This window comes from Methylobacterium sp. E-025 (assembly GCF_022829705.1).
Classification (GTDB): domain Bacteria; phylum Pseudomonadota; class Alphaproteobacteria; order Rhizobiales; family Beijerinckiaceae; genus Methylobacterium.
In genome coordinates, this window is sequence record NZ_JAKSYR010000161.1 from 53,727 (window position 1) to 108,007 (window position 54,281).

At 66.3% G+C, this 54,281-nt stretch carries 59 protein-coding genes, 2 pseudogenes and 1 other annotated feature (1 of these 62 only partly in view); of the genes and pseudogenes, 36 read left to right on the forward strand and 25 right to left on the reverse strand.

Going from position 1 to position 54,281, the window contains the following annotated elements; all coding sequences use genetic code 11:
• Positions 1-86 precede the first annotated feature (86 nt).
• Together MKK64_RS23685 and MKK64_RS23690 are read left to right on the forward strand one after the other, a co-directional pair.
• Entirely contained in the window at positions 87-308 is a 222-nt protein-coding gene (locus MKK64_RS23685) for a hypothetical protein (protein ID WP_243937997.1), read from the forward strand.
• 73 nt (positions 309-381) lie between these two features.
• Positions 382-702: a hypothetical protein gene (locus tag MKK64_RS23690; protein ID WP_243937999.1), complete on the forward strand. Its 321-nt coding sequence runs from the start codon at positions 382-384 to the stop codon at positions 700-702.
• A gap of 25 nt (positions 703-727) precedes the next feature.
• Here MKK64_RS23690 and MKK64_RS23695 read toward each other — a convergent pair whose 3' ends face one another.
• The 3 genes from MKK64_RS23695 to MKK64_RS23705 form a co-directional block, all read right to left on the reverse strand.
• Positions 728-1,759 (reverse strand): hypothetical protein, encoded by a 1,032-nt coding sequence (locus MKK64_RS23695; protein ID WP_243938001.1) that lies wholly within the window; start codon positions 1,757-1,759, stop codon positions 728-730.
• Between the two features lie 174 nt (positions 1,760-1,933).
• The gene (locus MKK64_RS23700; RefSeq protein WP_243938003.1) at positions 1,934-2,302 is read right to left on the reverse strand and encodes a hypothetical protein; all 369 of its coding nucleotides are present in this window, start codon (positions 2,300-2,302) and stop codon (positions 1,934-1,936) included.
• Between the two features lie 80 nt (positions 2,303-2,382).
• Positions 2,383-2,952 carry a hypothetical protein gene (locus MKK64_RS23705; RefSeq protein WP_243938005.1) on the reverse strand — a complete coding sequence of 190 codons (570 nt, stop codon included), beginning with the start codon at positions 2,950-2,952 and terminating at the stop codon, positions 2,383-2,385.
• Between the two features lie 570 nt (positions 2,953-3,522).
• Here MKK64_RS23705 and MKK64_RS23710 point away from each other — a divergent pair.
• From MKK64_RS23710 to MKK64_RS23745, 8 genes are all read left to right on the forward strand, one after another.
• Positions 3,523-3,963 (forward strand): hypothetical protein, encoded by a 441-nt coding sequence (locus MKK64_RS23710; RefSeq protein WP_243938007.1) that lies wholly within the window; start codon positions 3,523-3,525, stop codon positions 3,961-3,963.
• A gap of 118 nt (positions 3,964-4,081) precedes the next feature.
• Complete coding sequence (locus tag MKK64_RS23715) at positions 4,082-4,558, forward strand: hypothetical protein (RefSeq protein ID WP_243938010.1); 477 nt, start codon at positions 4,082-4,084, stop codon at positions 4,556-4,558.
• Positions 4,559-4,630: 72 nt separating this feature from the next.
• Complete coding sequence (locus MKK64_RS23720; RefSeq protein WP_243938012.1) at positions 4,631-5,179, forward strand: hypothetical protein; 549 nt, start codon at positions 4,631-4,633, stop codon at positions 5,177-5,179.
• 58 nt (positions 5,180-5,237) lie between these two features.
• The gene (locus MKK64_RS23725) at positions 5,238-6,902 is read left to right on the forward strand and encodes an AAA family ATPase (RefSeq protein WP_243938014.1); all 1,665 of its coding nucleotides are present in this window, start codon (positions 5,238-5,240) and stop codon (positions 6,900-6,902) included.
• 14 nt (positions 6,903-6,916) lie between these two features.
• The gene (locus MKK64_RS23730; protein WP_243938016.1) at positions 6,917-7,165 is read left to right on the forward strand and encodes a hypothetical protein; all 249 of its coding nucleotides are present in this window, start codon (positions 6,917-6,919) and stop codon (positions 7,163-7,165) included.
• On the forward strand, positions 7,152-7,382 hold the full coding sequence (locus tag MKK64_RS23735) for a hypothetical protein (protein ID WP_243938018.1): 231 nt from the start codon (positions 7,152-7,154) through the stop codon (positions 7,380-7,382). Before MKK64_RS23730 ends, MKK64_RS23735 begins: the two co-directional genes overlap by 14 nt.
• Positions 7,358-7,711, forward strand: a complete 354-nt coding sequence (locus MKK64_RS23740; RefSeq protein ID WP_243938020.1) for a hypothetical protein — start codon at positions 7,358-7,360, stop codon at positions 7,709-7,711. Before MKK64_RS23735 ends, MKK64_RS23740 begins: the two co-directional genes overlap by 25 nt.
• Complete coding sequence (locus tag MKK64_RS23745; RefSeq protein WP_243938022.1) at positions 7,704-8,090, forward strand: hypothetical protein; 387 nt, start codon at positions 7,704-7,706, stop codon at positions 8,088-8,090. The genes MKK64_RS23740 and MKK64_RS23745 overlap by 8 nt, the downstream gene beginning before the upstream one ends.
• A 91-nt stretch (positions 8,091-8,181) precedes the next feature.
• On the opposite strand, the gene MKK64_RS23750 is transcribed toward MKK64_RS23745, so the two are convergent.
• The 3 genes from MKK64_RS23750 to MKK64_RS23760 all read right to left on the reverse strand — a co-directional run bounded on the left by MKK64_RS23750 (position 8,182) and on the right by MKK64_RS23760 (position 10,142).
• Positions 8,182-8,715, reverse strand: a complete 534-nt coding sequence (locus MKK64_RS23750) for a hypothetical protein (RefSeq protein ID WP_243938024.1) — start codon at positions 8,713-8,715, stop codon at positions 8,182-8,184.
• A 225-nt stretch (positions 8,716-8,940) separates the two neighbouring features.
• A complete protein-coding gene (locus MKK64_RS23755) occupies positions 8,941-9,609 on the reverse strand; it encodes a hypothetical protein (protein WP_243938025.1) in 669 nt (222 codons plus the stop codon).
• Between the two features lie 374 nt (positions 9,610-9,983).
• Positions 9,984-10,142, reverse strand: a complete 159-nt coding sequence (locus MKK64_RS23760; protein WP_243936959.1) for a winged helix-turn-helix transcriptional regulator — start codon at positions 10,140-10,142, stop codon at positions 9,984-9,986.
• Positions 10,143-10,526: 384 nt separating this feature from the next.
• On the opposite strand from MKK64_RS23760, the gene MKK64_RS23765 reads away from it, so the two are divergent.
• Positions 10,527-14,645: a hypothetical protein gene (locus MKK64_RS23765; RefSeq protein ID WP_243936960.1), complete on the forward strand. Its 4,119-nt coding sequence runs from the start codon at positions 10,527-10,529 to the stop codon at positions 14,643-14,645.
• Here MKK64_RS23765 and MKK64_RS23770 read toward each other — a convergent pair.
• Positions 14,569-15,534, reverse strand: coding sequence for a hypothetical protein (locus MKK64_RS23770; RefSeq protein WP_243936961.1), 966 nt, complete (start codon positions 15,532-15,534; stop codon positions 14,569-14,571). The genes MKK64_RS23765 and MKK64_RS23770 overlap by 77 nt on opposite strands.
• 673 nt (positions 15,535-16,207) lie before the next feature.
• Here MKK64_RS23770 and MKK64_RS23775 point away from each other — a divergent pair.
• The 5 genes and pseudogenes from MKK64_RS23775 to MKK64_RS23795 all read left to right on the forward strand — a co-directional run bounded on the left by MKK64_RS23775 (position 16,208) and on the right by MKK64_RS23795 (position 20,160).
• Positions 16,208-16,714, forward strand: coding sequence for a hypothetical protein (locus MKK64_RS23775; protein WP_243938028.1), 507 nt, complete (start codon positions 16,208-16,210; stop codon positions 16,712-16,714).
• Positions 16,715-16,870: 156 nt separating this feature from the next.
• Positions 16,871-17,938: pseudogene (locus tag MKK64_RS23780) on the forward strand (efflux RND transporter permease subunit); the annotation flags it as partial.
• 130 nt (positions 17,939-18,068) lie between these two features.
• Positions 18,069-18,509 (forward strand): threonyl-trna synthetase, encoded by a 441-nt coding sequence (locus MKK64_RS23785; protein ID WP_243938030.1) that lies wholly within the window; start codon positions 18,069-18,071, stop codon positions 18,507-18,509.
• A gap of 48 nt (positions 18,510-18,557) precedes the next feature.
• Positions 18,558-18,824: a metal-sensing transcriptional repressor gene (locus MKK64_RS23790; RefSeq protein ID WP_243936964.1), complete on the forward strand. Its 267-nt coding sequence runs from the start codon at positions 18,558-18,560 to the stop codon at positions 18,822-18,824.
• 10 nt (positions 18,825-18,834) lie between these two features.
• Positions 18,835-20,160 carry an MFS transporter gene (locus tag MKK64_RS23795; RefSeq protein ID WP_243938032.1) on the forward strand — a complete coding sequence of 442 codons (1,326 nt, stop codon included), beginning with the start codon at positions 18,835-18,837 and terminating at the stop codon, positions 20,158-20,160.
• Here MKK64_RS23795 and MKK64_RS23800 read toward each other — a convergent pair.
• The gene (locus MKK64_RS23800) at positions 20,136-20,597 is read right to left on the reverse strand and encodes a hypothetical protein (RefSeq protein ID WP_243938034.1); all 462 of its coding nucleotides are present in this window, start codon (positions 20,595-20,597) and stop codon (positions 20,136-20,138) included. The genes MKK64_RS23795 and MKK64_RS23800 overlap by 25 nt on opposite strands.
• Before the next feature lie 140 nt (positions 20,598-20,737).
• Between MKK64_RS23800 and MKK64_RS23805 the strand changes: the two genes are divergently transcribed.
• Together MKK64_RS23805 and MKK64_RS23810 are read left to right on the forward strand one after the other, a co-directional pair.
• Positions 20,738-21,361, forward strand: a complete 624-nt coding sequence (locus MKK64_RS23805) for a 2,3-bisphosphoglycerate-dependent phosphoglycerate mutase (protein WP_243936970.1) — start codon at positions 20,738-20,740, stop codon at positions 21,359-21,361.
• Positions 21,362-21,524: 163 nt separating this feature from the next.
• Entirely contained in the window at positions 21,525-21,722 is a 198-nt protein-coding gene (locus tag MKK64_RS23810) for a polyhydroxyalkanoate synthesis regulator DNA-binding domain-containing protein (RefSeq protein ID WP_243936972.1), read from the forward strand.
• Between the two features lie 551 nt (positions 21,723-22,273).
• On the opposite strand, the gene MKK64_RS23815 is transcribed toward MKK64_RS23810, so the two are convergent.
• The 6 genes from MKK64_RS23815 to MKK64_RS23840 all read right to left on the reverse strand — a co-directional run bounded on the left by MKK64_RS23815 (position 22,274) and on the right by MKK64_RS23840 (position 29,521).
• Positions 22,274-22,969: a VIT family protein gene (locus MKK64_RS23815; RefSeq protein ID WP_243937010.1), complete on the reverse strand. Its 696-nt coding sequence runs from the start codon at positions 22,967-22,969 to the stop codon at positions 22,274-22,276.
• Between the two features lie 5 nt (positions 22,970-22,974).
• Entirely contained in the window at positions 22,975-23,529 is a 555-nt protein-coding gene (locus MKK64_RS23820; RefSeq protein WP_243938036.1) for a cytochrome b, read from the reverse strand.
• Between the two features lie 61 nt (positions 23,530-23,590).
• Complete coding sequence (locus MKK64_RS23825) at positions 23,591-24,394, reverse strand: Dps family protein (RefSeq protein WP_243936976.1); 804 nt, start codon at positions 24,392-24,394, stop codon at positions 23,591-23,593.
• A gap of 200 nt (positions 24,395-24,594) precedes the next feature.
• Entirely contained in the window at positions 24,595-26,907 is a 2,313-nt protein-coding gene (katG, locus tag MKK64_RS23830; RefSeq protein WP_279593342.1) for a catalase/peroxidase HPI, read from the reverse strand.
• Positions 26,908-27,462: 555 nt separating this feature from the next.
• Entirely contained in the window at positions 27,463-28,851 is a 1,389-nt protein-coding gene (locus tag MKK64_RS23835) for an ATP-binding protein (protein ID WP_243936978.1), read from the reverse strand.
• A complete protein-coding gene (locus MKK64_RS23840; protein WP_243936980.1) occupies positions 28,844-29,521 on the reverse strand; it encodes a response regulator transcription factor in 678 nt (225 codons plus the stop codon). Before MKK64_RS23840 ends, MKK64_RS23835 begins: the two co-directional genes overlap by 8 nt.
• Positions 29,522-29,674: 153 nt before the next feature.
• On the opposite strand from MKK64_RS23840, the gene MKK64_RS23845 reads away from it, so the two are divergent.
• The 7 genes from MKK64_RS23845 (at position 29,675) to MKK64_RS23875 (ending at position 37,373) form a co-directional block, all read left to right on the forward strand.
• Complete coding sequence (locus MKK64_RS23845; protein WP_409568002.1) at positions 29,675-31,075, forward strand: efflux RND transporter periplasmic adaptor subunit; 1,401 nt, start codon at positions 29,675-29,677, stop codon at positions 31,073-31,075.
• A 7-nt stretch (positions 31,076-31,082) separates the two neighbouring features.
• Positions 31,083-34,220 (forward strand): efflux RND transporter permease subunit, encoded by a 3,138-nt coding sequence (locus MKK64_RS23850; protein ID WP_243936982.1) that lies wholly within the window; start codon positions 31,083-31,085, stop codon positions 34,218-34,220.
• A 118-nt stretch (positions 34,221-34,338) separates the two neighbouring features.
• Positions 34,339-34,554 carry a hypothetical protein gene (locus MKK64_RS23855; RefSeq protein ID WP_243936984.1) on the forward strand — a complete coding sequence of 72 codons (216 nt, stop codon included), beginning with the start codon at positions 34,339-34,341 and terminating at the stop codon, positions 34,552-34,554.
• 454 nt (positions 34,555-35,008) lie between these two features.
• The gene (locus MKK64_RS23860; RefSeq protein WP_243936985.1) at positions 35,009-35,185 is read left to right on the forward strand and encodes a hypothetical protein; all 177 of its coding nucleotides are present in this window, start codon (positions 35,009-35,011) and stop codon (positions 35,183-35,185) included.
• 70 nt (positions 35,186-35,255) lie between these two features.
• Positions 35,256-35,537, forward strand: a complete 282-nt coding sequence (locus tag MKK64_RS23865) for a hypothetical protein (protein ID WP_243938040.1) — start codon at positions 35,256-35,258, stop codon at positions 35,535-35,537.
• A gap of 184 nt (positions 35,538-35,721) precedes the next feature.
• Positions 35,722-36,627, forward strand: a complete 906-nt coding sequence (locus MKK64_RS23870; RefSeq protein ID WP_243937014.1) for an SDR family oxidoreductase — start codon at positions 35,722-35,724, stop codon at positions 36,625-36,627.
• A 134-nt stretch (positions 36,628-36,761) separates the two neighbouring features.
• The gene (locus MKK64_RS23875; RefSeq protein ID WP_313898937.1) at positions 36,762-37,373 is read left to right on the forward strand and encodes a regulator; all 612 of its coding nucleotides are present in this window, start codon (positions 36,762-36,764) and stop codon (positions 37,371-37,373) included.
• A gap of 60 nt (positions 37,374-37,433) precedes the next feature.
• Here the strand turns inward: MKK64_RS23875 and MKK64_RS23880 are convergent, their stop codons facing one another.
• Together MKK64_RS23880 and MKK64_RS23885 are read right to left on the reverse strand one after the other, a co-directional pair.
• On the reverse strand, positions 37,434-38,765 hold the full coding sequence (locus MKK64_RS23880) for an ATP-binding protein (protein ID WP_243937018.1): 1,332 nt from the start codon (positions 38,763-38,765) through the stop codon (positions 37,434-37,436).
• Between the two features lie 5 nt (positions 38,766-38,770).
• The gene (locus MKK64_RS23885; protein WP_238270122.1) at positions 38,771-39,490 is read right to left on the reverse strand and encodes a response regulator; all 720 of its coding nucleotides are present in this window, start codon (positions 39,488-39,490) and stop codon (positions 38,771-38,773) included.
• A 252-nt stretch (positions 39,491-39,742) separates the two neighbouring features.
• Between MKK64_RS23885 and MKK64_RS23890 the strand changes: the two genes are divergently transcribed.
• The 3 genes from MKK64_RS23890 to MKK64_RS28485 all read left to right on the forward strand — a co-directional run bounded on the left by MKK64_RS23890 (position 39,743) and on the right by MKK64_RS28485 (position 40,798).
• On the forward strand, positions 39,743-39,961 hold the full coding sequence (locus MKK64_RS23890; protein WP_409566086.1) for a GCG_CRPN prefix-to-repeats domain-containing protein: 219 nt from the start codon (positions 39,743-39,745) through the stop codon (positions 39,959-39,961).
• 80 nt (positions 39,962-40,041) lie between these two features.
• Positions 40,042-40,440, forward strand: coding sequence for an acid-shock protein (locus MKK64_RS23895; RefSeq protein WP_243938041.1), 399 nt, complete (start codon positions 40,042-40,044; stop codon positions 40,438-40,440).
• A gap of 85 nt (positions 40,441-40,525) precedes the next feature.
• Entirely contained in the window at positions 40,526-40,798 is a 273-nt protein-coding gene (locus tag MKK64_RS28485) for a GCG_CRPN prefix-to-repeats domain-containing protein (protein WP_373322459.1), read from the forward strand.
• Positions 40,799-40,978: 180 nt separating this feature from the next.
• Here the strand turns inward: MKK64_RS28485 and MKK64_RS23900 are convergent, their stop codons facing one another.
• The 3 genes from MKK64_RS23900 to MKK64_RS23910 are packed head-to-tail and all read right to left on the reverse strand — an operon-like array spanning position 40,979 to position 42,939.
• Positions 40,979-41,698, reverse strand: a complete 720-nt coding sequence (locus tag MKK64_RS23900) for a cytochrome c biogenesis CcdA family protein (protein WP_243938042.1) — start codon at positions 41,696-41,698, stop codon at positions 40,979-40,981.
• 9 nt (positions 41,699-41,707) lie between these two features.
• Positions 41,708-42,097 carry a thioredoxin family protein gene (locus MKK64_RS23905; RefSeq protein WP_238270128.1) on the reverse strand — a complete coding sequence of 130 codons (390 nt, stop codon included), beginning with the start codon at positions 42,095-42,097 and terminating at the stop codon, positions 41,708-41,710.
• A 41-nt stretch (positions 42,098-42,138) separates the two neighbouring features.
• Positions 42,139-42,939 (reverse strand): pentapeptide repeat-containing protein, encoded by an 801-nt coding sequence (locus tag MKK64_RS23910; protein ID WP_243938044.1) that lies wholly within the window; start codon positions 42,937-42,939, stop codon positions 42,139-42,141.
• Between the two features lie 211 nt (positions 42,940-43,150).
• Here MKK64_RS23910 and MKK64_RS23915 point away from each other — a divergent pair, with 211 nt between their 5' ends.
• The gene (locus tag MKK64_RS23915; protein WP_243936992.1) at positions 43,151-43,825 is read left to right on the forward strand and encodes a Crp/Fnr family transcriptional regulator; all 675 of its coding nucleotides are present in this window, start codon (positions 43,151-43,153) and stop codon (positions 43,823-43,825) included.
• Between the two features lie 34 nt (positions 43,826-43,859).
• Here the strand turns inward: MKK64_RS23915 and MKK64_RS23920 are convergent, their stop codons facing one another.
• From MKK64_RS23920 to MKK64_RS23945, 6 genes are all read right to left on the reverse strand, one after another.
• On the reverse strand, positions 43,860-44,432 hold the full coding sequence (locus tag MKK64_RS23920) for a GbsR/MarR family transcriptional regulator (protein WP_243936993.1): 573 nt from the start codon (positions 44,430-44,432) through the stop codon (positions 43,860-43,862).
• Positions 44,433-44,466: 34 nt separating this feature from the next.
• The gene (locus MKK64_RS23925) at positions 44,467-44,598 is read right to left on the reverse strand and encodes a DUF2474 domain-containing protein (RefSeq protein ID WP_238270136.1); all 132 of its coding nucleotides are present in this window, start codon (positions 44,596-44,598) and stop codon (positions 44,467-44,469) included.
• Entirely contained in the window at positions 44,598-45,605 is a 1,008-nt protein-coding gene (cydB, locus tag MKK64_RS23930) for a cytochrome d ubiquinol oxidase subunit II (RefSeq protein WP_243936994.1), read from the reverse strand. The genes MKK64_RS23925 and cydB overlap by 1 nt, the downstream gene beginning before the upstream one ends.
• Positions 45,606-45,615: 10 nt before the next feature.
• Positions 45,616-47,034, reverse strand: coding sequence for a cytochrome ubiquinol oxidase subunit I (locus tag MKK64_RS23935; protein ID WP_243936995.1), 1,419 nt, complete (start codon positions 47,032-47,034; stop codon positions 45,616-45,618).
• Positions 47,035-47,225: 191 nt separating this feature from the next.
• Positions 47,226-47,687 (reverse strand): DsrE family protein, encoded by a 462-nt coding sequence (locus MKK64_RS23940; protein ID WP_409568003.1) that lies wholly within the window; start codon positions 47,685-47,687, stop codon positions 47,226-47,228.
• A 36-nt stretch (positions 47,688-47,723) separates the two neighbouring features.
• On the reverse strand, positions 47,724-49,397 hold the full coding sequence (locus MKK64_RS23945; RefSeq protein ID WP_243938047.1) for a bifunctional protein tyrosine phosphatase family protein/NAD(P)/FAD-dependent oxidoreductase: 1,674 nt from the start codon (positions 49,395-49,397) through the stop codon (positions 47,724-47,726).
• A gap of 144 nt (positions 49,398-49,541) precedes the next feature.
• Here MKK64_RS23945 and MKK64_RS23950 point away from each other — a divergent pair, with 144 nt between their 5' ends.
• The 7 genes and pseudogenes from MKK64_RS23950 to MKK64_RS23980 form a co-directional block, all read left to right on the forward strand.
• Positions 49,542-50,210 (forward strand): peroxiredoxin, encoded by a 669-nt coding sequence (locus MKK64_RS23950; protein ID WP_409568004.1) that lies wholly within the window; start codon positions 49,542-49,544, stop codon positions 50,208-50,210.
• A gap of 2 nt (positions 50,211-50,212) precedes the next feature.
• Positions 50,213-51,103 carry an MBL fold metallo-hydrolase gene (locus MKK64_RS23955; RefSeq protein ID WP_243936998.1) on the forward strand — a complete coding sequence of 297 codons (891 nt, stop codon included), beginning with the start codon at positions 50,213-50,215 and terminating at the stop codon, positions 51,101-51,103.
• Between the two features lie 47 nt (positions 51,104-51,150).
• Positions 51,151-51,390, forward strand: a pseudogene (locus MKK64_RS28490) (ArsR/SmtB family transcription factor); the annotation flags it as partial.
• Between the two features lie 113 nt (positions 51,391-51,503).
• Positions 51,504-51,926, forward strand: coding sequence for a YeeE/YedE family protein (locus tag MKK64_RS23965; RefSeq protein WP_243937002.1), 423 nt, complete (start codon positions 51,504-51,506; stop codon positions 51,924-51,926).
• Positions 51,923-52,375, forward strand: a complete 453-nt coding sequence (locus MKK64_RS23970; protein ID WP_243937005.1) for a DUF6691 family protein — start codon at positions 51,923-51,925, stop codon at positions 52,373-52,375. The genes MKK64_RS23965 and MKK64_RS23970 overlap by 4 nt, the downstream gene beginning before the upstream one ends.
• The gene (locus tag MKK64_RS23975) at positions 52,372-53,265 is read left to right on the forward strand and encodes a sulfite exporter TauE/SafE family protein (RefSeq protein ID WP_243937006.1); all 894 of its coding nucleotides are present in this window, start codon (positions 52,372-52,374) and stop codon (positions 53,263-53,265) included. The genes MKK64_RS23970 and MKK64_RS23975 overlap by 4 nt, the downstream gene beginning before the upstream one ends.
• Positions 53,266-53,420: 155 nt before the next feature.
• Positions 53,421-53,476, forward strand: a sequence feature (sul1 is cis-regulatory element that is thought to sense ions involved in sulfur or methionine metabolism; They are found in Alphaproteobacteria).
• Positions 53,477-53,590: 114 nt separating this feature from the next.
• Positions 53,591-54,281: the 5' end (the start) of a SulP family inorganic anion transporter gene (locus tag MKK64_RS23980; protein WP_243938052.1), read on the forward strand. It continues 791 nt past the right edge of the window; only the first 691 of its 1,482 coding nucleotides appear in the window; the start codon lies at positions 53,591-53,593; its stop codon lies beyond the right edge, outside the window.

The window sequence follows — 54,281 nt, forward strand, 5'->3', positions numbered from 1 at the left end:
GAAGTTGAGGACGTTTCCGGCATGGTCGGACCATCACGGAGGATGTCATGAATTGCACCGACCTAAGGGGGATCACCCCGGATAAGATGGAGAAGCACATCCGAGACGCGACGGCTAACCGGATGCTCATCGACGCGAGCCCCGACCGGATGGCGGCGCTCGAAGCGATCATGGCGCGGGCGAACCTGGTCTGGGCGGTGTGGTCCGAGAACGACCGGCGCAAGCCAAAACTGCTTGGTCATGCCCTCGCCATCGCGAAGGGGATTCCCCTCATGCAGCGGATCCCCGTCACGGCGCTATCCGGGTGACGTCTGTGTTCTTGCCGACGCGGGCAGCGATGAGATCGAGCGCGCCTTCGAGGTCAAAGACAAGCCTGTCACGGTGACCGACATCCAGATCTTCGGCCGGAAGTGCCTCGACTTCGCCGTCCGCGAGGCCGCCTACGTCATGGTCGCCGAGGCGCAACAACCAATAGACGCTAAGGCGCTTCTGGCGTGGGCGCACGGATTGGGGTTGGGATTGACGCTCTACCCGCATTGGCCGACGCTGGTGAGCCAATGTCTTTTCTGGGGTCTGATACCGTCTCCGGATGGCGCAATCGAAGCCGTATCCCGTGTCCGTGAGCGCATTATAGCGATCGAGGTCTCCCCCGCATCCGTCGAGCGGTGGGAGCGTCTCGTTGCGGCATCTGCCGACGCATGATGTGGATCGGCCAAATACTAGGTAGCTACGAGGCCTTTCGCCTCTTTTTGGGCGAAATCACAATCGCGTCCCGCATAGCGGCCACCACCGCCATACCCGGGATCGTATAATCCTTCGGTGGCCCGCATTCGGCCTGACTGTAATCATCGACCAGTCTGTACGGGAGCACCTCAACTGCGATCCCATGTCGCCCGTGCTCACGCATCCAGTGCGCGATCCGACCAAGGTTTTCATCATCGAAGAACCTGGTCACTGATCGCATCCGGACACGCTCGGCCTCGACCTGTTTCAAGATGTCGACCATGCGGACCAGCGCAGCCCGAATGTCTCGGGTCCCGACTTCAGTGGCGCGCAAGACCCTTATGACGCCGGCGAGATCGAGTTCGATTTGATCGAGCCGCTCCGCAACCGTGGGTCCCGTGCGGACCATCTCGGCGCCCTGCAAGTATCCCTCGCTTCGGGACCCGACATACAGAGTCATTTCACCGTGGCGAACGGCGGTACCGTGACCGCCACTCAGGGGCTCGTCCCTGTCGGCGATCTTCACAAAGCGGTCCCACAGGGTGTTGCCCATGAAGTCGCGCAAGCGGCGACGGGTCTCTGCGAACTCTCGAATGGCGGGCGCGGCGCGCATTGCACGAAGCAACCCTAAAAGATCGATGCGCTCGGATACCGCGAGACGCTGCCTTTCGACGTAGTTGACGCGGTCGTGCGCCGCGTCGAAGTCTTGCACCAGGGCGTCAAAGGTCACGCCGTAGTGTTTATGGGCACAGTCACGACCAACGAGACGACGTTGGCCGGTCCGGTAGAGCATCACCACGCCGCGCTCGTGGTTCGGGTATTTGCAGAAGACGCACCTGACTCGTCCAGCATCTCGTCCGGCGACATTGTAGGCCAATTCAACCATCGCCTCCTCGTCGGGTGGCGGATCGTTCGATATGTTATCCAGGCTTTCGGGGTCGTCGGTAGTGAACTCCATTTCGAGGAGTTCGTCATCGGAGCGTGATTTCCAGAAACCGGCACCGGTTTTGTCGAAAAGCGCGTCAAGGTCCGCCAATGGCATTCTCCTGATCTCTGTTCATCAAGATGGGGCCATAGTAAGCAGGTCGCATCAGCGACCCACGTGTATTGGTCTAAATACCTGTGGATAGCGGACTTCGGATGCTGGATGCCCCCTTGGACGGCTTCCACTCGTACCCAGGACAGTTTTGTCGTGGGCCGACCATATAAGTCATGCCCGCCCCCTCGATGCCGCGGCGCGCTTGGCCGCCCGACTGATCCCCGGCGGAATCCGCATCGCGTTCGGGGTGACCTTCCCGTTACGGATGCGGTTAGCGGTCTTGCCCCACGACTTGATATCGTCAAGCGTCAGGCCCTCGGCCAGCGGCGGGGGCGTCTTTGTCGTGACGCCGCGCAGGACGGCGAGTTCGGCCTCGGTGGCGATCCGGAGCCGGATGCCCGCGACCTTTACGAGCGGCCATGCCCGGGGACGCCCATTGTCGGCCGGGGCGTTGATGGCGCGCTCGATCTTCCCGACGCGGGGATCAACGAGGATCGAGATGAAGGTCTGCTCGTCCTCGCAGTACATGCCGGGCGTCATGACCCCGGGCAGCAGGGCCTTGGTGACCGGGTCGTAGTCGACCTAGACGTAGTGGGGTTTGAGCCAAATCCGACCCATGATCAGGCGTCCTCTTCGATCGGGCGGGGGGTGTAGGGGCCGTACTTGCCGACAATCTCGGCATGCAGGTAGACCGCGTCCTCGTTCGCGAATTCGTCGAGGTGCAGCCGCATATCCAGGGTCGTCTCAAACAGAGCGGTGCCGAGATCCGGACGGAACAGAAGGCGATCCCCAACGGCATGGAGCCAAGCCGACTGAATGGTGTCAGCCTCGCGCTTGGCGGATTCTTTTTTGCGCTGGAAAGCGTTGGCCTCGTCCTGGAGGGTTCGGAAGCGGGCGTCGGCGGACGACAGGAATGCCTGAGAGATGGCAAGCTGCTCGATCAGGCTCGGGCCGGCGTTTCGCTCCGCATCCTGCGAGAACCGGTCGGGGTCCTCGAAGTCGTTGAAGACAGTGTCGACGTCTTCCTCGCAGAGAGGGCAGCGGATCGCGCCGTGGGTACCGCACTCGTCGCAGAGGACCTCGGTGTCCTTCCAGAGGGTAACCGACGACCACGCCTTGCACTCGGGGCAGACGTAGCCGAGTTCGGCATTCGGATCGCGCCGCCGTTCGATGGTAACCGTCGCGCCCATGCGTCATCCCCGCGTCGTTCAGCGAGGGGTGACGGAAACATCTTCGGCCCCGTAATCCGGCATGACCCTCTCGGGCCACCGGCAGCGGCGCCCTCTCAATGGGCACACACAATAAATACAATGGACACGTCGATCCAGGGAGACGACCCCGTTGACATCGAACAAAACAATCTCTTCGGTTATGGGCATTCCCGGAAACTGGGGCTGACTAGGCACTGCCAGGTCGAGCCGATAACTACTTTGCTTCCCCCGGTAACGGGGGCAACTCGTGATGTGCGTGTTCACCAGTTAGGTGGCCCGAGTTCCCCCGCTGAAGGGGGCAAACCAGGTAGTCCCTTACGTGTTCGGGGCGACCCTTCCCCCTGCTCTTGGGGGCAAATCCTCCTACCCGCGGGTGGGTACCGACCACCGCATTTCCCCTCCATGAGGGGGCACACCCACGACAAGCCCTGGCATGGCCGGGGACTACGTTGTCGTGAGGCTTGCAATAGGCAAACTTTGTCCTATTATATCGGACATGGACGGCGCGGATGACCCGGCCTCCATGACCAGGACGCAGGAAACCGCATCATGTCCATGCCCGCTATTAACTTCGTCAGCACCCACGCCGACGACGGCACCATTGAGCCGCATGCCCGCGCGATCTTCGCCCGCAGGCACGAGGACGGCACGTTCCATCTGGTCACCACCGACAAGGGGATGCCGGTGACGATCCTCTCCAACGAGTTCCCGACCGTCTACCCCGTCGGCTCCGAGTACAGCGCCCACCATGAGCATGCCGAGGGGATCCGTCTCGACAGCGCGTCTGTGCTGCAGCTCGGCATCGAGGTCGAGGGCGGCTATCAGATCTGCACGCCGGCCTACTCGTTCCTCTTCGCCGTGCACACCGAGGAGGAGGCGCTTGACGCCTTCGCGCGCAACGCCGGTCACCGCGACTACGCCGAGGTCGCTGCCACGCTTGGCAAGACCGTTGACGAGGCCAAGGCCGATCTCGTCATCACCCGCATCTGATCCCACGACGCTGCCTAGCTCCCCCGGGGTGCGATACCGGGGGAGCTAGGAGCGCCGATCTCCCGAGCGGCACGGCAGCAGCCGGCACTCGCCAACAGGACGCAGGAAACCGCACATCATGGCCACACCCAAGAACGACAACTACCCCATCCACAGGTTCCGCCTGACAGTCCTCTCCTGCGACAGCAGATATGAGACCGGCAGAACTCCCGTCGCCATTCAGATCTCCGCGCTCCATCACGGCACGACGTCCCCGACGGTCCTGACGCGAGTGGGGTCGGTCGAATACCGCGTTGCCATCGGCGTCGTCGTCTCTTTCGCTCGGGCATTCATCGACAGCTTGTACGAGGTCGAAGTCATCGCGGGTTGCAATACTTACGAGCCCCTGCGGGACAGCCTCCGCTTCGCGGGTCTCACCGACCGCGTCTCGCTATTTCCCCGCAGCGCACTCTCGTGCTTCTCCGACAAGGAGCTCCGGCACGAGATGCAGATCCGCGCGGACATGGCGGCGCGCGACTGGAACGAAGGTGCTGGCGACGGCCTTGCTGTCCGCTACGACGAGACCCCGCGCGACTGGAGCACGCTCCCAGGCTGAACCCTGGCCGCGGTGCTACCATTCCAGGGCGGTCCCGCGGGGCCGCCCTTCCTCATGCAGGAGCCTACGTCTATGCATCTCGTCCTCCGCCCCATGACCCAGCCCGAAGACGGAGGCGTATGCGTCGGTGTCCTCGACGGAGTGCCCCTGACGTTCCACGGACGCATCGCGACCGCCGGCGACCGCGAGTACGAGGCCAAGGCCATCGCAAGCGAGATCCTCGAAGCGGTCGACGCCGCGGCTCGCGAGGTGTTCGGTCCCGAGTGGGTCCAAGCGCTGGCTCTGGTCACCGGCCTGAATCCCCGCACCTGCCAGCGCGACCGCGTCGGGCGTTACGGATTGCCAGCGCCGGTCCTGCGCGCGCTCGGCGAGGCGGCGTTCGAGCCCTGGCCCAGGGTGACCGGCGACCTGATGCTGGCCTGCGCACGCCTGATCAAGACCAACGCCATCGAGAACGTGAGCACGCTCCGGGGCGAGCGTCACCCGCGCTTCGCAGGCCCCCCGGCCGGCAATCCCGTCGATGTCGCGATGGACACCATCGCCCAGCATGCACGGGCGCTCGTCCGACGCCTCGTCTCCGAGCGCGCCGAGCACCGCGCCCCGACGCTCGATGACGACTGACGAAACGATTTCTTAAGGGGCGATGCTGTAGCGTCGCCCCTACGGGACAGGCTCGGCCATGTCGGGCGCCCGCAATGCACGGAAGCAGGAAACCGACATGCGAAAGAATCCCCTCCGTAATGGGGCGGGCGCGCCGTCTCCGCGCGCGCTGCTCCTCGGCACCCCCATGCACCGCGACAGCCATGCCCGGCAGTTGCAGTCCGAGATCCTCTCGACTGTCCCGGGCATCTATTCCGCTGGCCGAGCCGAGATGATCCGCCAATGCGCGGACTCGGAACTCTTTTACGAGATCGTCAAGTCGCTCTGGTCGGCGTCTATCTCCTGTGTCTCGATCAAGCGCAATCAGGCCGCCGCCGAGGCGCGCTTCGTCACAGCGATCCGTGAGGCACGAGTGGTCCTGAAGAGGACCGTCGGCGTCCAGTCGGCATCTACCGCCGACTTGGATCTCGGGTTCGCCGACAGGCAGGAGCAGGGGATGCTCGACCTGCTGACGGTCCTCCTCGCCGATCTTGGCGAGGCCGAAGCCCGCGTGGCGCACGTCGACGTCGCATGGCGGTACGCCCGCGAACGCGAGGATGGCGAGGAGGACCTGCTGTACGGCGCCGTCGGCGCGAGCCTGCACGCCCACGAGCCTTGGCGCTATCGGGGCAACGAGCTCACCGGCGGTTCGACCAACTTCATCACCGAATGCATCGAGCTCGGCCGGCAGGCCCTAGTCGGTGCGCTGCCGCAGCCCGAGCCGGCGTGGGCGACCGAGGCGAAGGCTAAGGCCGCGACCGCGTCCGGGCTGAGGGCCATCGAGGAGGCCCGCCTCAATGACGGTCCGTCGATGTTGGTCTTGGCGACGGTCGATCATCTGCCTGGTTCGGCCAAGTCGGGCGAGGGAACGCTTAGCGGGAGCCGGGGTACGACTGCCCGGTCCGATTGGGGGCCGTTCGCCGGGCGTCGCATCCGGCTCGTCGCCGTCCCGGATATGGGTCGCGTGCGGCGCCGCCTGGTGGCGGAATTCCCGGATGCCGAGGACCTCCTCGACGGGGTGTTGGCCCCTCTGGCCGGGCGGCCGTTCGTGCAAATCTCGCCCATCCTGATCATTGGCGCCCCCGGTTCGGGCAAGACCAGGCTGGCCCGGAGGATCGGCGAGGAGCTCGGGCTGTCGGTGACTGTCTATGGGTGCTCGTCGGTCGCAGACGGCACGCTGCTGTCCACGAGCCGCCAGTGGTCTACGGGGCGGGCTTCGACGCCGCTCCAAACGATCAGGCGGTTCGACATGGCGAACCCCATGATCGTCCTCGACGAGATCGAGAAAGCGGGCACGAGAAAGGACAATGGCTCCGTCCACGATGCGGTTTTGGGGCTGACCGAGCAGGAATCGGCTCGGCGGCATTTCGACAGCTATTTGGAGATCGAAACGGATCTGAGCGCCGTCAACTACGTCGCGACCGCCAATAGCTTGGACGGCCTCTCCGCAGCCCTTCTGTCCCGCTTCAAGGTGGTGACCATGCCCGTGCCGACGCTGGCCTCGCTGCCGGTGCTGGCCAGATCCCTCGCCGCCGAGATCCGCCAGGAGCGCGGGCAGTCCGCCGACTGGATGCCCGATCTCGACGGCGAGGAGCTCGCCCTCGTCGCCGCCGAATGGGGGCAGCGAGAGCCGTCCGTCCGCCTCCTGCGCCGCCTAGTCGAAACCGTTCTCGCCGGCCGCGACGGCCTGGCTCCCCGCCACTGATCGGAGATCACATCATGCGTTCCACCACGATCCCCGGCGATCACGGCGCCGCCCTCGTTGAGCTCTGCCAGCGTCACCTCGGCGCCGAGGCGCTCGCCGGGCGCATCACCATCCAGGCGACCCGCGTCTGCGGCGGCCACCTGGATGCGCTCCAGCTTGCTGTCCGTCACAAGGCGATGTCCCTGGTCGAGGCGGCCCACCATGCAGCCGAGGCGCTGGATCTCGCCCTGACGACGGGGGCTCGGTCCCATGTGCCGGGCTGACCTCGACGCGGCTGCGGCCCGGATTCGGGCGGCCTGGGTGCCCGGCCGGGAATGCCGGCTCCGTCCCCGCCGGGCCCGGCTCTACGTCCTGCAGGTCGCCAAGCTCGATGCCGCCGGCCTGATCCGCCCGGAGCGAGCCTCTGCCGTCGCGGCCCGGGCGGAGGTCCTGGCCGAGGAGATGGAGGGCGCCCGGTGCCCGACGTCTACCGAAATTTGACCCGGGCCTGCTGGTCCATCCGCGTCAAAAATCGGGTCGTCGGCCACTTCCCAGCGCTGGTTCTCCGGGACGTCTCTTTCATCGTCTCCCTCCCGGGCGTGCACCGGATTCGGCTGCGGCAGGCCCGCGAGGTGGTCGCCATCGCCCGGGGCGTCCCCGCCGAATCCGGCCTCCCCGACGGCACGCTCAGGGTGCGCTTCGACCCCTACCGGTCGACCGATTTCACCCTCGACGACGGCAGCCCGATCCGCGCGGCCGCCGTCGTCGCCTTCCTGCCCGACGGCTCGTGCTGGGCCGTCCCCCATCCCCTGGAGATCCGTCATGCGTAGCGCCTTCGCCATCCTCCTCGTCCTGATCACGACCGCCGCGGCCGCGGGCGACGGCCCATGGAGCGCGCCGCAATGGCACCTCGGCGCCAGTGAGACGAAGGGGCAGTTTGCGATCACGACAAGCATGTTCGTGAGGCACCGTCCCGGGACATCCTATGATGACGTGGAGGTCAGCTGCAGCGTCCAAAACCTCACCAATCCTTCGGATCACTCGATGGTCCGGAGGATGGCGCTGGCGTCGCCGGCGCAGGATCTGTGGTGCGGCGACGCCGGGCCTCTCGGCGAGTGGTGTGTCCGGCAAGAGGAAGGTGCCACGCTGACGTGGTACGGTCGTACGCCGTGTGCCGGGGGCGCGGCCGAGTTCTCGACGGGCGACTAAAAACGCTAAGGGCCTATCTTCGTTGCGGAAACAGACCCCATGCGTAGTGAAGGTGGATCGACTACGTTTTAACTGCAGAGGGTTTTAGCCCTCAGGAACCGGGCAGCAGGGCCTGCTTCGACGGGACCGGTAGGCGTAGTACACGATCCCCTTGCCGATGAGCTTCGTCGTCGGCCTCGGCTTGCCCCCGAACATCTCCCAGGCGACATGGAAGATCCCGCGCTTGACCAGGATCTCCTTGGCCACGGGACCGCCTTGAGGTCGAAGAGATCCCCCGGTCGCGGAGCCGGGTGATGAACAAGTTCGGCTCATGAAAGAGGGCCCTGCTGGCGGCGCGGAGACCCTGGAGCCCGTCCGAATCTGCGAGGGCATCGAAGAAGGCGACCACCGGCCGGGAAGCCTCGACCCTGGGCCTCTGCCACCAGACGTCCCTTGCGCTCCTGCTCGATGAGACGGTGTGCCGCCCGAGCAGGCCCCGGAGGATCGCCGGGTCCTCCAGGAAGGCGAGCGGGTCGACCGGCTGCGGCGCCACCGCGTTCGGCGCGACGTAGGAGCCGGTCTCGCGGATGGAGGGAAGAACCTCCTCTACGATCCAGTCCTTGAAGGGCTCGATCCGCTCCGCCATGCCAGGCATCGCTTTGGCGCTGGCGTTGCGGTTGAGGATGGCCCGGTAGAGGCCGGATTATTAAACGATGGCGGCGACGTGTTCACCACCACCTAACGCCGCTCCAAGCAATCGACGCGGACGTACATGCTTGGCCAGAATTTTTGCCAAGTCGGCAAAGCTTATATTTTTCCTTTCTTGGGTAGGCGCTTGGTTCGCCCAAAGCAGCGGCTCCAGAAACCACCCTTAAGGGACGAAGCCATCTTGGATCTGGATAAGCGTTGGAGGCCAGTGAGCGTCCCAGGCTCCATACGCGCATTGCCGGCCGCCATAAGCTTGCCGAAACACCGCCGCGATCTTTTCGCCGTCGACTTCGCCATGCTCCATGAGAAGGTCGGCTAAGTTCCGAATACCTGCCGATCCCATCGGGGAGCGCACGAGAGCAGCGGCCCGGGCCTCAGCTAGGCCGGAAATGGCTCGCTGTTCCTTTTCAGGCAGCTTCCAAGCGTTCACCAATATCTTAAAGTGCTTCATGTCCTCCAGTCCACCTGAGAACATGCACCCCCCAGCGGACATTTTTCGATAGCGGGCCTCGGCATAAATGCCCGCTAAGCAGTTGATAAATTCAATGTCGCGGGCGATAGCGCGGCACCGATTAAATTCATCCTGCTCGCCGGGCGGAAGGTTGTGGATGGTCCTCGGGCCGAACGGGTACCCGATGATGTCGTAGCCATCGACTAGTCCTTCGCATGTCACGAGATTGCCCTGACGGTCTTCTATCATCCGGCCGGCAATCAGCTCCTCGACGGTCAGAACAACTGCCTTGTCAGTGTCGTAGCCAAAATACCATCGTACGAGGGCGTGCCCTGCCTCATGGTGGCAGGTCAAGCGACGCCTACCCTTGAGCTTAACCATTCGATGCTTTTATCCTTCCGCTCCAGGCCGGCGCAATCGCGCCCCTCACTCCTTGAAAACTCACATCTGCTGAGCTGATGGGTAACATCCCCGCCTTTACGCCTCGCCAGTCGGCGGCCGCACTCGTGCATCCGCCTCACCCTTGCCAGCCGAGGTTCGACGACTGATTGAAAAGCCAGCACAAGCTCTTTCGACACCGCTGACCGGCTACCTGCCCTCCTCGAACACATTTTGAGGAAATCCGATGCCGAGGAAGGCGGCGATGATCCTCCCCCAATTTCACGGACACCTCAGATACGCTTGTTGTGGGCGGGGAAGGTGTTTGATGGCCAAGTCTGACTGGTCGCGAACACCTGAAGCGTGATGAATCCGCTTCACTCCAGCTTGCGGAGGCACTGCGTCAGCATCCGCTTCGAGATGCCCGGAATGGTCCGATTGATCTCGCCGAAACGCTGGGCGCCGCCGGCAAGCGCGATGACGATGAGGGTAGTCCACTGTTGCCAACGTAGTCGAGGATGTTCCGGACGGAGCAACCGGCCCTCATCCTGAAGACGAAGTTGAGATCGACGGATCGTATTCCAGCGGTGCCGTGCGCTCCGACAATCGTAGCGAGTATCGCCGGCAGAGTCACCAGATGCGCGCCTGCAGTCCGTAAGATGCTAATATGTACGGTTTACAAAACCTCATGCTTGCTGGAAACTCAGCAAGCATGCTTGCATCCGTATGGGTTTATGCCTGCATATCTCCTTACAATTTGATCTAAAGCCAGCGCAATGTTCCATATTATTTTTTCGTTATCTCCATTATCCTGATGACACGGCTGGGCGAATATGCGTGATTGGCAAACAGTCACGGGGACCCGAAATTGGCGTTCCACCGTTTCAGCCAGTGATCCGTCGCCTCCGCAGCCGAGGCACATGTCCAAATCTCAATCCCTGGTGAAAGTTATCGCTGCCCCCTCGGATAAGCTCAGCCCTCAGATCATCGCTGTTCTAAACCAGCACGACGCCACAGTCGTGAGCGTGAGGGCGTGGGTGGGTGATGTCGAAAGTCTAGCGGCGAGAGCCGCCGAGGACGCCGCTCGCCGTACCAAAGAACTCGCCGACGCCGAAGTGCGCGCACGCGAGGATGCTCGGCAGCGGGAGGAAGCTGCACAGCGGTTTGGCATTATCGCCCCGGCCTGCGTCGACCACGGATGGTCACTTTTCCCGCAAGCCCGCTCCGAGCGTCGCGGCCCCATCCTCGTCCTGCAGCCAGGACGTTCCAGAAAGGCGCTGGAATGGAAGCCTCTACAACAGCGGCTGCCTACACCGGACGAGCTTTCCTGGTGGGATCAGAGCGACACTCGGGGGAACCGGGCTAACACCGCTTTGATCATGGGAGAGGTTTCGGGCGGGGCATTGGCCGTCGATATCGATATTTCCGATCCAGCGATGTCGGAGACCGTCCTCCGCCTCGCCGACGAGCACTTTGACAAAACCCCATTCCGCCGCGTCGGCCGCGCGCCACGCATCGTCCTGATCTACCGCTCGAACCCCGCTGATCCGGTCCGCAACGGTTCGCACCATCTCGATGCTGCCGGCCCTGGTGGGAGCTCCGATACCCAGGCCATTGAGATCCTCGCGGACCGTAAGCCGATCACCGCTTTTGGTGCCCACTATAGGACTGGCTCGCACTTTCAATGGGTTGGCCTCTGTCGACCCGACACGCATGGACCCAATCACGCGCCTCAGATCACCCAGGCACAAGTCGAAGCCTTCCTGTCTGCAGTCGACAGCAGCGGGATCATCATTCCAAATCTGCGCAATTCGGTTGCTTGGGCGACTGCGTCTACCCTCGATCCGTCTCTCGTGACAATCAGTGACTTCATCCGTCCCGGCCTCAGCCAAAGCATGGCCGGAGTGACCTGGAATGCTAAAGGCTTAGTCACCGCCGGGAGGGAGCGCTTTGTACAGGGACGAGCGTATACGTATGTCCTCAAGAATCCGGGCATGGCTCTATCGCAAGAGGGCCGCTACGCCCTGACCGGTTTTCTGATCGAGGAGTGTGAAAAGACCTTCGCGACAGGAGGCAACAGATTCAGGACCTCTCAGGAACTCGCCCGCGGATGCCGGGAGCGCATCGACAGCGCCGCAGCCAAGTTGTCTCGCGGCGAGATGAAGGCAATTGGGATCTTGCGCCACGAGGCTACCGGCCAAGTGCGTGCGGTACCCCGCGTCTCTCACTCCGTCGAGCGGGAAGAGACGGACGACCTCTCTTGGCTGCCCCGGAAGCGGATTAAGCTGCCCGACGACGTGGTCTTCGAGCCGGCCAACCCGACACTGGCTCGTCAACGCGCCCTGATCTCCGACGTAGAGCGCGACGAGCAGGCGATTGCGGTTGGAGCCGCCGTCGTGGACGCGTTCAAAGGATTCTATCGCATGGTCCGCGAGGACCGGAAACTTGGAAAGGAAGCCCCGGTGCGACCGGTCTGGCTGATGCGTAGCCCGACCGGATCAGGCAAGTCCTCGACGGGCGTCAAGGTCACAACCGACGACTTAATTGAGAACGGTCCCATTGGCGGCGCGATGCTCTTCCTGCAACCGTCGTACGAAAACATTCATGAGAACGTCACGCGCTTCCAGGGGTCTCGGCGCGGCGCCAAGGCGGTCTTCCGGAAAAATGCTGAGGCGGCAGCCCGCGACCTGCCAGAGGGGACGCGGTACCTGATCCTGGAGGGGAAGGAGCGTGGCGGTTGCCTACGCGCGGAGGAGCAACGCATTCTGGTCAAGGCGGGGATAAGCAGCGCCGGGCTATGCAAGGCCACTGTGCAGGACGCGGTCGGGGAGAGCGAGGAAAAGCTCTGCAAGCACTACAACGTTTGCCCGGTCATTGCGGCCAGGGCGAAAATCGGGGAGGCGGAGGTCATCTTTGCGCCAACGGCCTTCCTGACGTCGGCAAACCTGCCGGCCGGGCTGAGCGAGGCCGTCGCCGGAGTTATTGTAGACGAACGCTATTGGACCGAGATCCTGCAGTGGAAAAGCTTTCCGACCGCGACCCTTGACACACTACGCGCGCCGCCACGGTCGTACAAACGCGACAAGGGTGAAACCGGCGACGACCTGCTGGCAGCCCGCGAGCGCGTCGCATCCCTTGCCGCAGCCGCCATCCGCAAGGGCAAGGACCCGGCCCTCGGCATCGTCGAAGACATGCAAAACCGCGTCAACGGCGACCGGATTGAGGCGATCAAGGCGGCCGAGGCCCTTGTCGAAGGCGCGGTAAGAGTCACCGGTCGCGCACAGGACGCCGGTCGCAAGCTGCATCCCGGCATGAGCATCGAGGGGATCAGGGCATTGGTGGAGCGCCCGACCGGAGCGCACCTGCGCGAGGAGTGGCGGTTCTGGTCGCTGATCGCCGAGCGCCTGCTTGCCCTTAAGATGGACGCCATCGAACATGATCTACGCGGCGGCAGGGACCGGATCGGCCCCGATGGTCAGGTGAAGCCCGGCCAGGCGCGGGGCGAGCGCGACATGCGCATCCAGAGCCTGGACGGAGGGGCGACTATCCGAATTTCCTGGCGCGCGGAACCCAACTTCTGCGAGCACCCGGTTCTTTTGCTGGACGCCTCGGCCAATGAGGCCCTCACGGAGAAGGTGTGGGTCGGGCGTAAGGTTCAGCTTACGCATATAGACGCTAGACTTAACCTCCGGACGATCCTCGTCGCCGACCGCACTTGGCATACGTCCGGCTTCCTCCTGGCAAGTGCCGGCGAGGACAAGAACGCCCGCCGACGGGTTGCCGGCGTCATTGCCCAGGCCCACCATGCCATCTCAACGGCCTCGCTGCTCTACGGTCACGGACGAATCGTCGTCGGGGCGCCTAAGCCCGTCCGGGCCGCTTTGATGGATAGCTGGAGCGAGCCGCCGAATTGCGACTGGATGCATTATGGCGCGGTGCGCGGGCTCGACTTCGCCCGAGAGCACCTCGTTGCGCTTTCCGTCGGTCGACACGAATTCCCCATCCGGGTCATTGACGGACTCGTGGCCGCGGCGACTTACGACGATGCCGAGCCGGAGTGGCCTATCGACCGTTGGGGCGATGGCCATTTGCACCACGAGGACGGAAGCCTCGCCACTGACGACCGCGGCGACGCCATCTCGATCAGCGCGCCACAAATCCGGCGTACTCATCCGCTGCGGAACGGCGGCTCCGTCACCGTTAGTATCAGTGAGTATGAGGGAACTTGGGCCAAGACCATCCAGCATCAGTTCCGGGAGGAGGAGCTAACACAGTTTGCCGGCCGCCTTCGCCCGGTCTACCGGATAGGCGAGGCTCCCCTCTGGATCGCGGGAAGCCGCGTCCTGCCTGAAGGCTTCGTTGTCGATGACGTCGTAAGCATGGGCGATCTCGCGGACCCGGCACGTCTCGGTCAGGTGGCCGACGCCATTCGCCGCACGAGTATCGCCGACGCCGGCGTCATCGCGGCCATAGCGTCCGATTCCCGTTTGAAGAAGAACGCCGCCGCCGTGCTGCATGAGCTCGGCCTCGACGGGTCCGACATGCGGGGCCGGTGGTCAAAGGGCATGAAAGCCGTGCGGGCCGAGGTCGACGGCGAGATGGTCGAGCGCCAAATTCCCGCCTACGTGACCGATGATGCTATCGTGGATCATACCATCTCGGTCTACCGGGCCGCGAACCATGAGGCCGATACCGTTGAGTACCTTGGGCGGGGTGCCCAGCCCGTCGGAGGACATGCCCGATCTGAAAACGGCGATAAAGTCGTCGCTGTGGTCGGAACGCGAGCCGAGCGCGCAGATCGAGAACTCGTCATGCGTGACGTGGTCTGGGACACGTTGATCCGCATCGCCCAGGATCCTGCCGCAGTCGATGGCCTTGCGAAGCTGGCTGCAAAAACTGACTTCGACGTTCAGATCACTCTTCAGGCCAACCCAATAGCCGCCTCGGCAGAGGCGGCCGAGGTCATCGCGACGGAAGGGATGGACGCAGTGTCCGCAGGCCCGTCGAAGCCGGACGAGGAACAGGGGAAAGACGCATAGCCGTCGGAGTCCGCACTCTTTTCGGCGCACGCGCGGCCCTGGGGTCGCTGAACCTAAGCCGGAGGGCCTTCACCGACTTCATCCGCGGTGACCTCTCCCATTCCCAAGAGAAGTCGATGCCTGCCCGGCGGAGATCCTCTGTGACCGGGAGAATGAGCTGCTGCGCCGTAGCAGACGGGCTGACGATGCCTGACGCCCCGAGTGCGGCCTGCACTTCTAGCACCGGGATTTCAAGCGTTACGTCGCCGCCCATGCGCCGAGTGGACCGCCAGCGGGCCGGCGCGGCTGTGAGGTCGTCATTCCAAGCCAGCAGTCGCAGGTAGACAAGAGGGCTGTAGCGGCAGGTGAAACTCGCCATTACGCGAGGGTCGTAGACGAAGGACGGCGGATCGAGAACGTCGTCCGTGGCATCCGCGTGAGGATGGGCAATGGCGGCGAAGGTGCGATCGACCTTAACCTCAACCTGTGTCGCCTTCTCCGAAATACGCCGCCGGGCTACAACGCCCTTCTCACGTATGCCAAGCGCCAAGACACCAACCTCGCCGAGCGACGGTTCACCAATAATGGTAGCGCGGATGTTTGCCGCCCGGGTATGCGCTTCTACCAATCCCCCGATGCCTCCCCGGCCGACCTCTGCCAGAAGCCGCCGGAGTGGAACTGTAACCGTCTCATGGGGGCGGTCCGACAGGTGCTCGTGATCCCAACGCGCATCTTGCCAATCACCCCGATCAATCTCTCGGGACGCCGCCCGGGACAGCATGGAGAGCATGAGCCGCACGCCTTTAACGTCGACGCGCTCACCCCTCGCCACGGGCTTGCCGTCCATATGGAGGGGCATGCGCGAGGACAGGACAAGTTGAGTGGCGAGGCACCGGGAAAGGGGCAGCATGGTCATGTCCGAAGGCAATAACACCAGACTACTGCTTCACACGTTTGAAATCAACAGAAATCGAGCAAATGCAATGGCTTATCTTCTCCGTAAAATGTCTTGTAGGGGGTAGGGGGTTCCCACCACCGGAGGCCGATTACCGCAGGTAATCAGGGGTTACCTTCTAGGGTGGGGGTTCCTCAAGCGCGCCCTGGCGCGAGGGCAAGCCCTCGCTGGGACGCGTGAGGAATGGGGTTTTCCGTGTGATCGAGCTAACCCTAAGGGGTGGCTTCGCCATTTTTTGGAGGTCGAGAGAACCGCCGCACCTCCACCACCGCGCCTTGGTCTCGCCGCAGCGCCTCTCGCGCCTGCCAGATGCCCACCCGCCGCTGCCGCGGTCTTGCCAGCATCTCTAATCAGGAAGGTGCCCAGCGGGCTTCCCTCAGTCGAGCGCAAATCCTTGATCCGCGCGGGCCTTTCCGGCGATGCCCACTTGGCGCAGCTCGAAGCCTACTTATGTCAACGAGCGATGAACTACCTCTCGGATTGTCGCTTGTCTTCTTTCTGGCTGCGTGAAATTTACTACAGCAAGCACATATTAATCTCAGTGGACCAAATGACTCGCGCAGTCATGTGGAAACATGGTGTTTTCCTGGCGACCTGAGGGGATGACCCTTTCTGCAGGAGCCATGACATGAACACACGCTTCAATTTCGATCGGACCCCGAGTCCCATGGAAAAGCTCACGAGTTCTTTGCTTGAGAAGGCAAGGAAGAATGCGGGGCCCATGACTGGCATGGACGCTGACCAGCAGGCTGACTACCTGCTCGGGCGCATCAATCGTTCGGACATCTTTTTCGTGGTCTATCCTCGCGCGGACGCTTGTCTCGATTTCGAGATCACGATCATCAAGGGAGAAGCTGACGCAGCGGCCATCGGCTTCGTCCTAGGGGCATCGGACGGCACGAGCCCTGTAAGCATCCCACGCGTAAAGCCTCGCCGTGGCCTCTCGACCGACGCGCTCCTCGTTCCAGGGAAGAGGGAAGCCGAGGTGGTCGTGATGGCTTACAGCGCACTCCCCCAGGCCGTGGCCTGGCGCCAGGCGCAGATCGACGATGGCGGACCGCAGACCCTCCGGAACGTCAGGCTCTACGCCACGCCATACGGCTTTACCAACCACCCGATGGATGGTGAGGCCTAGACCCTACTCCTAGCTCTGCCGAAAGATCGGGTTGACCGTGATCCCGTCTGGTCAGTCCTCCTCAGGGCTGGCCGTACTTCGGAATGCCTTCCCTCGACCTTGGCATAGATTCCCGTCGAGACCAGCTAGACGTGGTCTTAAAGTCCACAATGGCGGGCATCTGTACTGCGCGGGACCGAAGGCGCCGACGACGTCAAGGTCGAGCAGACGGCCGGCCTGCCGTTCCTGGAGATCAAGATCAACAAGACGGAGGCCGCGCGCCTCGGCTTGAGCACGTCCTCGATCCAGGACGTCATCGGCGCGGCCATCGGCGGGCGCGAGGCCGGCATGGTGTTCGAGGGCGACCGGCGCTTCCCCATCGTCGTGCGCCTGAACGACAAGGTGCGCGAGGACCGCGAGGCCCTGGAGAACATCCCCGTGCCGCTGCCCCCGGGCGTCAACGGGCGGGCGTCCTCGGTGCTCCTGAAGCAGGTCGCGAGCTTCTCCATCACCGAGGGGCCGAACCAGATCTCGCGCGAGAACGGGCGCCGTCGGGTCGTGGTCACCGCCAACGTGCGCGGCCGCGACATCGGCTCGCTCGTGGCGGAGGCCCAGGCCAAGGTCGCGTCGGGCGTCCAGCTTCCTGCCGGATACTACGTGACCTGGGGCGGGCAGTTCGAGAACCTGGCCTTGGCCCGGCAGCGCCTGATGGTCGTGGTGCCGGTGTGCTTCTTCCTGATCTTCCTGCTGCTGTTCTCGGCCCTGAACTCGGCGCGCGACGCGCTGCTGGTGTTCAGCGCCGTTCCCCTGGCGCTCACTGGCGGCATCGCCGCCCTATGGCTGCGGGGCATGCCGTTCTCGGTGCCGGCGGCGGTCGGGTTCATCGCCCTGTAGGGGGTAGCGGTCCTAAACGGACTCGTGATGCTAACCTACATTAAGCAGCTGATCGCGGAGGGGAAACCGCGCAGCGAGGCGATCCTCGAAGGCGCGATGACCCGGCTCCGGCCGGTGGCGATGACCGCCCTGGTGGCGTCGCTGGGCTTCGTGCCGATGGCGCTGGCGACCGAGACGGGGGCCGAGATCCAGAGGCCGCTCGCGACCGTCGTAATCGGCGGCCTCATCAGCGCGACCCTCCTGACGCTCGTGATCCTCCCCGCCCTCTATGCCCGGTTCGCCCGGAAGACGACGGTCGGTTCGCCGGTCCGGGTGGCGGAGGCCCCGGCGCACCTCAAGGCGGCGGAGTAGCCCGATGCCGTGCCGTCCAGCGCTCGCCCTCGCGACATGGGCTGCCATTTCGATGCCGGCGGCCGCTTCGGGCGACGAGGCACCGTTCGGTCTCTCGTGAGGACCGGTAGACCGGATCGCGCCGCCGTCCATGGTCGACCGCGAGGCGAACCTGACCGCACTGTTCTACTTCCACGACCGGCCGCTCGCCTCGGGCACCGAAACCGACCAGGTCATCCTGGTCGTCTGCCGGGACCAGGGCCTGCAGCAAGTGGTCTGGGTCGGGCGCCCGCTCGGCGACGTCGCCGCCGCGTCGGCGCGGGAGGCGATGCGGCGGAAAGGCGTGCGGCGCCACGGCGAGCCCCGGATCGGACCTGCCGCGAACGCCCTGGAATGGCCGGAGGCGCGCACCACCCTGGCGATGCGCATGGGGGACGACAGCACCCGCATGTTGGTCATGACGGTTTCGGGTCCGGGGTTTGCGGCATGCTCCGCGGTGCATCGTGCCGCCACCGGCCATCCGGCCGAGTCCCACGTCACGGACCTGCTCGGCGAAAACGGGCCGCAGGCCGGCCACGACACGCAGCCGTAGCAAGCGACGCCGATTGATGCATCCCCTCCGGGGGGATAGGATCTCGGGATGGAACACGTCTCGCATCCGGACATCGTCAAGCGCCTGAAGCGCGCGCACGGCCACCTCGCCGGGGTCATCGCGATGATCGAGGAGGGCCGCCCCTGCGTGGACCTCGCCCAGCAACTGCACGCGGTCGAGAGTGCCATCACGAACGCCAAGCGCGTCCTCATCGAGGACCACATGGAGCACTGCCTCGCGGACGGCGTCGGGCACGGAGGCAAATCCACCAAGGACGCACTCGCCGAGTTCAAACTGCTCGCGAAGTACCTGTGAGGCGCTCCCGATGCTGAGCGTCCTCGCCCATCGCACCTACCGTCACCTGTTCGCGGCCCAGGTCATCGCCCTGATCGGCACGGGCCTGCTCACGGTCGCCCTCGGGCTTCTGGCATTCCGCATCGCGGGTGACCGCGCCGGCACCGTCCTCGGGACGGCGCTGGCCATCAAGATGGTGGCCTACGTCCTCGTCGCCCCGGTGGCCCAGGCCTTCACGAGCCGGTTGCCACGACGCGCATTCCTGGTGGGCACGGACCTCGTCCGCGCCGCCATCGCCCTGACGCTGCCCTTCGTCGACCAGGTCTGGCAGGTCTACGCCCTGATCTTCGTCCTGCAATCGGCCTCGGCGGCGTTCACCCCGACCTTCCAGGCCAGCATCCCGGACATCCTGCCGGACGAACGGGACTACACCCGCGCCCTCTCGCTCTCGCGCCTCGCCTACGACCTGGAGAACCTGCTGAGCCCGACCCTGGCGGCCCTTCTCCTGACCGTGGTCCCCTACAACGCGCTGTTCGGCGGCACGGTCGTCGGCTTCCTCTGCTCAGCGACCCTGGTGGTGTCCGTGACCTTGCCGACCGCCACCGGGTCCGACCGGCAAGGCGGCGTCTACGACCGCACGACGCGGGGCCTCAGGATCTACCTCGCGACGCCGCGCCTGCGCGGGTTGCTCGCCCTGAACCTCGCGGTCGCCTCGGCCGGCGCGATGGTCATCGTCAACACCGTGGTGATCGTGCAGGGCCTGCTGGAGCGACCCCAGGCCGACGTGGCCGTCGCCCTCGGCCTGTTCGGGGGCGGCTCCATGATCGCCGCCCTGACGCTGCCGCGCCTGCTCTACCGGCTATCGGACCGCGCAATCATGATCCCGGCGGCAGCCCTGCTCGGCGTGGTTCTCCTGGGTGTCGCGGCCATGACATGGGGCGGGACCATCGGCTGGCCGCTTCTCCTCGGGACATGGCTGATCCTCGGCATCGCCTACTCCACCGTGCAGACCCCCACCGGCAGACTCCTGCGCCGCTCGGCAACCCCGGAGGACCGGCCGGCCGTCTTCGCCGCCCAGTTCGCCCTGTCCCATGCCGCGTGGTTGCTCACCTATCCGCTGGCCGGGTGGCTGGGGCCGTCCGTGGGAATGCCATCCACGCTGGCGATCCTCGGGGGAATGACGCTTGCCGGCGTCACCACGGCGGCCCGGCTATGGCCGGCAACGGACCCCGACGTGATCGAGCACGCCCACGCGGACCTCGACGTCCGGCACCCGCACCTGCATGGAGGCCGCCGTCACGCCCACGCCTTCGTCATCGACGATCTACATCGTCAGTGGCCGGCCAGGGCGGGGTGAGTGCCGTTCGATGTTATTGCCAGCTGAGTCGAAAAGTGAGGCTGGCCGACCAGCGCAACGGAATTCGAATGTTCCGTTAGGCACGCGAGATTGAGGAGAACGTACCCCGCGGAACGGTCTTGGAAGCGGAGCCGTTCCCAAGGCTCGGGTGCCGTCGTTTTCGACGCATTGCCGACAACGACTTGAGGAAGCCCATGAGAAAATCCCTTTTCGCCGCAGCCATCCTGGCAACCCTGGGTGCCGCTTCGGTCGCCCCCGCCTCGGCCGCCCCCGGCATGATCGGTGCCGTCGATGCCCCGACCGCCGTGACTGAGGTCCGGATGGACGGCATGCACGGTCATCGCGGCCATGGCATGCGCCATCACCATCATCGTGGGCACATGATGCGGCACCACCATCACCGGGGCCACATGATGCGGCACGGCCACCGGCATCATCGCATGTGATCGACCGGGGCCCCACGGGGCCCCTTTTCATTTACGGGTACCTCTCGCGACTCTCGGGGAGGACGTCCCGTGTTCGTCGGTCGACCGCATCCGGGGCTCACCGGATCGAGGATGGACCCGGGCTGCCAGCCATGATCCCTTCGTCGCGACGCCTCGTCCTGGTCCGGCACGGCCAGAGCCAGGCCAACGCGGACGGGCTTTTCACGGGCAGGCTCGATCCTCCCCTGACCGAGGACGGCCGGCGCGAGGCATGCACGGTCGGGACGATCCTGAGGGATGAGGGGCATCGCTTCGATGCGGCCTTCACCTCGAACATGACGCGGGCCGTCACCACTATGGCATTGACGCTCGATGCCCTCGGACAGCCGGAACTCGTCCCCCGGCGGGACGCGGCGCTGGACGAACGCGACTACGGCGACCTCGGCGGTCTCGACAAAGCGACCGCCTACCGACGCTTCGGGGCAGCGCGGGTCGAGGACTGGCGTCGGTCGTACGAGGGCCGGCCGCCGAACGGCGAAAGCCTTAAAGACACCGTCGCACGGGTCGTACCCTTCCACCTGAGGCACATCCAGCCGGCGGCTATGCGCGCTCCGACGCTCGTCGTCGGCCACGGCAACGCCCTGCGGGCCCTGGTGCTGGCGCTCGAAGGCCTTGGGCCGGACGACGTCGAGTGCCTCGAACTCGCGACCGGATCGATACGGATCTACGAGTTCGCCCCGGACACAACCATCGCGTCGCGAAGGACCATCGGATGAGGTCCATCGACGCCTCGCGAGGCGGCACCGCCAAGGGTCACGAACATCGGCGTTCGGACCGGACCAACGCCCGATCGATCATTGCATGCGCAAATCCCAGACTTTAATCGTTCCAAGGTAAGAAACGCGTCGCGCCGGCGCCGACGCCAGCCCCATGGAAGCGATGCCGAAAAAGAGACCGCAATCCATCCTGCAGCTCAGGCGCTACGCCGGCTCCCGCCTGTACGATCCCGAGCGCAAGACCTACGTCTCGGCCGAGGACCTCGATCGGTTCAGGGCAGAGGGGCATCGCATTTCCGTCCGGGACGTCGAGACCGGGCAGGACGTGACCGACGCTTGCATGGGCCGCCCGATACACTGACCAGTGAACGATCCCGTGTCTCCGGCAGGGTTGGAGCGGCTCTCCGCAAACCTGGGCCGGCGCCGATGCGCTAGGCCGAATATCATGGCTGACGACGTCGGATCGGCGGTGACCGACCCCGGCCCTGGAGTAACCGAGCGCTCCTCGCCATGTCCCCAGGAAGCGGCAGGCGGCCCCCGCCAGGGTCATGGTGCCGTCTGCCGCCGTAGGAGGCCTGTGGCTCCGTTCGTCGCGGGTCGCATGGTCGGGACGTCACGGTCCGCCGCAGCGGATGCTGCCTTGAGAGCGATCCGTCACCTGCCTAACGAGGATCGGACGCCTTCAATCCGTGCCAAGGTGACGACGGCGCGTCACGACTCCCGCATCGGAATTGCCGCGAACGATAACCGACCTGCCCTCGAACGCCCCCGGACGGCAGGCGTCGACATGGCTCTCATCGTCGCCGGCCGGTTGCTTCTCGGCGCACGTAGCATCGGGTTCATCGCAGCCGGGGCCTTGCTGCTCGGCATTGGCCAGGTGGCGCCTTTAGGCCGCGACCGGCGATCGGCGGCTCAGACAGCCTTGCCGACGAGGTGGCCGATGCCGGCGGTGACCGCCATCGCTGCCGCGCCCCAGAACGCCACCCGTGCCGTCGCACGCGGAATGGCGGCGCCTCCGGCCTTGGCCCCGAGCGCGCCGAGTACGGCCAGGAAAAGCAGCGAGGCGCCCGAAACCGCGTAGACGACGACATCGGCCGGCGACAGCACGGCCACCAGCAACGGCATGGCCGCTCCGGCGGAGAACGTCGCCGCCGACGTCAACGCCGCCTGGATCGGACGCGCGGTAGTGAACTCCGAGATGCCGAGCTCATCACGGGCGTGGGCGCCGAGCGCATCCTTCGCCATGAGTTGGTCCGCCACCTGCAGCGCGAGGTCGTGGTCGAGGCCGCGCCCGACATAGATGCCTGCGAGCTCCTCCCGCTCGTCAACAGGGTCCTCTTCAAGCTCGCGTCGCTCCCGTGCGAGGTCCGCCTGTTCGGTGTCGGACTGGGAGCTGACCGAGACGTACTCGCCGGCCGCCATCGACATCGCACCGGCCACGAGCCCGGCCGTGCCGGCGACGAGGATCTCGCCGGAGGCTGCCGAGGAAGCGGCGACGCCGACGATCAGGCTGGCCGTGGAAACAAGGCCGTCGTTGGCGCCGAGCACGGCGGCGCGCAGCCAGCCGATGCGGTCGATGAGGTGGTTTTCCTGATGGGTCGCACGCATCATCGTCAGGGTCTCTCGTATGGGGCGGAGGGCGCGCGTCCCGGCAGGATGCGACGCAGCACGGCGTCGTGCCAAAGGTAATGATGGATGAGCGCGGCCGCGGCATGGAGGCCGGCGACGGCCATCAGGACGTTGGCGGCAAGCCCATGCCACTGGGTCAGCGGCTTGCGCCATTCCGGATCGCCGAGCTGCGGCAGCGAAAGCGGTCCGATCAACGTGACGCCCCGCACGAAAGCGTTGGCGATGCCGAGCCCGGCGATGGCGAAGAGCAGCAGGTACAGGGCGGCATGGGTCGCCTTGGCGAGGACATGCAGGGGACCGGGATCCTCAACTGGCAACTGGCGGCCATTCGTATAACGCCAGGCCAGCAACGCGACGGTGACGCCGGTGAAGACGAAACCGAGGACGAAGTGGGCTGACCAGATTCCCGAGCGTAGCGGGCCCTTCGGCAGTAGGTCTTCGAGGAAGGTGCCAATGAGCCATAGGACCAGAACGAGCCCGGCCATGAGCCAGTGCAAAGCGATGGTGGTGCCGTCGTAGGATGTCTCGCGTGAAGGCATGTCGTATCCGGTCAAGTAGACCACGCCCCCGCCGCGGCGGGCGAGGGCGGGCCGTAATCCATCAGGGCTTCGAGGGGCCCTGCGGGGCGATGTCGACGGGCTTGTTGTCGTTGAGGTCCCAGCCCGTGTTCGGGTCGGTCTTCGTGCGCTGGAGCTGGGCACGCATCTGCCACTGGTACTTGGCGACCCCGTGCTCGACCTCCTGCAGCAGGTTCGAGGTCGTCGGGTCGACCTGCTCCGTCGCCTTGATGGCGGCGTTCACCTCCTCGCCCACCCGCTTATAGGCGTTGGTGAACCACACGAGGATCTGGGCGTCGTCGAGGAAGCCGCCGGGGATCTCCGGAACGCCGGAGGTCTTCACGATGGTGTTGGCGCGGCCGTCGGCCGAGGATCCGATGGCGAGCAGGCGCTCGGCGATGGTGTCGGCGTACTTGGACAGGCCCTCGTAGTGCTCCTGCAGGAGCAGGTGCAGCGGGTAGTACAGCGTGCCGGAGGCGTTCCAGTGGGCCTGCTTGGTCTGGAGCTGGAGCTGCTGCAGCTCGGTCAGCGTCTGCTGGAGGGCTGCGACATCCTTCTTGATCGCATCGGCGTCGCCATCGAGGCCAATGACCGGCAGCCCCGACATCTCGTTGGTCGGGAAGGCGCCGACAGGCTGTGGACTGGTGGTCTTGGTCTGCGAGGCCCCGCGCACGTCGTCGGTGCTCTTGGCGGTTGGCTGGTCGGCCTGGGCCAGGTCGATCCGCGAGAGGACCTTCATCGCGCTCGGAACCGACGGTGAGACGGTCGGTGTTCCGTTGGCGACGGCGGGAAGCGGCAGTGCCGTCCCGAGGAGGAGCATGGCCGATAGGAGGCGTGCGTTCTTCATGAGGTTCAGATGTGACCTTGGAGCGTGCATGACCCGGATGGGCGACGCGTGCCTGAGGAACGACTACAGATTAGAATCGTTCGAAAATGACACCGAATTTAGGATTGCGTCGGATGCCCTGGGAAATGCCAAGGCCGGGACATCCGCAATGGATGCCCCGGCCTTGGCTCATCGCGCGGTGCCTTTACGGCAAGGGTCGATCAGGACCTGACATCGTAGCGATCCAGCATCATGACCTTGTTCCAGACCCTGACGAAGTCCTTCGCGAAACGCGCCCCGCCGTCGCTGCCGGCATAGACCTCGGCCACCGAACGGAGCTGCGAGTTCGATCCGAAGACGAGATCGCACCGGGTCGCGGTGAACTTCGTCGCGCCGCCGGCGCGGTCGACCAGATCGAAGGTCATGCCCGCCTCGTCGGCCTTGCGCCATTCGAGGTCGACGCTCGTCAGGTTGACGAAGAAGTCGTTCGACAGGACGCCGACCCGGTCGGTGAAGATGCCGTGCTTCGAGCCATCGTGGTTGGCTCCGAGCGCACGCAGGCCACCCACGAGGGCGACCCACTCGGGCGCCGTGAGGGAGAGGAGATACGCCTTGTCGAGGAAGAGTTCTTCCGGTGAGACACGACCCGATGTGACCGCCGCAAAATCGTCCGCCACGTAATTGCGAAAGCCGTCGACGACGGGCTTCAGCCACGTGAACATCTCGATGTCGGTCAGGTCCTGACGGGTGTCGACACGGCCCGGCGTGAATGGAACCGCGATGGCATGTCCGGCATCCGCCAGCGCCTTCTCGATGGCGACGCAGCCGCCGAGCACGATGAGGTCAGCCAGCGAGACCCGTCTGCCGCCGCCGCGTCCGTTGAACGCATCGGCGACCTGCCGGAGGGCCGCGACCACCGGCACCGTCCGCCGGTTGATCGCCCAGTCCTTCTGCGGGGCGAGCGCCAGGCGTCCACCGTTGGCGCCGCCGCGCTTGTCGCTATCCCGGTAGGTCGAGGCCGCCGAGAAGGCCGTGAACGCGAGGTCGGACACCGACTGGCCGGTGGCCAGGATGTCCTGCTTCAGCGCGGCGACGTCGGCGTCGTCGATCAGGCCGTGCTCGCGCGGCGGGATCGGGTCCTGCCACAGCAGGTCGTCCTCGATCCTCACCTCGGGCCCGAGATAGCGCTCCTTCGGGCCCATGTCGCGATGGGTCAGTTTGTACCACGCCTTCGAGAACGCCAGCGTGAAGGCGTCGAAGTCGTGCAGGAACTTCTCGCAGACTTTGCGGTACTCGGGATCGACCTTCAGGGCGATGTCGCTGGTCATCATCATCAGGCCGTGCATCTGGCCCGGGACGTGCGCGTCCGGGGTCTTGGGCGCATCCGGATCGGCCGGAGTCCACTGCGAGGCACCGGCCGGGCTCTTGGTCTGCACCCATTCGAACTTGAAGAGGTTTTCCAGGTAGGCGTTGTCCCACTGGGTCGGGTTCGGCGTCCAGCTGCCCTCGATGCCGTTGGTCATCGTGAACTGGGCGAAGCCGGTGCCCTTCGGGTTGTGCCAGCCAAGGCCCATCGCCTCCATCGGCGCGATCTCGGGCGGCGGGCCGACCTCGTCGGCCGAGACCATGCCGTGGCTCTTGCCAAAGGCATGCCCGCCGGCGATCAGGGCGACGGTCTCCTCGTTGTTCATCGCCATCCGGGTGAACGTGGTGCGGATGTCGCGCGCCGACCCCATCGGGTCGCCGTTGGCGTAGGGACCCTCGGGATTCACGTAGATCAGCGCTTGGTGCGAGGCGGCCAGCGGATTTTCGAGGTCGTAGTCCGCATCGCCGTTCTGACCGCGCCAACGCTTGTCCCGGGTCACCATGCTGTCGAACGACTTGACGTCTGTCGGGTCCCAGATCTCGGGGCCCCAGTAGGTGGCGTTATCGGCCTCCCAGGCGTCCTGCCGGCCGCCGGCGAAGCCGTAGGTCGGGAAGCCCATGATCTCCAGGGCGCAGTTACCGGTCAGGACCATGAGGTCACCCCAGGAGAGGGCGCTGCCGTACTTCTGCTTGATCGGCCAGATCAGGCGCCGGGACTTGTCGGTATTGCCGTTGTCCCACCAGCTGTTGATCGGCGCGAAGCGCTGGAGCGCCTCGCCGGCGCCGCCGCGCCCGTCCGCGATGCGGTAGGTGCCGGCAGCGTGCCACGCCATGCGGATCATCTGCGGGCCATAATTGCCGTAATCCGACGGCCACCATGCGACCGTGCTGGTGAGAAAGGACTTGATGTCCCGCTTCACGGCATCGAGGTCCAGCGCCTCGAAGGCTGCCTTGTAGTCGAAGTCCTCGCCGAGCGGGTTCGCCTGGGGCCCGTTCTGATGAAGCAGCTCGACCTTCAGTCGGTTGGGGTACCAGTCCGAGAGTGCCGGTGGGGTGCCGACCGCGCCGCCGATGCGGTCGCCGCCGAAGGGGCACTTGCCCTGCATCTCGAAGGACTTGGTGTCCAACTTGCTATTATCGGAGATATTCAAAGCCACTTCCTTTTCCATATCGAGCATTAGTCGAAGCGAGAAGTTTGTCGCCTCAGGACCATCAAAATATTTACGTAAACCTACCTATGCCTTCGGCGAGGCGACTGCATATGACGTGACCGACATTCGATGCATCGGTCCGTCGAACCTCAGTCCTCGCCACCGTGGCATTCCATGCCCGGCGGGGCGGTCGAGCAATTCAACGCGCATGTCTGGTCTACCCTGCAATACCACTGCAGCGACCCCCGGCTGATGCATGAGCCCGCGCAGTGCTTGTGAGGCACGCCGACCGGTTCGGAGAATGACAGTGGAGCGTCCTTACGGACTTGCGGGGGCTCCGCTGCAGCGGGCGCGGTCATCGGCGCCAGGGCGAGGACCGCGCCTGCCAACCTTCTAACCGCGCAAGGGTGTATCGACATCATGGCCGACACTGCACACCGAAGTGCAGATTAGAACAATTCTTAAAATTAAGTTCATTTTCCGGTCGGGGCCTTGACGATGGGCGTTGTCCGGTTCGCTCCACCAACAATGACGCCGTCCGCCATTCCACGCGCCCGCAAGCCGGGCACGCGTTCATCCCGCCAGGGTCGTACGACGTTCCACCGTCGGGCATCCCACTTCGAAACGGCATCCCCCGGCAAGACCGTCGCCGACGGCCAACGAGAACCCGTGCAACTTGGCGATGGCGGCGACGAGGCCGAGGCCAAGTCCGTTGCCCTGCGTCTGTCGGGCGCGTTCCGCGCGATAGAATCGTTTGAAGATCTGGTCACGCTCGCCGGCGGCGATCCCGGGGCCCGTATCCTCGACGGATATCACGACATCGCCATCGCTCTCGCGTCGGAGAAGACCGACCCGGACGCTTCCCCCGGGCGGCGTGAACTTGATCGCGTTGTCGAGAAGGTTCGAGACCGCCTCGAAGATCAGGCTGCGGTCGCCATCGATGAAGGTGACACTTCTATCGACGTCGATGCTGAGGGCGACCCCGTTTTCTTCAGCCAGGGGTTCGAACAGTTCCGTCGCCTCGCCCACCACGAGACCGAGATCGACAGGACCGAAGGCGGCGCAGCGGCGGCCGTGCTCGATCTCGCCGATGCGCAACACCGCCGTCACCATCTCCAGGGTCTGGTCGATCCAGACCAGACCCTGGTCAACCGCCTCGCGAAGTTCGTCGATGTCGCGAGCTTGGTCGCGGCCGCGCTCCAAACGCAGGCGGAGGCGCGTGAGTGGGGTCCGAAGGTCGTGGGCCACTGCGTCACCCACGCCACGTACTTCCTCCATCAGACGCTCGATCTCGTCGAGCATCCCGTTGACGTCCCGTGCGAGACGGTCGAACTCGTCCCCGGCCTCGCCGACCGGCAAGCGCTGGCGCAGGTCACCGCGCATCACCCGAGCGACCGCCGCCTCCGTGGACGCCAAGCGGCGCTTGGCTCGCCCGGCGAGTAGCACTCCGCCGAGGATGGAAAAGGCCAGGGTCGGTCCCAGCGCAAGCCCGAGCGCCCGGATCACCGTGGCCTTGGCGCGGTCGATCTCGTCTGTGTCGTGGGCCACCACCACGACCGTGCCATCGCTCAGGGCCACGGCCGCGGACCAGAGATCCTCGTGAAGGCGCCGTCCCGCGATTGCGACCTCGGTACCGATCCGGCGGACCTCGCCGTCAAGAGGCAGGTCGGCCGGCCGCGCATCGAGGTTGCCCGCGAGCTTGCCCCCATCGGCGCCGAACAGGCCGGCGAAGTGGACGCTATGCAGGTCCTCGCTGATCCAGGTCTCGATGCGGTTCGCCGCCTGCCCCGGGTCTTGGGCGGCGTACCGGACCTCGTGGCGAAGCACTTGGTTAAGCTCGTCCTGCATGAACGCGGCGGTCTGCCAGTATACGAAGGCGAACAGGACCAATGACAGCAGGGTCGACCAAAGGGCGATGCCGAGCGCCCAGCGGAATGCGAAGGAGCGGGTGAGCCTAGACATCGGGGGTTAGGGTGAAGCCCTCTCCCCGGACGTTGTGGATCAGGATCGGCTCGCCCTCGTCCTCAAGCTTCTTGCGCAGGCGCCCGACATGGACGTCGATCAGGTTGGATTTGGGCGCGAACCGGTAGTTCCAGACCTCCTCGAACATCATTGCCCGCGTCACGACCTGACCGGGGCGGCGCATGAGATATTCGAGGAGCTTGAGTTCGCGCGGCAGCAGGTCGAGGCCGCGCAGGCCCCGGCGCCCGGTCCCGGCAAGAAGATCGATCTCTAGGGTTCCCACCCTGAGGACCGTCTCGCGGGTGTCGGTCGGCCGCCGCAGCAGGGCCTCGATCCGGGCCGCGAGTTCCGCGAGGACGAAGGGCTTGCCGAGGTAGTCATCGCCGCCGGCGCGCAGGCCGCGGATGCGTTCGTCGACGTCGCCCAGCGCGCTCAGGACCAACGCCGGCGTCCGGTCACCGGCGCCGCGGAGGTCCCGCAGGAGGGTGAGCCCGTCCAAGCCGGGAAGCATCCGGTCGAGGATGATGGCGCTCCAGTACCCGGAACGGGCGGCGGTCGCGCCTTCCGGTCCCGTGGCGGCCCATTCGACCTCGTGCCCACGCCCGCGCAGGTCGCCGAGGACGTCCTCCGCCGTCGCGGCATCGTCCTCGATCAGAAGTAGCTTGGCCAACCCGGTCCACTCCCAGGCTCACGCCCCTGTCCCGATGCATGATGTGGTTCGGGACCGGTCCCGTGACCACGAGTGTGAACGCGAATTTAATGGTGCGCGTGGCGGCCCGTTCTATGTCCTAGAATAAATCTAATCTAACTGACGGACGACATCGTGTTGCTGGAGGCGGAGACGGACGTGCCCGGGAACGGCGAGGTAGGGATCGCCGGTCGTGGCGAGGTGCGCGAGCGCCTTGACGCCGAGGGATCGACGGCAACGGCAGCATCCGGAGGATACGCCCTATCCGGCCAGACCCCCACGAGGATCGGGCGTCGTTCCTTGTTGGCGGTGGTCGTCTGTCTGATCGCGGTCGCGCTGGCCGCCTGGTGGTATCGCGAGGCCGCCAAGCCCTACCTCGAACCCATGCTGGGCCTCATCGGGTTGGCCGCGGCCGCACCTGACGCAGCATCGAGCACGAACGCTCCCGAGCAGCCTGCCGAGGACAACGTCGTTACCCTCGATGCCGACGGACAACGCCGCCTCGGACTGACGTTCGGGCAATCCGAGATCCGCCGGATCATCCTTCCCGTACGCACGCCCGGCATGGTCGCCTTCGACGAGCGCCGGGTCACCCGCCTGAAGCCCCGGACCTCGGGTCGGGTGCTCACCCTCTCGGTGCAGCCCGGGGACCAGGTGAAGGCCGGGCAGACGCTGGCCACGCTCGACGCCGCCGGGGTCCTCGATGCCCGCAACGGCCTCGCCGCCGCGCAGGCCAGCCTCGGGGAGGCGCAGGCCACGGAGAAGGTCGCCGAGACCAATTTGAAGCGTGGCAGCGACCTCGTGAAGATCGGCGGTGTCGCCCAGGCCGAGGTCGACCGTCGCCAGGTCGACCTCGCCAAAGCCCATGCGGCCACCCTGTCCGCCAAATCGCAGGTCGACCTCTACCGTGCGCAGTACGAGCGCCTCGCCCCGGCTCCCGGAGAGGCTCCGGGCATCAGCGCCATCGTCTCGCCGATCAACGGTGTCGTGACGATGGCCGGTATCACCCTGGGCGAGGTGGTCGACACCAACCGCGACGCCTTCACGGTGGCCGACCCCTCGCAGATCCAGGTTCTGGCCAATCTCTACGGCCACGACATCGCGACCGTTAAAGCCGGCGACCGGGCGACCATCGAGGCCCCGGTCACGGCCCATCCCCGCTTCGAGGGCCGGGTGCGTTCAGTGAATGCCGCCATCGACGCGATGACGAATACCGCCCCGGCCCGCATCGAGATCGCCAACCCGGACGGAACGTTGCGCGCCAACATGTTCGTCTCCGTCGAGATCGCCGCCGATCTCGGGCGTGAGGGGGTCACGATGCCGGCCGCCGCGATCCAGCAGACCGAGGGCGGCCCCATCGCCTTCGTGCGCACGGGAGACGACCGTTTCGAGAAGCGGGACCTCACCCTTGGGGTGCAGCGCGCCGACTGGGTCGAGGTGACGTCCGGCGTGGCGGCGGGGGAGACGGTGGCGACGCAAGGAAGCTTCGGCCTCAAGGCCATTCTGATGCGCGCCCTGCTCGGTTCCACGGATTGAGATCGCGATGAACGCCTGGTTCGCCCTCCTCATCCGCCGCCGCTGGCTCGTCGTGATCCTGGCGCTCGCCGGTGCGATCGGCGGCATCGTCAACCTCGAAGGCCTGTCCATCGACGCGGTGCCGGATGTATCGCCCAAGCAGGTGATGGTCCTGACCCTCTCGCCCGGCCTAGGGCCGCTGGAGGTCGAGCGCCTCGTCAGCTTCCCCGTCGAGAACGCGATGGCGGGGGCGCCAAGCCTCACAGGGATACGCTCGACCTCACGCTACGGCGTCTCGGCGGTCTACGTCACCTTCGACGATTCCATGTCGATCACCGAGGCGCGGTCCCAGGTGTTCCAGCGCCTGCCGCTGGCGAAGACCATGATGCCGGCCGGCGTCGGCGATCCCGAGATGGGGCCGATGGCGACGGGGCTGGGCGAGATCTACCAATTCGAGGTGCGTGGCCCGGGCTACTCGCCGATGGCCCTGAAGCGCATCCTACAGTGGACCATCGCACCGAAGCTCAAGCTGACCCCGGGCATCGCCGACGTGAACATCTACGGTGGCCAGATGCCGACCTACGAGGTCCGCATCGCCGCCGAGAGCCTGCATCGCTACGGCGTGACCATGGCCCAGGTCTACACGGCGCTTGCCGAGAACAACGCCGCGCGCGGCGGCGCCTACATCGAGCACAACGACCAGCAGGAGGTCATCCGCGGCCTCGGGCTCGCCAAGGACACGAAGGATCTCGCCAACATCGTCGTCACGACGGGGCCGGGCGGCGTACCGGTGACGGTCGCCACCCTGGGCGAGGTGGTGGAAGCCCCGAAGGTGCGGCTCGGCGCCGTGACGCACGATGCGGCGGGCGAGACCGTCGTCGGCATCGCCATGATGCAGCAGGGCGAGAACGCCAGCGCCGTGGTCGTGGCCGTGAAGCAGACCATCGAGACCCTGCGCCAGCAGCTCCCACCGGGCGTCGAGATCGTCCCCTACTACGACCGCAGCACACTCGTGGCACGAACCATCCGTACCGTCGAGCACAACCTCATGGAGGGGGCTGTGCTCGTCATCGTCGTGCTGCTCCTGCTGCTGGGTAACCTCCGGGCCGGCCTCGTGGTCGCGGCCGCGATCCCCTTGTCCATGTTGATGGCGTTCGCCGGGATGCGGCTGTTCGGGCTCTCGGGCAACCTGATGAGCCTCGGCGCCATCGATTTCGGCCTCATCGTCGACGGCGCCGTGGTGATGATCGAGAACGTCCTGCGCGCCCGCGGCGAACACCCGGAGCGTCCGGCCGAGGAGGTGATCCGCAAGGCGACCGTCGAGGTGGCGCGCCCGATCCTGTTCGCGGTGGCCATCATCATCATGGTCTACCTGCCCATTCTCGCCCTCGAAGGGGTGGCGGGGAAGATGTTCCGGCCGATGGCTCTCACCGTCATCCTGGCGCTGGCTGGGTCGCTGGTGCTGACCATGACCCTGATGCCGGCGCTCGCCGCCATCGTGCTTGCCGGGCCCGGGATCGGCGAGCGCGAGACCCGCGTCGTCCACTGGGCGCGGAGCGCCTACACCCCCATCCTTCGGCTGGCCGAACGTCGCACCGGGATCACCCTCCTGGTCACCCTCGGGCTGTTCGCCGGAAGTTGCTGGCTGGCGACCCGGCTTGGAGGCGAGTTCCTGCCCAAGCTCTCGGAAGGCTCCATCGTCATCACGTCGGAAAAGCTGCCGGGCATCAACCTCGATGCCTCGCTCAAGGTCATGCATCGCATCGAGCAGACCCTGAAGAGCTTCCCCGAGGTGAAGCGGGTCGTCTCGCTCACCGGTAGCGCCGAGATCCCCACAGACCCGATGGGGGTCGAGTCCACCGATAGCTTCATAACCCTGTCCGACCCATCGACCTGGACGACGGCGACCACCCAGGAGGGGCTCGTCGCCGCCCTCGACAAGCGTCTGCGCGCGGAGGTGCCGGGGGTTTCCTACGCGTTCTCACAGCCGATCCAGATGCGGATGGACGACCTGCTGGAAGGCGTGCGCGGCGACGTCGCGATCAGCCTGTACGGCGACGACCTGAAGGTGCTGAAGGACAAGGCCGACGCCATCGTGCGGGCGGTCTCCGGCGTCTCGGGCGCGGCCGACGTGAAGGCCGAGGCGCAGGCCGGCATGCCGGCCCTGTCCATCCAGGTCGACCGAGGGGCGGCCGCCCGCTACGGCATTAACGTCAGCGACATCCTCGATGTGGTCGAGAGCATCGGCGGCCGCACCGCCGGAATGATCTACGGCGACGACAACTCCATCACCGACATCGTGGTCCGGTTGAAGTCCGCCGACCGCAGCGACATCGCGCGCATACGCGACTTGCCCGTCGGACGGAGCGGCAAGGCGCTGGTTCCGCTCTCGCTCGTCGCCTCCGTCGACGTGGCGACGGGGCCCGCCCAGATCAGCCGGGAGAAGCTCCAGCGCCGGATCTCGGTTCAGGCCAACGTTCGCGGACGCGACGTCCAGAGCTTCGTCAGCGACGCACAAGCGGCGGTCAAGGCCCAGGTGACCCTGCCGCCGCGCTACTCGCTGCAATGGAGCGGGCAGTTCCAGAACCTGCAGGAGGCGACGAGCCGGCTCTCCGTGGTGGTCCCGGCCGCGATGGCGGCGATCCTGGTGCTCCTCGTGGTGATGTTCGGCGACATCCGCCTCGCCGGGCTGATCTTCCTCAACGTGCCGATCGCCGCCACCGGCGGTATCGTCGCCCTGTACCTGCGCGGGCTGCCGTTTTCGATCTCGGCGGCGATCGGATTCATCGCCACCTTCGGCATCGCCATCCTCAACGGCGTGGTGCTGACGAGCTACATCCGCGACCTCGAACGCGTCGGACTCGACGCCCGCGAGGCGGCGACCCGGGCCGCCGAGATGCGCCTGCGCCCGGTCCTCATGACGGCACTGGTGGCGGCGCTCGGGTTCCTGCCGATGGCCCTCTCAACGAGCGCGGGCGCCGAGGTGCAGCGCCCGCTGGCCACGGTGGTGATCGGCGGTCTCGTCACGGCGACCCTACTCACCCTCATCGTGCTGCCTGCCGTCTATCCGTACCTGGCGCATCTGCGGCTCCCCTGGCGCCGTCGCGACGACCAGCCATCCGGACTGGGGATGAAAGGCGATCAGCGGGCGGGCGTCGATGGTTAGGGGCGTCCGGGCCGCCATCAGGGCCACCGCCTTCCTGGGTGTCCCAATCCTTGCTGCGGGTATTCCATCTGCGTCCGCCGCGGACTTCGAATGCGCCGGATTCCTCAGGATGCACGGGATGCTGCGCAGAGCGTCGGCGGCCTGTGGCTTCACCGCCTACAACTCCGCAATCGTGGATCGGGCACGTATCTGCTTCGATGCCATCGGCAGCCGCCCCGCCGCCGAGGCGATGCATTCGGGCGCGGCGGAATTTGAGCGATGGCAGGCCATCCGCAATCGCGATGCGCTCTGCGCGACCTTGGCCGCCAAGTTCCCGATGGTCGTCCAGCCGTAGTCCTAGAGCAGGCAGACTGACGGCGCCATTCACCTCCCGGACGGTCAGTCCTCTCGTACGGATGCCGCGATCCTCGTCCAACGCGTCGTCAGCGCGCGGGGGCAAGCGCGTCTCGGCGGAACACGGAGCTGCCCAGCCATTCGTGCTGCACTGCAACATTCCGCGCTGAGGCCCGTTGAATGGGCGCTACCCTCGCATCGACGGGTGAGGGACGGCATCGGGTCGAACGCTCGCCGAGCGAAACCGTGATGCTGCCATCTCCCCGAAAGTCATACCGATGCGCCTAAATCCCGCCCTTGCGGCCCTCGTCCTGGCCGCTGCTCCCCTCCCTGCGCTGGCGTCCTCATGCGCCGAGCAGATTGGGACCATCGAACGACGCCTCGACAGCGCCGGAGCCATACAGGTTTCCGGCCTGCAGCCCGGGCACACGCTGCGGACCGGGTCGCCACGGGGCGTGGGCACGGTACGTCTCGACGCGCCGAGCGACCCCGAGACCGTCTCGACGGCCGACCACGTCGTCAACGCCCGGACGCTCATCATCCGGGCAACGGACGAGGATCGCCGGGGCGACCAGCGCGCCTGCGAGAATACGATGTCCGAGGCGAAGGGCATGATCGGCGCCCTGCCATAGTCGCTCACCGGCCGTCCGGTCCGGGGGAAAACCTCGGATCGGTGTTTCACCGACACGGGGATGCCCAGCGATGATCGGTCCTGCCGAACTCGAAGACATGCGATTGGACATCGCCGCGGCCGAGCAGGCCAAGCTTTACGATGTCGCCTCGGCGACCCTGAACCGTCACTGGGCCAGGTGCGGAGCGACCTCGGTCGGGGCGGTCTCCAGAATTTGCGACCTCGTCTTCGAACGGGCCGCCGAACGTCCTGCATCGGATTGGAAGGCGGTCATATCGGAAGCGACCGACGAGGCAGGCTTCCTCGTTCGATGGGACGGTGACGAGGTGGTGTTGCTGGAAGCGCGGCCCTGACCGGGGGGCGTCGGTTTTCCCTGAGGCTCCTGGCCTCGACAGCTGGCCGGGGTGACGATTGCCCACGCAGCGGTAACGGGAACAGGCTTTGTACGGGCACGCTTTCGATCATGTCCGGGCACTGCGAGAACGCTGCCCGTCGCGACCGGCTTCGAAGTCAGGTCGCCTTCACAGGATTCCAGAAATGACCGACGCCCAGAACCATCGCATCGCGATGCAAGACCCTCGTACGCAGTACCCTCAGCCACCGTTCAAGCGGCAGCCGCAGGCGGCACCGGGCCTTGCCGAGGCGATGGACCCGAAGCCCGACCATGGCGAGACCAGCTACGTTGGGCACGGTCGCCTTTTAGGTCGCAAGGCCTTGGTGACAGGCGCCGATAGCGGCATCGGGCGCGCCGCGGCCATCGCGTTCGCACGCGAGGGTGCCGACGTCGCCCTGAGTTTCGTCGGGGCGGAGATGCCGGACGCGCAGGAGGTCGCCAAGTTGATCGAGGCGGAAGGGCGCAAGGCGATCCTGCTGCCGGGCGATATCACCGACAAGGCGTTCTGCGAGACCCTTGTCCACAAGGCTGTGGTCGAACTCGGCGGCCTCGATATCCTGGTGAACAACGCCGGCAAGCAGACCAATCAGAAGGACATCGGCGACATCACGGACGAGCAGTTCGACCTGACGCTGAAGACCAACCTTTACGCGATGTTCTGGATCACCAAGGCAGCGATGCCCCTGCTCCCGGCCGGCGCGTCCATTATCAACACGGCCTCCGTGGTGGCCTACAACCCGCCCAAGATCCTGGTCGACTACGCGACCACCAAGGCCGGCATCATCGCGTTCTCGAAGGCGTTGGCGAAGCAGGCCATCGCGAAGGGCATCCGCGTGAACGCCGTCGCCCCCGGCCCGTTCTGGACCGCACTGCAGCCCTCCGGCGGCCAGCCGCAGGAGGCGGTCGAGAAATTCGGCTCCGAGGTACCCCTGGGTCGCCCGGGCCAACCGGTCGAGCTGGCGCCGATCTACGTGTTCCTGGCCTCCCAGGAGGCGAGCTTCGTCACAGGCGAGGTCTACGGCGCCACCGGAGGAAACGGCACCGCATGATGCGTATCGACGGCACCTCCGCCTGGACGGGGTGCCGGGGGGCCTTCAGCGGAAGGCCGAGGATCTGGTCGACGGCAGACTGGCCTGCACCCGCCGCGAGGTAGGGGAGCAGGCCGGACCCGTCGGGATCGTCCGTGGAGTTAGGCCAGTCGATGGACCGGATGGGAGCGCATCCATTCATCATGGGGGACGTTGCCCCCGACTTGAACCATCCGATGCGGCCGAAAGCCGTGCGACACCCAGAAGCGGCCGGATGGAAAGCGGGAGATGACGAAATGCCGGATCATATGTTCGACGAGACGAACATCACGTGGCGGACCCTGGATTGGCTCCCTCACATCGCGTTCTTCGTCTACAAGGTCGACGAGGAAAACCGCATCGTCGACGTCGTGTTCAAGTTCGCGGCGAACCAGCGGGTGATGCTGCACCGGCACAAGAGCCCTTACGTGACGCTCGTCATGCAAGGCGAGCTTCGGTTCTACCGGCAGGATGGGACCCACAAGGAGACCCGCCCGACGGGCAGCTACGTCTCCGGCGTCGCGAACGGCGAGCCGCATCTGGAAGGCGGCGGCGAGGAGGACGCCATCGTGTTCTTCAGCAACCGAAACATTGAGGACGCCCTCTACGAGTTCCTCGACGACGCGGGCAATCCCGTCCAGGTCCTCGGCATCGCGGACTTCAAGGCGCAGCTCGAAGACCAGATCGCGACGGGCACCTTCGATAAGGTCACCGCCAGGGCGGCGTGATCTCGCGACGCCGGGGATGCGGAATACATCCTCGACATCCGGCCGGCTCCATACCGGCCATCAGGCCGGTAGGCTCACGTCGGCTCGCAGACCGCCGCCGACCCGGTTGGCCAGGGCCACATCGCCCCCATGCGCGCGGATCGCCGACCGTGCGATGGCGAGGCCGAGACCGGTCCCGCCCGTTTCCGCATTCCGCGAGCCCTCCAGCCGCGCGAAGGGCGCGAACATCTCCTCGATCCTGTCGGCTGGAATGCCCGGCCCGTCGTCGTCGACGAGGATGCGGATGCTATCATCGCCCCGCTCAAGAGTGATCCTCGCCCTGTCACCGTACCGGACGGCGTTCTCTACGAGGTTGTCGAGGGCCCGACGCAGTGCCACCGGTCGACCATGGAACTGTAGATCGGCCGGCGACGCGACGGTGACGTCCCGCCCCAGGACCACGTGGTCGTCCACCAGCGCCCGGACCATCTCGGCGAGATCCAGCGGGCCGCTTTCCTGGGCGAGCGCATCGTCCCGGGCGAACGCCAGGGTCGCGTCGACCATCCGCCCCATGTCCGAGATCGTGCGAACCATAGCGCTCCTCAGCTCGCCGTCCTCGACCATCTCGGCCCGGAGCCACAAAGAGGCGATGGGCGTGCGCAGGTCGTGGCTGATCGCGGCCAGCATCCGGGTACGGTCGGCGACGAAGGCCTCCAAGCGCACCTGCATCACGTTGAACGCCGCGGTCATGGTCCGCAACTCGCGCGGGCCGCGCTCCGGCAGCGGTTCGAACGCGGCGCCTCGCCCGGCCATCTCCGCGGCCGTGGCGAGTTCCGCCACAGGGCCGACGATCCCGCGATTCGCGATGGCAACGACCACGAGCACCGCGACCACGCTCGCCAGGACCTGGATGAGCGCGATGCGTATCCACGGCGGCGTCCGCAGCGCGAGCGGAGCCTCGGCGTTTAGCCAGCGTCCGTCGTCCAGCAGGACGGAGACCCGCAGGGCCTGGGGCCTGTCGGACAGGCGGCCCCGGGGGGTGTCCTCCCCGGCGTCCCGCTCGACGAGGGCGATCCGCGCCTGGCTTACGTCGGCCTTCATGCGTCGGTCGATCCGCCGCGCGAGCCGCGTCTCGTCGACACCCATCGCGCCCTCGGGCACGAGGCTCCCGGCATCGATGGTGAAGCGGTGTCGGGGGGACCCGTAGGCCGCGACGACGCTCGGGACGGTGTCTGGCTGGACCGTGTCGAGCAGGCGCACCAGCGTGGCGATGCGGTCGACGACCTGGGTCCTGGCCGCCGCGCGACCGACCCGCGAGGATTCGTGCGCGAACATTGCGAAGGCCGCCGCCTGCGCGCCCACGACGGCGAGCACGAGCAGCAGCGCCAGCCGTCCGCCGAGCGAGTGCGGCACCAATCTCAAGGCACCGTCCTCACCTCGGCCGCCAGGACGTAGCCCCCGCCCCAGACGGTCTTAAGCAGCCCCGGTTTGGCCGGGTCGCGCTCCAGCTTGCGCCGGAGCCGGCTGACCTGGTTGTCGATGCTGCGGTCGAAGGCGTCGGCCGTCCGTCTGCTCGTCATGTCGAGGAGTTGGTCGCGGGAGAGCACAACCCTGGGATGCCGGGTCAGCGCCGAGAGCAGGCGGAACTCCGCCGTGCTGAGCGTTACCGGGGTGCCGGCGTCATCGACGAGCTCGCGACGGTCGGTGTCCAGCGTCCAGCGGTCGAACGCCAGCTTGCGTCCGTCCGCCTCCTCCCGGGTCCGAGGGAGCGCACGCGTGCGCCTCAGAAGGTTCTTGATGCGGGCCAGAAGCTCGCGCGGCTCGAAGGGCTTCGTGACGTAGTCGTCGGCCCCGATCTCCAGGCCGACGATCCGGTCGGTCCCCTCCGCCAGGGCGGTCAGCAGGATGACGGGCGTATCGTAGGCTTCCCGGATATGGCGGCAGAGCGAGAGCCCGTCCTCGCCCGGCATCATCACGTCGAGGAGCACCAGATCGATGACGCTTCCCGCCAGGACGACACGGGCCGCCGCCGCGTCCGCCGCAACGCTGACCCGGAGCTCGTGCCGCTTGAGGTAGGCGGCGAGCGGATCGCGGATGTCGCGATGGTCGTCGACCACCAGGATGTGTGCGTCGTCCATGTCCTTTGCCTTTCGCCGCCGACCCTAACGCGCCGCGGCGTCCGTCTCCCGGGGGAATCTGTCGCGAAATGTATCGGGACTTTCGAGACGGCGACGGCTTGCGACGAAAAAGGAGGTTCCCGGCAAACGCCTGCGACAGGCGGGGGGCAAGGTCTCGGCACTCGCAACCACGCATCGGGAGATAAATCGATGACGAAGGAAACGGTGCGCGCACCGAGCCTGTTCAAGCGACTGCTTCCGGCGGCCCTGCTGATGGCCGGCCTCGTGGGCCCGCTGGCAACCGCCGGCACGGCCGAGGCCCGGGACGGCTGCGGCCTCGGGGGCCATCGCGGGCCATACGGCATCTGCCGGCCCAACCTCGGACCGCGGGTGTTCTACCGGCCCTACGGCTATCGGCCGGCATTCTATGGCCCAAGGCGCTTCGGCTGGGGCGGTCCGCGCTGGCACGGTGGTTGGCATCGCCGGTGGTGACCGGCGCCAGGCATCCGAAGCATGGGGGGCGTGCCATCCGGCACGCCCCCGTCCGGTCCTTCCACGAAAGAGCTGCGCTCATGGCGAAGAGTCTCGTCTGTCTGACCTTGGCCACGTTCCTTGCGGTGACGGCCGCATCCGCCCAATCACCGACGACGGCCCCTTTGCCGACGGGAGACCGGGCTTCCGCCGGCGTCGATCTCGCGACGTTCCTGACGCGGAACCGCACCCGGATGATGCGGGCCGATACCGACCATGACGGTCGCGTCAGCCGAGCGGAGTGGTCGGCTTGGTGGGAAGCCCATCCCGGAAAGGGGCCCTACGATCCGGCCGGACGCTTCCGGGCTATCGATGCGGACGCCGACGGCTTCCTCACGGCGGTGGAGATCGACGCCGTGTCCACCAAACGGTTCGTTCGGCTGGACGCAGACCACGACCGTCGCGTCGTTCGCGCGGAGCGACCTTGCCGTACCAAGTGACCCGAATGCCCGGGATCAGGTCTAAGATTCCGATTTCCCCAATGGCAACGCCATGAGCTGCGCCCGCAACAACGAAGGAAATATCATGAAGCTCACAGGTGTGATCGTCGGCGCGTTCGCGACCATGCTCGTTACAGGCGGGGCCCAGGCCCTGCCCATGGCTAACCCCGGGTTAGGCCTCGATGCCCCCATCGTCCAAGTGCGCGGCGGGTGCGGGTTCGGCGCACATCGTGGCGGGTTCGGAGGGTGTCGCCTGAACCGCGGTCCGCGCGGCGCGATCCGGCGGGCCGTCACCGGCGCGCCGCGCGGCTGCCCACCCGGGCTGTATCGCGGCCCCGCCGGACGCTGCCGCCGCTGAGGCGGCGCTGCCTTAGCCTGGCCACTGGGCGTCGAGTGCCCGGATGAGCGAAGGCGAACCCACGCGGTCGACGATCCGCGTGGGTTTCCTCAAAAGCACCGGTCCCATAGCCCCCACCCGGGGGACCGCTTGCGGTGCCGGATCTGCAGGCATGCCGTTCGATACCAGGATGGCGACCCTTCAGAGCCGGGTCGTCAGATCCGTCAGCCAAGCCGGAGAGGCATCGACGAGGGCCGTTTCTAACATCTTGTCGTAGCCGAGCACGATGGTCAGGCCGGTCACCACGAGGATCAGGCCCAGCGCCGCCTTCAATCCCCTACCCACCCCCATTATCCGGTTGCGCCATCGCATCAACACCTCCCGCGACAGGGTGCCGAGGACGAGTAGCGGCAGGGCCGCGCCGATCCCGAACAGGAACATGGTGAGGGCCACGGCTCCGAGATCGCGGCCCTGGGATGCGAGCAGCGAGGCCGCACCGAGGGTCGGCCCAACGCACGGGCTCCAGACCGCGCCGAGCAGCAGGCCGACGCCGAACTGGCCCGGCAGCCCAGCGGTCGAGAAGCCGCCGAAGCGGTTCTCGGTCCAGTTGCTCATCGGACCCGCAGCCACAGCCAGCCGGGTCTGGGCCGCCGGTACCATCAGCACCAATCCGATCAGGATCAGCATGATGGCTGCCCCGGTCCGGAAGACGCCGGCGTCGAGCCCCATGGCGAACCCGACGGTGGCCACGAACAATCCGATGACTACGAAGGAAAGGGCCAGGCCGCCGGCGAGTGCAGCCGGACCGAGCCGATGCTCCGAGGCGGCCGCTCCCAGGACCAGAGGCAGCAGCGGCAGGACGCACGGGGACAGCACCGAGAGGATGCCGGCGATAAAGGCGAGGCCCAGGCTCGTGACCACGCGAAAGCCTCAGATCGCCTTGTCGAGGAGCGACGAGATCGCCTCGGGCTTGGTCTCGCCAGCCGAACGTCCGGTCTCCTTGGTGCCCTTGTAGGTGATCAGCGTGCTCTGCATCGTGGCGCCGAACTGCTTGACCACGTCCTTGCGGCTGTCGAAGTCGACGTCGAACACCTGCAGGTCGTTGAACTTCGGATCGGCCTCAAGCTTCGACAGGATCGGCTTCTGGGCGGCGCAGGTCGTGCACCACGGAGCGGTGATGTGCACGAGGATCGGTTTGCCGGCCTTCTGGGCGGCCTCGAACGCGGCGGGCGTGTAGGTCATCTCGGCGGCGATGGCCCCGGTGCCGAACAGCATGGGGGCGACGGCGAAGGCGGCGAGCAAGATACGGCGAGTGGTCATGGACGTTTTTCCTTCGTGGATTGGTCGAGGTGGAAGAGGGCTCAGTTCGAGACCTGCGTGATGGCGCGGTCGACGTTCACGCGGGCCGACCAGTCCTTGGCGCTGTCCTGGCCCTTCAGATCGATGAGCCGGGCGGCTGTGACGTCGACGTTCTTGAAGTCGGCCCCGGCGACGGTCGCGCCGGTGAGGTTGGCGCCCGACAGGTCGGAGCCCATCAGGACCACGTCGGTGAGGTCGGCATCGGTGAGGTCGGCGTATTCCAGGCGCGAGCGCCCGAGGTTGGCCCCCTTCAGGTTGGCACCCTTGAGGTTCACCGAGACGAACACGGCCCGCATCAGGCCCATGGACTGGTTCTTGATGTCGGCCCCGCCCTTGAGATCAACGAGGGTGGCCCCGGACATGTTCGCGCCCTTGAAGTCGCCGATGGGCATCGACCGGCTGAGATCGGCCCCGCTGAGGTTAGCGTCGCGGGCGGTGATGCCGAACATCTTTGCGCCGACCAGCTTGGCGCCGGAGAGGTCGGCCTTGATGAACCAGGCCTGCTCCAGGTTCGCGCCGGATAGGTCGGCGCCGCGCAGGTTGGCCTTGTTGAGCCGGGCGGTGCGCAGGTTCGCGCCCTTCAGGTTCAGGCCGGAGAGGTCGAGGCCGGCGAGCGCCTTGTCGGAGAGGTCGATGGGCTTGCCGTCCGCCTTGGCGATCAGTGCCTCGACGTCGGCTCGGGTCATCTCGGCCTTGGTCATCGCGGCGGAGCCCATGTTGGCACCGAGGAGCAGGTCCTGCTCGGCATGGGCGGGGGCGGCCAGGAGCACGGAAGCGAGCAGAAGGGGGACGAGGCGGCGCATGGTTTCTCCCGGTTTCTCGCCCTGGTCCATCGAAAGCCTGCGCTTCATGACGGTCTTGCCGGACGGTTTTTTGTTCAGTGACCACAGTGGTATGGAATGCCGACGCAAACGTCTGTGACCCAAGTCACCGAAGGCTACGGATTCCGAAGCTATAACGCTTGAGTCATGGGCATGGCGGCATCCAACGACCGCCGGCCCCGGGAGGATGACCATGCAGACCGCCCATCAGATCGAACGCTGGATCGAGCGCTTTCCACTGGTCCGGAATTTCAGCGCGAGCCATCTCCAGATCGCGCGCGGCAACGTGCATTTCCCCGTGCTTGAGTCCGGCGCGATTGCCTACGAGCTCCAGGGTGCGTGTGCGAATTACCTCATGTGCATCGACGGGAGGACCCGGGTGTTCCGGATGTCCGAGACCGGCCGGGAGATGCTGATCTACAAGGTCGGCGCCGGCGGGACCTGTGTCCTCACCACCCAGTGCCTGCTGTCGGGCGGCGGCTTCCCGGCGCAGAGCGTCGCGGAGAGCCGGACGGAGCTTGCCGCATTACCGGCCGACACCTTCCGCCAACTGATGCGGGAGAGCGACGAGTTTCGGGACTTCGTCCTCGACGACTACACCAAGCTCCTGACCGCCGTGTTCGACCTCGTCGAGGAGGTGGCCTTCGCGCCGCTGGAACAACGGCTTGCGCGGCGGTTGTTGGTCGAGGCCGATGCCGGGGGGATCGTCTGGAAAACGCACCAACAACTGGCATCGGACGTCGGGAGCGTACGGGAGGTGATAAGCCGCCTCCTGGGGGAGTGGGCCGACGCCGGCCTGGTCGAGGTCCGTCGCGGGCAGGTGCAGGTCATCGACCGAGCGGCGTTGGCGGCGGGAAGGCCCGATTAGGCGGCTTCACCAGCTCCTCCCGGCAATGGATCGGTCAGCGACCATCATCCTCGCGGATCTTTCGGGCACGAGGCAGGAGGCGATCCTTGAGTTCGAGCATCTTCTGGACCTTCGACCCGAGGGTAAGGAGGTCGACCAACCGTTCGGTCTCCAGTCGCTGCATGTCGGCGTACCAACCGGTGAGGAGCTCCAACAGGTCATGCATCTCGCGCAGCCGCGCCTGGGCATGGACCTCCGCATCGGATTGCGGCACCTGCATCAGGGTCTCACGCAGCATCGTCAGCGTGGGATCGATCTCCCGCTTCTTGCGCTCCTCGACCAGGGTACGGACGATCTGCCAGATGTCCTCCGGCGTGGAGAAGTAGTCGCGACGGTCCCCGGGCACGTGCTGTAGCCGCACGAGCTTCCAGGCCTGCAACTCCTTCAGCCCCATGCTCACGTTGGAACGCGACAGGCCGAGCCGCGCGACGATCTCGTCGGCGTTGAGCGGGCGCTCGGCGACGAACAGCACGGCATAGATCTGCCCGACCGTGCGGTTGATGCCCCAGCGGGATCCCATCTCGCCGAAATGCAGGACGAAGGTCTGGACGAGGGGAGGAAGCTGCACGGAAGCTCCGCGTTCGATGATCGGAGAGGGGCGCTCAGCCGGCCTTGAGCCAGGTGCGCAGGACGAAGGCGACGACACCGAGCGCCAGCACGCTGCCGAGCCAGATCGCGGCGAGCCAGGCGAGGCGTCGCCAGAGCGGTCCCGGCTCGGTTGGGATCGGGGCCATCAGTGATAGCCGTCCGCGTCGACCTTCCCGCGAAACACCCAGTAGGCATAGCCGGTGTAGGTCAGGATGATCGGGATCAGCACCGAGGCGCCGACCAGGATGAAGACCTGGCTGGCATGGGGGGACGCCGCCTGCCAGATGGTGACGCGACCCGGCACGACGTCGGGGAAGATGCTGATCCCGAGGCCGACGAACGAGAGCAGGAACAGCCCGAGCGCGATCAGGAACGGCCAGCGGTCCCGGCCTCGCTTAAGGGTGCGATGGAGGAAAAAGGCCGCGATTCCGACGAGCAGCGGCACCTGCGTCGTCAGCAGGACGTTCGGCATCGCGAACCAGTTCTGCCAATACTTGCCTTCCAGGAACGGCGTCACGGCGCTGACCGCCGCGATGGCCAGCACCGTGGCGACGCCGAGGCGCAGCGACAGCGCGCGCGCGCGGTCGTGAAGTGGTCCCTCGGTGCGCATCACCAGCCATGTCGCGCCGAGCAGCGCGTAACCGCATACCAGCCCGATCCCCACCAGCACGCTGAATGGCGACAGCCAGTCCCACCAGCCGCCGGCATAGGCGCGGCCCTCGACCTTGATGCCCTGCAGCAGGGCCCCCAACGCGATGCCCTGAGCCAGGGTCGCGACGACGGAACCGCCGGTGAAGGCGATGTCCCATAGGGCGCGGTGACGTGGGTCGCGCCAGCGGAATTCGAAGGCTACGCCGCGGAAGACGAGGCCGAGGAGCATCGCGATGATCGGCGCGTAGAGCGCCGGCATGATGATGGCGTAGGCCAGAGGGAACACCGCGAACAGGCCGCCGCCGCCGAGGACGAGCCAGGTCTCGTTGCCGTCCCAGACGGGGGCGACGGAGTTCATCGCGGTGTCGCGCTCCGGACCCGGCCGGAAGGCGGGGAACAGGATGCCGATCCCGAGGTCGAAGCCGTCCATGACGATGTAGGCGAACACCGCGAACGCGATGATCAGGGCCCAGACGACGGTGAGGTCCACGTTCTCGAACATCGCGATGCCCTCACTCGGCCGGCTGCAGGGTACGGTCGGAACCGACCGAAGGCGCCGGGGTGATGCCGGCCGCCCGGATAGGCTTGCCGGGCTCTACGCCCTGCTCGCCGGGATGGGGGGCCTTCGCCATCAGCCGCAGGATGTAGAGGATGCCCATCGAGAACACCGCGAAGTAGATGACCACGAAGGCCGTGAGCGAGGCCGCGACCGCAGGGGCCGACAGCGGCGAGGCGGACTCGGTCGTCCGCAGCAGGCCGTAGACGGTGAAGGGCTGGCGCCCGACCTCGGTGGTGATCCAGCCGGCGACCACCGCGACGAAGCCCGCCGGACCCATCGCCAGGGCGAAGCGGTGCAACGGTGCCCACTCGTAGAGCCGACGCTTGTACCGGGCCACGAGGCTGACGACACCGAGCAGCAGCATCAACATGCCGAGCGCGATCATCACCCGGAACGACCAGAACACGACCGGTACCGGGGGCCAGTTCGTCCGCGGGATGGAGTCGAGTCCCTTCAGCGGCGCGTTCAGGTCATGCTTGAGGATCAGCGAGGACAGCTTCGGGATCGAGACCTGGTAGTCCATCCTCCCGGCTTCCTGGTTCGGCAGGCCGAACAGGATCAGCGGCGCCCCGTCGGGATGGCTCTCGTAATGGCCTTCCATCGCCATCACCTTGGCGGGCTGGTGCTCAAGGGTGTTGAGCCCGTGCGCGTCGCCGGCCAGGATCTGGAGGGGTGCGACGAGCGCCGCCATCCACATCGCCATCGAGAACATCGTCCGGGCGCCGATGTTGAAGCGGTCGCGCAGGAGGTGCCAGGCGCCGACGGCGCCGACAACGAGCGAGGTCGTGAGGTAGGCGGCGAGCACCATGTGGACGAGGCGATAGGGGAAGGACGGGTTGAAGATGATCGCCCACCAGTCCTCCGGCACGAACTGGCCGGCCGCGTTGACGCCGTAGCCCTGCGGCGTCTGCATCCACGAGTTCACCGACAGGATCCAGAAGGCGGAGAAGAAGGTCCCGAAGGCGACGGCCAGGGTGGCGACGAAGTGCAGGCGCGGCCCGACCTTTCGCATGCCGAACAGCATCACGCCGAGGAAGCCGGCCTCAAGGAAGAACGCGGAGAGCACTTCGTAGGCCATCAGCGGCCCGAGCACGGGCCCGGTCTTGTCAGAAAACACCGACCAGTTGGTGCCGAACTGGTAGGACATCACCAGTCCCGAGACGACCCCCATCGCGAAGGCGATGGCGAAGATCTTGATCCAGTATTTGAACAGATCCATGAAGACCTGCCGACCGGTCGCGAGCCACAGCCCTTCGAGGACCGCGAGGAAGCTTGCGAGGCCAATCGAGAAGACCGGGAAGATGATGTGGAAGGCGACCGTGAACCCGAATTGCGCGCGGGCCAGCACGAGAGCGTCGATGTTGGACAGCATGGAGGAACTCCGGGCGCGCCTTGATTTCGAAACTTATCGCATTTTCAGGAATTACTGAAAAGTGCGACATGAGCGGCCGTCGCCGTGATCGGGGCGGATTGGGAAGATGGTGGGGTCGTCGACGTGTACGGCGGTCCAGGCAGCGAAAGCACCGTGGTACGACACGGCCACGACCCGGTTGGCAGCCACCTTCAGGGGTGGACGTAGGAAAAGCCCATCCCCTGCAGTCGGACGATCTCCGCCACCCCGCTCGGGACGATGTCGGCCTCGGTCACTCCGTGCAGCTCGTGCCAATCGATCTTCCGCTCCGTCAGGGTGTTCCTGCAGATGAGGAACCTGACCCCCTCCGCCTTGAGGTCGTCGATCCGTTGCGCGAGCATCGGGTCCTTGGCCGCCATCTGGAACAGGTCGACGCCGTCGCCGAAATCCACCACGCGGATCTGGATGTGGTCCTTGCCCACAGACTCGACGTGGTTCTTGAGGTTTCCGAGGATGTGCTTGAAGTAGGTCGCGTTGTCCGGCCTGCCGCCATCGTTCTGATAGACGACCTTCTGGTCGGAATAATACCCGGCGGGTACGTCGCCAGCCGCCATGGCGGGGATCGCCATCAGCGCGAGCAACGGGAGCAGCGTGGCTAACGTCCGGCGTCTCATGGGCGTCTTCTCCTGATGTTTTCGGTGCGGCCAGGTTCAGGCGGCGGCCTTCGGCTTGGCCATCCATTCCCGCCCCTTGAGCATCGCCTTCCAGTAGATCGGCGGCAGCATGCGCTCCTTGAGGAACCACGCCATCCTGCTGGGCTTCGTGCCGTCGATGAACCAGGACGGGAAGCTCGGGAGCAGCGCACCGCCGTAGCCGAATTCGGCGAGCAGGATCTTGCCGCGCTCGACGGTGAGCGGACAGGAGCCGTATCCGTCATAGGCGACATGCGGGGTGCGGACGTAGCCTAGGTCGTGCAACAGGTTATGCGCGACGACCGGTGCCTGCTTGCGAGCGGCCGCGGCCGTCTTGGCGTTGGGAGCGCTGCAGGCGTCGCCGAGGGCGTAGACGTCCGGGAAACGGGTATGGCGCAGGCTTGCCTGATCGACCTCCACCCAACCGTTGGCATCCGCCAGCGGTGAGGCCCTGACGAAGTCCGGTGCCCGCTGGGGCGGCGTCACGTGGATCATGTCGAAGGGCACTTCGACCGTCGATGGCGATCCATCCCCGGCCTTCGTCGCAAACCAGGCCCGCTTGGCCGACCCGTCGATGCGCGTCAGCGTATGCCCGAAATGGAGTCCGGCCCGATAGCGCTCGACGTATTCCATCAGTGCCGGCACGTACTCCTTCACGCCGAACAGGACGGGGCCGGCGTTGAAGAAATCGATCTCGATGTTCCCGAGCCGGCCCTCGCGGCGCCAATGGTCGGCGGAGAGGTAGAGGGCCTTCTGGGGCGCCCCGGCGCACTTGATCGGCATCGGCGGCTGCGTGAACACGGCCCGGCCCGAGCGCAGGCCTTGGACCAGCTCCCAGGTATAGGGCGCGAGGTCGTACCGGTAGTTCGATGTGACCCCGTTGCGCCCGAGGGTCTCGCCCAGTCCCTCGATGCCTCCCCAGTTCAGGGTCAGGCCGGACGCGACGATGAGGCGGTCGTAGGTGACGACCCGGCAGCCCTCCAGGATGACGGCCTTCCTCTCCGGCTCGAAGGCCGCCACCGCCGCCTTGATCCAGCGGACCCCGTCGGGGATGAGCGAGGCCATCGTGCGCGCCGTCGTCGCCGGCTCGAAGACGCCGCCGCCGACCATGGTCCAGCCCGGCTGGTAGTAGTGCACGTCGGCCGGCTCGATGATGGCGATGTCGAGGTCGGGCTTGCGCGACCTCAGGCTCGCTGCGACGGCGATGCCGCCGGCTCCGCCTCCGACGATCACCACGGTGTGGTTCGCCTCCGCGCCGTCGGTCGGGACGCACCCCCCGGAGGCGATGCGCTGGGCGACGCCGTTCATGTCGTATCCCGCGGCCTTCGCCGTCGCGAGGATGGCGGACAGGGGGCGCCCGCGACGCCCCTCGTCCAGGGACCAGAGCGTGGTGGATCGCGTGCCGGTACGGCAATAGGCCAGGACGGGTCCGGGCAGCGCCCGCAGCGCCACGCCGAAGGCCGTGGCGTCCGCATCGGTCACGGTTCCCGAGATCACCGGAAGGTAGCGCGCGTCGAGACCCGCCTCCGTCGCCGCCCGCTCGATCTCGGCGAAGCCCGGCTGGTCGGCACCCTCGCCGTCGGGACGGTTGCAGATGATCGACCCGAACCCGAGCCGTGCGGCCTCCGAAACGTCGGTCGGTCGTAACTGACCTGTCACCGACAGGCCCTGATCGATCCGCTTAGCGTCCATGATCCGGCTCCTCGCCTCGTCTTCGATATATCATTATGTATATTGATTTTCTTATCTCCAAAAAACACATATTGACTTTCGATACAAGCGGAAACACATTGATGTTGTGAGAAGACCCAGGACGCCTGAGACGGATGTCACTTCATGACTAGCGATAATGATATGTCGGTGGTGGCCGAGCGACCGGGATGCCCGCCGCTCATCGGCGATACGGCACCGGCGTTCCGGGCCCGAACGACGATGGGTGAGCGAAGCCTCGACGCGTATCGCGGCCGATGGCTCGTGCTGTTCTCCCATCCGGCCGACTTCACGCCTGTCTGCACCAGCGAGTTCGTCGCGTTCGCCAAGGCCTATGAGCGCTTCCAGGGCCTCGACTGCGACCTCCTCGCCCTCTCGGTCGACAGCCTGTCGTCGCACCTCGCCTGGAAGCACAGCATCGAGCAGCGCTTCGGCGTGCGGGTGCCGTTCCCGATCATCGAGGACCCGGCCATGGGCATCGCCCGCGCCTACGGCATGCTGCCGGCCCGAGCGACGTCCAGCGCCACCGTGCGCACCACCTTCGTGATCGATCCGGAAGGGACCGTCCGCGCGACCCTCGCCTACCCGATGACCGTGGGACGCAGCGTCGAGGAGATCGTGCGCCTCGTCTCCGCCCTGCAGGCCACCGACGCGTCCGAGGTCTCGACGCCGGAGGGATGGCATCCGGGCGAGCCGGTGCTGGCGACGCCGCCCCTCACGTTCGACGAGATCGCCGCCCCCGCCCAGGACACGGGCCAGGGCGCCGATTGGTACTACCGCCTGGGGAGACTTTGACCATGACCGTCGCCAGCCAGCACCCCATCGTTAAGGGCTTCCACGAAAGGCGGACCGGCAGCATCCAATACGTCGTGGCCTGCCCGACGACGCGCCGATGCGCCATCGTCGATCCGGTCCTAGATTTCGACGAGAAGTCCGGTGCGACCGCGACGCGCTCTGCGGATGCGATCCTTGATCATGTGCGCGCCAACGGCCTGACGGTCGAGTGGATCCTCGATACCCATCCCCATGCGGACCACTTCTCCGGGGCCCCCTACCTGAAGGCGCGTACCGGGGCGCCCACCGCCATCGGCGAGCGGGTGGTCGACGTCCAGCACCTGTGGAAGGGGCTATACAACCTACCCTCCGCCTTTCCCGTCGACGGATCGCAGTGGGACCGGTTGTTCGCCAACGGGGAAACGTTCCGCGTCGGCGAGGTCGATGCGCGGGTGATGTTCTCGCCGGGCCACACGATGGCGTCGGTGAGCTACGTGATCGGCGACGCCGCCTTCGTTCACGATACGCTTTTCATGCCGGATTCCGGCACGGCGCGTTGCGATTTCCCCGGCGGCGATGCCGCCACGCTGTGGCGCTCGATCCAGGCGATCCTCGCCCTGCCGGACGAGACCCGGGTCTTCACCGGCCACGACTACGAGCCGAACGGCCGCATGGCGGCCTGGGAGAGCACCGTCTCCGAGCAGCGCGCCCACAACATCCACATGGTCGCGGCGAGGAGCGAGGCCGAGTTCGTCGACCTGCGGAACGCCCGCGACGCCGCCTTGCCGATGCCCAAGCTCATCCTGCACGCGCTCCAGGTCAACATCCGGGGCGGGCGCCTTCCGGAGCCCGAGGAGAATGGCCGGCGCTACCTCAAGGTCCCCCTCGATACCCTCGAAGGAGCCGCTTGGTGAGCATCGAGCCAACTAAGGCGCCGGACCTCTCCGAGGAGACGGCGACGATGGTCGCCGACCTTCTTAAGATGGTGGCGAACCCGAACCGCCTCCGCATCCTGTTCTTCCTGGCGAAGGGGGAGCACGCAGTATCCCAAATCGAGCATGAGCTCGGCATCCGCCAACCGACGCTCTCGCAGCAACTCGGCGCCCTGCGCGAGGCGGAGGTGGTCTCCACCCGGCGAGAGCACAAGGTGGTGTACTATCGACTGACAGACCCGCGCATGCTCGCGCTGCTGTCGGCCATGGACGACATCCTCGTCTCCTCGCGCCCGATCCGCCGTGTCCCGCCGCGAACCGTCGAGGCCCGTGCCCGCACGCTGGGCCAGGCGGCGGTGTTCGGACGGGTGGGGGACGAGGCATGAGCTTCGTCATCACCCCGCTTGGCGGGGGCGCCCTCATCGGCGCCTCGGCGGCCCTGCTGCTCCTCGCCAACGGACGAATCGCGGGCATCAGCGGCATCGCCGGCCGTCTCCTCGGTCGCTGGGACGGCGACGCCGCCTGGCGGATCGCGTTCCTCGTCGGATTGCTGCTCGGCCCGGTGCTGTACCGTGGCGTCGCCGGGCAATGGCCGGCGGCCCGCATCGACGCGCCGTGGCCGATGTTGATCCTCGGCGGCCTCCTCGTCGGCTACGGCACCCGACTCGGCTCCGGCTGCACCAGCGGCCACGGGGTCTGCGGCCTCGCTCGCCTGTCGCCCCGCTCCCTCGCCGCCGTGGCGACATTCATGGCGTTCGCGATGGCGACCGTGTTCCTGGTTCGGCACGGGGGCCTGTCCCGATGAACGCTTCCCGCATCGTGGCGGCGCTCGTCGCCGGGCTCCTGTTCGGATTTGGCCTCGCCCTGTCCGGCATGATGGACCCCGCCCGCGTGCTCGGTTTCCTCGACGTCGCCGGCGCCTTCGACCCGACCCTGGCGTTCGTGCTCACGGGCGCGGTGGCCCTCTCGGCGGTGGGCTACCGGCTGAGACGCGGAATGGCCCGTCCCCTCCTGGCGGGCCGGTTCGAGGTTCCCGCCGGCCGTCGCCTCGATCCGAAGCTCCTCGGTGGCGCTGCCTTGTTCGGCATCGGCTGGGGCCTCGTCGGCCTCTGCCCCGGACCCGCGCTTGCTGCCCTCGTTCTGGGGCTACCCGACGTGGCGATCTTCGTGGCCGCGATGCTCGGCGGAATGCTGCTTTACCGCCTGACCTCGATCCGCGGCTCCGGCTCGGCCTATGGAGCGACCATGTCATGACCGCGCTGCCTGCCCTCCTGTCCGGAGCCGGCGTCGGCTTCACTCTCGGTCTGATCGGGGGCGGCGGCTCGATCCTCGCCACCCCCCTTCTCCTCTACGTCGTCGGCATGTCCCAGCCCCACCTCGCCATCGGCACGGGGGCGCTGGCGGTCGCGGCCAACGCCACGCTGACGTTCGGTGGCCACGCCCGCGCCGGCAACGTGCGCTGGCGGTGCGCCATTGTCTTCGCCCTGGTGGGCGTCCTCGGGGCCCTGGTCGGCTCGACCCTCGGCAAGGCCGTGGACGGTCAGCGGCTGCTGTTCCTGTTCGCCATCCTGATGGTCGTCGTCGGCATCCATATGCTCCGCTCCGGGCGAAACGGCGGTCCAGCCCTGGAAAGCGCGCCGGCCGAGGGATGCGGGCCGATGCCGACGGCGAAGGTGCTCGCCGTGGCATTCACGGTGGGGATACTGTCGGGCTTCTTCGGGATCGGCGGCGGCTTCCTCATCGTGCCCGGCCTCGTCTTCGCGACGGGGATGCCGCTGATCAACGCGGTCGGCACCTCGCTTCTGGCGGTCGGCGCCTTCGGGCTGGCCACGGCGGCGAACTATGCGCTGTCCGGACTCGTGGACTGGATCGTGGCCGCCGAGTTCATCGCCGGTGGCCTCGCCGGTGGTTTCCTGGGCATGCGGCTGGCCTGCCGGCTGGCCGCTTACAAGGGGCTGCTGAACCGGATCTTCGCCGGGGTCATCTTCGTGGTGGCGGGATACATGCTCTATCGCAACGTCGGCGCCCTGACCCATCCGGCCCGATCGGCATCGGCACTTGCGCCCTGCCGCATGCTTGCGTCCCAACCTCTTCTTACGCAATCCATGAAACGGTTCAGGAAACGAGACGACCGCCAGGCATGAACTTCTGGCGTTCGCTACCGCTATCGGCCGACGTCTCGGCGGGGCCGCTGCAGCGGTAAGGACGTTGACGCCGATCCTGGCCCGAGCGGTCCCCACCGGGCGCCGCTAGGTTATTGCATCGCACCACACGGTTGATGTACGAGCGGGGTCATCCAACAGGACCCGGTGAAACCCCGGGTGGCTCTTCCGGCCGCCGATCCGCCGGACCACGCAATCGACGATGACCGTGTCGCGGACCTCCGAGGAGGCCGACCCATCGTCTTGCGCATCCCGCACCGGATCGACGACGCTTCGCGTGCGGGACGACGAAAGTCTCCCACCCATCATGAACCTCGCACATCTCCGGAGCGAATGGGCTCCGAACGTCACGCGTGAATTGCTGGCCGGCACGGTCGTCGCCCTGGCCCTGATCCCCGAGGCCATCGCCTTCTCGATCATCGCCGGCGTCGACCCCAAGGTCGGCCTCTACGCCTCCTTCTGCATCGCCGTGGTCACCGCCTTCGCCGGCGGGCGTCCGGCGATGATCTCCGCTGCCACCGGGGCCATGGCGCTACTCATGGTCGGCCTCGTGAAGGATCACGGAGTCGGCTACCTGTTCGCCGCCACCATCCTCACTGGGCTCCTTCAGATCATTGCCTGGGGCTTGCGCCTGGGCAATCTGATGCGGTTCGTATCGCGTTCGGTGGTCACCGGGTTCGTCAACGCGCTGGCGATCCTGATCTTCCTGGCGCAGATGCCGGAGCTCCTCGGTCAGGGCACCACGGTCTACGTCATGACCGCCATCGGCCTCGGCATCATCTACGGGCTGCCGTACCTGACCAAGGCGGTACCCTCGCCGTTGGTCACCATCGTCCTGCTCACCGCGGTCTCGATGTACCTAGGCCTCGGCATCCACAAGGTCGGCGACATGGGCGCGCTCCCAAGCGAGCTCCCTTGGGTGGCCCTGCCGCAGGTGCCGTTCACCCTCGACACCCTCCGGATCATCCTGCCGGTCTCGCTGACGCTGACCATGGTCG

What these genes read in the sequence shown, in the direction of transcription:
- MKK64_RS23685 (WP_243937997.1), top strand. Translation starts at nt 87, where the DNA reads ATGGAGAAGCACATCCGAGACGCGACGGCTAACCGGATGCTCATCGAC.
- MKK64_RS23700 (WP_243938003.1), bottom strand. Translation starts at nt 2,302, where the DNA reads ATGACGCCCGGCATGTACTGCGAGGACGAGCAGACCTTCATCTCGATC.
- MKK64_RS23705 (WP_243938005.1), bottom strand. Translation starts at nt 2,952, where the DNA reads ATGGGCGCGACGGTTACCATCGAACGGCGGCGCGATCCGAATGCCGAA.
- MKK64_RS23710 (WP_243938007.1), top strand. Translation starts at nt 3,523, where the DNA reads ATGTCCATGCCCGCTATTAACTTCGTCAGCACCCACGCCGACGACGGC.
- MKK64_RS23715 (WP_243938010.1), top strand. Translation starts at nt 4,082, where the DNA reads ATGGCCACACCCAAGAACGACAACTACCCCATCCACAGGTTCCGCCTG.
- MKK64_RS23720 (WP_243938012.1), top strand. Translation starts at nt 4,631, where the DNA reads ATGCATCTCGTCCTCCGCCCCATGACCCAGCCCGAAGACGGAGGCGTA.
- MKK64_RS23725 (WP_243938014.1), top strand. Translation starts at nt 5,238, where the DNA reads ATGTCGGGCGCCCGCAATGCACGGAAGCAGGAAACCGACATGCGAAAG.
- MKK64_RS23730 (WP_243938016.1), top strand. Translation starts at nt 6,917, where the DNA reads ATGCGTTCCACCACGATCCCCGGCGATCACGGCGCCGCCCTCGTTGAG.
- MKK64_RS23735 (WP_243938018.1), top strand. Translation starts at nt 7,152, where the DNA reads ATGTGCCGGGCTGACCTCGACGCGGCTGCGGCCCGGATTCGGGCGGCC.
- MKK64_RS23745 (WP_243938022.1), top strand. Translation starts at nt 7,704, where the DNA reads ATGCGTAGCGCCTTCGCCATCCTCCTCGTCCTGATCACGACCGCCGCG.
- MKK64_RS23750 (WP_243938024.1), bottom strand. Translation starts at nt 8,715, where the DNA reads ATGGCGGAGCGGATCGAGCCCTTCAAGGACTGGATCGTAGAGGAGGTT.
- MKK64_RS23755 (WP_243938025.1), bottom strand. Translation starts at nt 9,609, where the DNA reads ATGGTTAAGCTCAAGGGTAGGCGTCGCTTGACCTGCCACCATGAGGCA.
- MKK64_RS23765 (WP_243936960.1), top strand. Translation starts at nt 10,527, where the DNA reads ATGTCCAAATCTCAATCCCTGGTGAAAGTTATCGCTGCCCCCTCGGAT.
- MKK64_RS23770 (WP_243936961.1), bottom strand. Translation starts at nt 15,534, where the DNA reads ATGCTGCCCCTTTCCCGGTGCCTCGCCACTCAACTTGTCCTGTCCTCG.
- MKK64_RS23775 (WP_243938028.1), top strand. Translation starts at nt 16,208, where the DNA reads ATGAACACACGCTTCAATTTCGATCGGACCCCGAGTCCCATGGAAAAG.
- MKK64_RS23785 (WP_243938030.1), top strand. Translation starts at nt 18,069, where the DNA reads ATGGTCGACCGCGAGGCGAACCTGACCGCACTGTTCTACTTCCACGAC.
- MKK64_RS23790 (WP_243936964.1), top strand. Translation starts at nt 18,558, where the DNA reads ATGGAACACGTCTCGCATCCGGACATCGTCAAGCGCCTGAAGCGCGCG.
- MKK64_RS23795 (WP_243938032.1), top strand. Translation starts at nt 18,835, where the DNA reads ATGCTGAGCGTCCTCGCCCATCGCACCTACCGTCACCTGTTCGCGGCC.
- MKK64_RS23800 (WP_243938034.1), bottom strand. Translation starts at nt 20,597, where the DNA reads ATGATGCCGGTGGCCGTGCCGCATCATGTGGCCCCGGTGATGGTGGTG.
- MKK64_RS23805 (WP_243936970.1), top strand. Translation starts at nt 20,738, where the DNA reads ATGATCCCTTCGTCGCGACGCCTCGTCCTGGTCCGGCACGGCCAGAGC.
- MKK64_RS23810 (WP_243936972.1), top strand. Translation starts at nt 21,525, where the DNA reads ATGCCGAAAAAGAGACCGCAATCCATCCTGCAGCTCAGGCGCTACGCC.
- MKK64_RS23815 (WP_243937010.1), bottom strand. Translation starts at nt 22,969, where the DNA reads ATGCGTGCGACCCATCAGGAAAACCACCTCATCGACCGCATCGGCTGG.
- MKK64_RS23820 (WP_243938036.1), bottom strand. Translation starts at nt 23,529, where the DNA reads ATGCCTTCACGCGAGACATCCTACGACGGCACCACCATCGCTTTGCAC.
- MKK64_RS23825 (WP_243936976.1), bottom strand. Translation starts at nt 24,394, where the DNA reads ATGAAGAACGCACGCCTCCTATCGGCCATGCTCCTCCTCGGGACGGCA.
- katG (WP_279593342.1), bottom strand. Translation starts at nt 26,907, where the DNA reads ATGGAAAAGGAAGTGGCTTTGAATATCTCCGATAATAGCAAGTTGGAC.
- MKK64_RS23835 (WP_243936978.1), bottom strand. Translation starts at nt 28,851, where the DNA reads ATGTCTAGGCTCACCCGCTCCTTCGCATTCCGCTGGGCGCTCGGCATC.
- MKK64_RS23850 (WP_243936982.1), top strand. Translation starts at nt 31,083, where the DNA reads ATGAACGCCTGGTTCGCCCTCCTCATCCGCCGCCGCTGGCTCGTCGTG.
- MKK64_RS23855 (WP_243936984.1), top strand. Translation starts at nt 34,339, where the DNA reads ATGCTGCGCAGAGCGTCGGCGGCCTGTGGCTTCACCGCCTACAACTCC.
- MKK64_RS23865 (WP_243938040.1), top strand. Translation starts at nt 35,256, where the DNA reads ATGATCGGTCCTGCCGAACTCGAAGACATGCGATTGGACATCGCCGCG.
- MKK64_RS23870 (WP_243937014.1), top strand. Translation starts at nt 35,722, where the DNA reads ATGACCGACGCCCAGAACCATCGCATCGCGATGCAAGACCCTCGTACG.
- MKK64_RS23885 (WP_238270122.1), bottom strand. Translation starts at nt 39,490, where the DNA reads ATGGACGACGCACACATCCTGGTGGTCGACGACCATCGCGACATCCGC.
- MKK64_RS23890 (WP_409566086.1), top strand. Translation starts at nt 39,743, where the DNA reads ATGGCCGGCCTCGTGGGCCCGCTGGCAACCGCCGGCACGGCCGAGGCC.
- MKK64_RS23895 (WP_243938041.1), top strand. Translation starts at nt 40,042, where the DNA reads ATGGCGAAGAGTCTCGTCTGTCTGACCTTGGCCACGTTCCTTGCGGTG.
- MKK64_RS28485 (WP_373322459.1), top strand. Translation starts at nt 40,526, where the DNA reads ATGAAGCTCACAGGTGTGATCGTCGGCGCGTTCGCGACCATGCTCGTT.
- MKK64_RS23905 (WP_238270128.1), bottom strand. Translation starts at nt 42,097, where the DNA reads ATGACCACTCGCCGTATCTTGCTCGCCGCCTTCGCCGTCGCCCCCATG.
- MKK64_RS23910 (WP_243938044.1), bottom strand. Translation starts at nt 42,939, where the DNA reads ATGCGCCGCCTCGTCCCCCTTCTGCTCGCTTCCGTGCTCCTGGCCGCC.
- MKK64_RS23915 (WP_243936992.1), top strand. Translation starts at nt 43,151, where the DNA reads ATGCAGACCGCCCATCAGATCGAACGCTGGATCGAGCGCTTTCCACTG.
- MKK64_RS23925 (WP_238270136.1), bottom strand. Translation starts at nt 44,598, where the DNA reads ATGGCCCCGATCCCAACCGAGCCGGGACCGCTCTGGCGACGCCTCGCC.
- cydB (WP_243936994.1), bottom strand. Translation starts at nt 45,605, where the DNA reads ATGTTCGAGAACGTGGACCTCACCGTCGTCTGGGCCCTGATCATCGCG.
- MKK64_RS23935 (WP_243936995.1), bottom strand. Translation starts at nt 47,034, where the DNA reads ATGCTGTCCAACATCGACGCTCTCGTGCTGGCCCGCGCGCAATTCGGG.
- MKK64_RS23940 (WP_409568003.1), bottom strand. Translation starts at nt 47,687, where the DNA reads ATGAGACGCCGGACGTTAGCCACGCTGCTCCCGTTGCTCGCGCTGATG.
- MKK64_RS23945 (WP_243938047.1), bottom strand. Translation starts at nt 49,397, where the DNA reads ATGGACGCTAAGCGGATCGATCAGGGCCTGTCGGTGACAGGTCAGTTA.
- MKK64_RS23950 (WP_409568004.1), top strand. Translation starts at nt 49,542, where the DNA reads ATGACTAGCGATAATGATATGTCGGTGGTGGCCGAGCGACCGGGATGC.
- MKK64_RS23955 (WP_243936998.1), top strand. Translation starts at nt 50,213, where the DNA reads ATGACCGTCGCCAGCCAGCACCCCATCGTTAAGGGCTTCCACGAAAGG.
- MKK64_RS23965 (WP_243937002.1), top strand. Translation starts at nt 51,504, where the DNA reads ATGAGCTTCGTCATCACCCCGCTTGGCGGGGGCGCCCTCATCGGCGCC.
- MKK64_RS23970 (WP_243937005.1), top strand. Translation starts at nt 51,923, where the DNA reads ATGAACGCTTCCCGCATCGTGGCGGCGCTCGTCGCCGGGCTCCTGTTC.
- MKK64_RS23975 (WP_243937006.1), top strand. Translation starts at nt 52,372, where the DNA reads ATGACCGCGCTGCCTGCCCTCCTGTCCGGAGCCGGCGTCGGCTTCACT.